The 56,446-nt window shown below is 69.5% G+C and carries 54 protein-coding genes and 1 tRNA gene; 38 read left to right on the top strand and 17 right to left on the bottom strand.

Going from position 1 to position 56,446, the window contains the following annotated elements:
* Window positions 1–62: 62 nt before the first annotated feature.
* Window positions 63–509 (bottom strand): carboxymuconolactone decarboxylase family protein, encoded by a 447-nt coding sequence (locus ACFWN2_RS43115; RefSeq protein ID WP_382436455.1) that lies wholly within the window; start codon window positions 507–509, stop codon window positions 63–65.
* A 50-nt stretch (window positions 510–559) separates the two neighbouring features.
* On the opposite strand from ACFWN2_RS43115, the gene ACFWN2_RS43110 reads away from it, so the two are divergent.
* Window positions 560–1,897 carry a PLP-dependent aminotransferase family protein gene (locus tag ACFWN2_RS43110; protein WP_382436454.1) on the top strand — a complete coding sequence of 446 codons (1,338 nt, stop codon included), beginning with the start codon at window positions 560–562 and terminating at the stop codon, window positions 1,895–1,897.
* Here the strand turns inward: ACFWN2_RS43110 and ACFWN2_RS43105 are convergent.
* The 4 genes from ACFWN2_RS43105 to ACFWN2_RS43090 form a co-directional block, all read right to left on the bottom strand.
* The gene (locus ACFWN2_RS43105; protein ID WP_382436453.1) at window positions 1,880–3,403 is read right to left on the bottom strand and encodes a serine hydrolase domain-containing protein; all 1,524 of its coding nucleotides are present in this window, start codon (window positions 3,401–3,403) and stop codon (window positions 1,880–1,882) included. The genes ACFWN2_RS43110 and ACFWN2_RS43105 overlap by 18 nt on opposite strands.
* Window positions 3,404–3,410: 7 nt before the next feature.
* Complete coding sequence (locus tag ACFWN2_RS43100; RefSeq protein ID WP_382436452.1) at window positions 3,411–4,616, bottom strand: exo-beta-N-acetylmuramidase NamZ domain-containing protein; 1,206 nt, start codon at window positions 4,614–4,616, stop codon at window positions 3,411–3,413.
* Window positions 4,613–6,268: a glycoside hydrolase family 3 N-terminal domain-containing protein gene (locus ACFWN2_RS43095; protein WP_382436469.1), complete on the bottom strand. Its 1,656-nt coding sequence runs from the start codon at window positions 6,266–6,268 to the stop codon at window positions 4,613–4,615. Before ACFWN2_RS43095 ends, ACFWN2_RS43100 begins: the two co-directional genes overlap by 4 nt.
* A 630-nt stretch (window positions 6,269–6,898) precedes the next feature.
* On the bottom strand, window positions 6,899–7,693 hold the full coding sequence (locus ACFWN2_RS43090; RefSeq protein ID WP_382436451.1) for an HAD-IB family hydrolase: 795 nt from the start codon (window positions 7,691–7,693) through the stop codon (window positions 6,899–6,901).
* A 448-nt stretch (window positions 7,694–8,141) separates the two neighbouring features.
* Here ACFWN2_RS43090 and ssd point away from each other — a divergent pair, with 448 nt between their 5' ends.
* The 8 genes from ssd to ACFWN2_RS43050 all read left to right on the top strand — a co-directional run bounded on the left by ssd (window position 8,142) and on the right by ACFWN2_RS43050 (window position 13,804).
* On the top strand, window positions 8,142–9,176 hold the full coding sequence (gene ssd / locus ACFWN2_RS43085; RefSeq protein WP_382436450.1) for a septum site-determining protein Ssd: 1,035 nt from the start codon (window positions 8,142–8,144) through the stop codon (window positions 9,174–9,176).
* A 509-nt stretch (window positions 9,177–9,685) separates the two neighbouring features.
* The gene (locus ACFWN2_RS43080; RefSeq protein ID WP_382436449.1) at window positions 9,686–10,795 is read left to right on the top strand and encodes a TadA family conjugal transfer-associated ATPase; all 1,110 of its coding nucleotides are present in this window, start codon (window positions 9,686–9,688) and stop codon (window positions 10,793–10,795) included.
* The gene (locus ACFWN2_RS43075; RefSeq protein ID WP_382436448.1) at window positions 10,789–11,559 is read left to right on the top strand and encodes a type II secretion system F family protein; all 771 of its coding nucleotides are present in this window, start codon (window positions 10,789–10,791) and stop codon (window positions 11,557–11,559) included. The genes ACFWN2_RS43080 and ACFWN2_RS43075 overlap by 7 nt, the downstream gene beginning before the upstream one ends.
* On the top strand, window positions 11,556–12,083 hold the full coding sequence (locus ACFWN2_RS43070) for a type II secretion system F family protein (RefSeq protein WP_382436446.1): 528 nt from the start codon (window positions 11,556–11,558) through the stop codon (window positions 12,081–12,083). Before ACFWN2_RS43075 ends, ACFWN2_RS43070 begins: the two co-directional genes overlap by 4 nt.
* A gap of 10 nt (window positions 12,084–12,093) precedes the next feature.
* Entirely contained in the window at window positions 12,094–12,255 is a 162-nt protein-coding gene (locus tag ACFWN2_RS43065; protein ID WP_382436445.1) for a DUF4244 domain-containing protein, read from the top strand.
* Window positions 12,256–12,265: 10 nt separating this feature from the next.
* On the top strand, window positions 12,266–12,565 hold the full coding sequence (locus ACFWN2_RS43060) for a TadE family type IV pilus minor pilin (protein WP_382436444.1): 300 nt from the start codon (window positions 12,266–12,268) through the stop codon (window positions 12,563–12,565).
* A complete protein-coding gene (locus tag ACFWN2_RS43055; RefSeq protein ID WP_382436443.1) occupies window positions 12,562–12,987 on the top strand; it encodes an Rv3654c family TadE-like protein in 426 nt (141 codons plus the stop codon). The genes ACFWN2_RS43060 and ACFWN2_RS43055 overlap by 4 nt, the downstream gene beginning before the upstream one ends.
* Window positions 12,988–13,183: 196 nt before the next feature.
* Complete coding sequence (locus ACFWN2_RS43050) at window positions 13,184–13,804, top strand: bifunctional DNA primase/polymerase (protein WP_382436442.1); 621 nt, start codon at window positions 13,184–13,186, stop codon at window positions 13,802–13,804.
* A 490-nt stretch (window positions 13,805–14,294) separates the two neighbouring features.
* On the opposite strand, the gene ACFWN2_RS43045 is transcribed toward ACFWN2_RS43050, so the two are convergent.
* Together ACFWN2_RS43045 and ACFWN2_RS43040 are read right to left on the bottom strand one after the other, a co-directional pair.
* A complete protein-coding gene (locus ACFWN2_RS43045; RefSeq protein ID WP_382436440.1) occupies window positions 14,295–15,062 on the bottom strand; it encodes an aminoglycoside adenylyltransferase domain-containing protein in 768 nt (255 codons plus the stop codon).
* Window positions 15,063–15,428: 366 nt separating this feature from the next.
* On the bottom strand, window positions 15,429–17,726 hold the full coding sequence (locus ACFWN2_RS43040) for a DEAD/DEAH box helicase (RefSeq protein WP_382436439.1): 2,298 nt from the start codon (window positions 17,724–17,726) through the stop codon (window positions 15,429–15,431).
* A gap of 216 nt (window positions 17,727–17,942) precedes the next feature.
* Here ACFWN2_RS43040 and ACFWN2_RS43035 point away from each other — a divergent pair, with 216 nt between their 5' ends.
* The 12 genes from ACFWN2_RS43035 (at window position 17,943) to ACFWN2_RS42980 (ending at window position 30,707) form a co-directional block, all read left to right on the top strand.
* Window positions 17,943–20,252, top strand: a complete 2,310-nt coding sequence (locus tag ACFWN2_RS43035; protein WP_382436438.1) for a sodium-translocating pyrophosphatase — start codon at window positions 17,943–17,945, stop codon at window positions 20,250–20,252.
* A gap of 66 nt (window positions 20,253–20,318) precedes the next feature.
* Complete coding sequence (locus ACFWN2_RS43030) at window positions 20,319–20,891, top strand: hypothetical protein (protein ID WP_382436437.1); 573 nt, start codon at window positions 20,319–20,321, stop codon at window positions 20,889–20,891.
* 29 nt (window positions 20,892–20,920) lie between these two features.
* On the top strand, window positions 20,921–21,478 hold the full coding sequence (locus tag ACFWN2_RS43025) for a hypothetical protein (protein WP_382436436.1): 558 nt from the start codon (window positions 20,921–20,923) through the stop codon (window positions 21,476–21,478).
* 83 nt (window positions 21,479–21,561) lie between these two features.
* Window positions 21,562–22,155 (top strand): hypothetical protein, encoded by a 594-nt coding sequence (locus ACFWN2_RS43020; RefSeq protein ID WP_382436435.1) that lies wholly within the window; start codon window positions 21,562–21,564, stop codon window positions 22,153–22,155.
* Window positions 22,156–22,160: 5 nt separating this feature from the next.
* The gene (locus tag ACFWN2_RS43015; RefSeq protein WP_382436433.1) at window positions 22,161–22,703 is read left to right on the top strand and encodes a hypothetical protein; all 543 of its coding nucleotides are present in this window, start codon (window positions 22,161–22,163) and stop codon (window positions 22,701–22,703) included.
* 48 nt (window positions 22,704–22,751) lie between these two features.
* The gene (locus ACFWN2_RS43010; RefSeq protein ID WP_382436432.1) at window positions 22,752–23,324 is read left to right on the top strand and encodes a hypothetical protein; all 573 of its coding nucleotides are present in this window, start codon (window positions 22,752–22,754) and stop codon (window positions 23,322–23,324) included.
* Window positions 23,325–23,464: 140 nt separating this feature from the next.
* Complete coding sequence (gene topA / locus ACFWN2_RS43005; protein WP_382436430.1) at window positions 23,465–26,233, top strand: type I DNA topoisomerase; 2,769 nt, start codon at window positions 23,465–23,467, stop codon at window positions 26,231–26,233.
* A 184-nt stretch (window positions 26,234–26,417) separates the two neighbouring features.
* Complete coding sequence (locus tag ACFWN2_RS43000; RefSeq protein WP_382436429.1) at window positions 26,418–26,684, top strand: hypothetical protein; 267 nt, start codon at window positions 26,418–26,420, stop codon at window positions 26,682–26,684.
* 81 nt (window positions 26,685–26,765) lie between these two features.
* Complete coding sequence (locus tag ACFWN2_RS42995) at window positions 26,766–28,793, top strand: bifunctional MFS transporter/dTMP kinase (RefSeq protein WP_382436468.1); 2,028 nt, start codon at window positions 26,766–26,768, stop codon at window positions 28,791–28,793.
* 21 nt (window positions 28,794–28,814) lie between these two features.
* Window positions 28,815–30,011, top strand: a complete 1,197-nt coding sequence (locus ACFWN2_RS42990) for a DNA polymerase III subunit delta' (protein ID WP_382436427.1) — start codon at window positions 28,815–28,817, stop codon at window positions 30,009–30,011.
* Entirely contained in the window at window positions 30,004–30,348 is a 345-nt protein-coding gene (locus ACFWN2_RS42985) for a hypothetical protein (protein ID WP_382436426.1), read from the top strand. Before ACFWN2_RS42990 ends, ACFWN2_RS42985 begins: the two co-directional genes overlap by 8 nt.
* A 5-nt stretch (window positions 30,349–30,353) precedes the next feature.
* Window positions 30,354–30,707: a hypothetical protein gene (locus ACFWN2_RS42980; RefSeq protein ID WP_382436425.1), complete on the top strand. Its 354-nt coding sequence runs from the start codon at window positions 30,354–30,356 to the stop codon at window positions 30,705–30,707.
* A gap of 2 nt (window positions 30,708–30,709) precedes the next feature.
* On the opposite strand, the gene ACFWN2_RS42975 is transcribed toward ACFWN2_RS42980, so the two are convergent.
* Entirely contained in the window at window positions 30,710–32,068 is a 1,359-nt protein-coding gene (locus ACFWN2_RS42975) for a hypothetical protein (RefSeq protein WP_382436424.1), read from the bottom strand.
* 109 nt (window positions 32,069–32,177) lie between these two features.
* Between ACFWN2_RS42975 and ACFWN2_RS42970 the strand changes: the two genes are divergently transcribed.
* Together ACFWN2_RS42970 and ACFWN2_RS42965 are read left to right on the top strand one after the other, a co-directional pair.
* Window positions 32,178–32,251: transfer RNA gene (locus ACFWN2_RS42970), tRNA-Thr, on the top strand.
* Between the two features lie 64 nt (window positions 32,252–32,315).
* Complete coding sequence (locus tag ACFWN2_RS42965; RefSeq protein WP_382436423.1) at window positions 32,316–32,660, top strand: hypothetical protein; 345 nt, start codon at window positions 32,316–32,318, stop codon at window positions 32,658–32,660.
* Here the strand turns inward: ACFWN2_RS42965 and ACFWN2_RS42960 are convergent.
* Complete coding sequence (locus ACFWN2_RS42960) at window positions 32,644–33,297, bottom strand: HNH endonuclease family protein (RefSeq protein WP_382436422.1); 654 nt, start codon at window positions 33,295–33,297, stop codon at window positions 32,644–32,646. The genes ACFWN2_RS42965 and ACFWN2_RS42960 overlap by 17 nt on opposite strands.
* A gap of 148 nt (window positions 33,298–33,445) precedes the next feature.
* Between ACFWN2_RS42960 and ACFWN2_RS42955 the strand changes: the two genes are divergently transcribed.
* The gene (locus ACFWN2_RS42955; RefSeq protein WP_382436421.1) at window positions 33,446–34,270 is read left to right on the top strand and encodes an endo alpha-1,4 polygalactosaminidase; all 825 of its coding nucleotides are present in this window, start codon (window positions 33,446–33,448) and stop codon (window positions 34,268–34,270) included.
* Here ACFWN2_RS42955 and ACFWN2_RS42950 read toward each other — a convergent pair.
* Together ACFWN2_RS42950 and ACFWN2_RS42945 are read right to left on the bottom strand one after the other, a co-directional pair.
* Window positions 34,243–34,983: an SRPBCC domain-containing protein gene (locus ACFWN2_RS42950; RefSeq protein WP_382436420.1), complete on the bottom strand. Its 741-nt coding sequence runs from the start codon at window positions 34,981–34,983 to the stop codon at window positions 34,243–34,245. The genes ACFWN2_RS42955 and ACFWN2_RS42950 overlap by 28 nt on opposite strands.
* Window positions 34,980–35,579, bottom strand: a complete 600-nt coding sequence (locus tag ACFWN2_RS42945) for an ArsR/SmtB family transcription factor (RefSeq protein ID WP_382436419.1) — start codon at window positions 35,577–35,579, stop codon at window positions 34,980–34,982. Before ACFWN2_RS42945 ends, ACFWN2_RS42950 begins: the two co-directional genes overlap by 4 nt.
* Window positions 35,580–35,725: 146 nt before the next feature.
* On the opposite strand from ACFWN2_RS42945, the gene ACFWN2_RS42940 reads away from it, so the two are divergent.
* On the top strand, window positions 35,726–35,899 hold the full coding sequence (locus ACFWN2_RS42940; protein WP_382436418.1) for a hypothetical protein: 174 nt from the start codon (window positions 35,726–35,728) through the stop codon (window positions 35,897–35,899).
* On the opposite strand, the gene ACFWN2_RS42935 is transcribed toward ACFWN2_RS42940, so the two are convergent.
* The 3 genes from ACFWN2_RS42935 to ACFWN2_RS42925 form a co-directional block, all read right to left on the bottom strand.
* Window positions 35,881–36,843, bottom strand: coding sequence for a TIGR03617 family F420-dependent LLM class oxidoreductase (locus tag ACFWN2_RS42935; RefSeq protein WP_382436416.1), 963 nt, complete (start codon window positions 36,841–36,843; stop codon window positions 35,881–35,883). The two genes, ACFWN2_RS42940 and ACFWN2_RS42935, sit on opposite strands and share 19 nt — an antisense overlap.
* Window positions 36,844–36,861: 18 nt before the next feature.
* Complete coding sequence (locus tag ACFWN2_RS42930; protein WP_382436415.1) at window positions 36,862–37,551, bottom strand: excalibur calcium-binding domain-containing protein; 690 nt, start codon at window positions 37,549–37,551, stop codon at window positions 36,862–36,864.
* A gap of 118 nt (window positions 37,552–37,669) precedes the next feature.
* Complete coding sequence (locus ACFWN2_RS42925; RefSeq protein ID WP_382436414.1) at window positions 37,670–38,122, bottom strand: DUF4442 domain-containing protein; 453 nt, start codon at window positions 38,120–38,122, stop codon at window positions 37,670–37,672.
* A 175-nt stretch (window positions 38,123–38,297) separates the two neighbouring features.
* Between ACFWN2_RS42925 and ACFWN2_RS42920 the strand changes: the two genes are divergently transcribed.
* Window positions 38,298–38,825, top strand: coding sequence for a MarR family winged helix-turn-helix transcriptional regulator (locus ACFWN2_RS42920; protein ID WP_382436413.1), 528 nt, complete (start codon window positions 38,298–38,300; stop codon window positions 38,823–38,825).
* Between the two features lie 2 nt (window positions 38,826–38,827).
* Window positions 38,828–40,462: an MDR family MFS transporter gene (locus ACFWN2_RS42915; protein ID WP_382436412.1), complete on the top strand. Its 1,635-nt coding sequence runs from the start codon at window positions 38,828–38,830 to the stop codon at window positions 40,460–40,462.
* A 60-nt stretch (window positions 40,463–40,522) separates the two neighbouring features.
* Here the strand turns inward: ACFWN2_RS42915 and ACFWN2_RS42910 are convergent, their stop codons facing one another.
* Entirely contained in the window at window positions 40,523–41,029 is a 507-nt protein-coding gene (locus tag ACFWN2_RS42910) for an inorganic diphosphatase (protein WP_285647754.1), read from the bottom strand.
* Window positions 41,030–41,153: 124 nt separating this feature from the next.
* Here ACFWN2_RS42910 and dacB point away from each other — a divergent pair, with 124 nt between their 5' ends.
* From dacB to hpt, 4 genes are read left to right on the top strand one after another with little or no spacing between them, the layout of a single operon-like run.
* On the top strand, window positions 41,154–43,151 hold the full coding sequence (dacB, locus tag ACFWN2_RS42905) for a D-alanyl-D-alanine carboxypeptidase/D-alanyl-D-alanine-endopeptidase (RefSeq protein ID WP_382436411.1): 1,998 nt from the start codon (window positions 41,154–41,156) through the stop codon (window positions 43,149–43,151).
* A gap of 28 nt (window positions 43,152–43,179) precedes the next feature.
* Complete coding sequence (locus ACFWN2_RS42900) at window positions 43,180–44,223, top strand: zinc-dependent metalloprotease (protein WP_382436410.1); 1,044 nt, start codon at window positions 43,180–43,182, stop codon at window positions 44,221–44,223.
* A complete protein-coding gene (gene tilS, locus ACFWN2_RS42895; RefSeq protein ID WP_382436409.1) occupies window positions 44,220–45,131 on the top strand; it encodes a tRNA lysidine(34) synthetase TilS in 912 nt (303 codons plus the stop codon). The genes ACFWN2_RS42900 and tilS overlap by 4 nt, the downstream gene beginning before the upstream one ends.
* Before the next feature lie 17 nt (window positions 45,132–45,148).
* Window positions 45,149–45,697 carry a hypoxanthine phosphoribosyltransferase gene (hpt, locus tag ACFWN2_RS42890; protein WP_030477529.1) on the top strand — a complete coding sequence of 183 codons (549 nt, stop codon included), beginning with the start codon at window positions 45,149–45,151 and terminating at the stop codon, window positions 45,695–45,697.
* Window positions 45,698–46,216: 519 nt separating this feature from the next.
* Here hpt and ACFWN2_RS42885 read toward each other — a convergent pair.
* Complete coding sequence (locus ACFWN2_RS42885) at window positions 46,217–47,863, bottom strand: substrate-binding domain-containing protein (RefSeq protein WP_382436408.1); 1,647 nt, start codon at window positions 47,861–47,863, stop codon at window positions 46,217–46,219.
* 378 nt (window positions 47,864–48,241) lie between these two features.
* Here ACFWN2_RS42885 and ftsH point away from each other — a divergent pair, with 378 nt between their 5' ends.
* The 7 genes from ftsH to ACFWN2_RS42850 are packed head-to-tail and all read left to right on the top strand — an operon-like array spanning window position 48,242 to window position 54,760.
* A complete protein-coding gene (gene ftsH, locus ACFWN2_RS42880; protein ID WP_382436406.1) occupies window positions 48,242–50,434 on the top strand; it encodes an ATP-dependent zinc metalloprotease FtsH in 2,193 nt (730 codons plus the stop codon).
* Window positions 50,431–51,078 carry a GTP cyclohydrolase I FolE gene (folE, locus tag ACFWN2_RS42875; RefSeq protein ID WP_382436405.1) on the top strand — a complete coding sequence of 216 codons (648 nt, stop codon included), beginning with the start codon at window positions 50,431–50,433 and terminating at the stop codon, window positions 51,076–51,078. Before ftsH ends, folE begins: the two co-directional genes overlap by 4 nt.
* Before the next feature lie 32 nt (window positions 51,079–51,110).
* Window positions 51,111–51,896 (top strand): dihydropteroate synthase, encoded by a 786-nt coding sequence (gene folP, locus ACFWN2_RS42870; RefSeq protein ID WP_382436466.1) that lies wholly within the window; start codon window positions 51,111–51,113, stop codon window positions 51,894–51,896.
* Window positions 51,889–52,281: a dihydroneopterin aldolase gene (gene folB, locus ACFWN2_RS42865; protein WP_382436404.1), complete on the top strand. Its 393-nt coding sequence runs from the start codon at window positions 51,889–51,891 to the stop codon at window positions 52,279–52,281. The genes folP and folB overlap by 8 nt, the downstream gene beginning before the upstream one ends.
* Entirely contained in the window at window positions 52,278–52,772 is a 495-nt protein-coding gene (gene folK, locus ACFWN2_RS42860) for a 2-amino-4-hydroxy-6-hydroxymethyldihydropteridine diphosphokinase (protein ID WP_382436402.1), read from the top strand. The genes folB and folK overlap by 4 nt, the downstream gene beginning before the upstream one ends.
* Complete coding sequence (locus ACFWN2_RS42855) at window positions 52,769–53,236, top strand: DUF3180 domain-containing protein (RefSeq protein WP_382436401.1); 468 nt, start codon at window positions 52,769–52,771, stop codon at window positions 53,234–53,236. Before folK ends, ACFWN2_RS42855 begins: the two co-directional genes overlap by 4 nt.
* 36 nt (window positions 53,237–53,272) lie before the next feature.
* A complete protein-coding gene (locus ACFWN2_RS42850) occupies window positions 53,273–54,760 on the top strand; it encodes a DUF6779 domain-containing protein (RefSeq protein WP_382436400.1) in 1,488 nt (495 codons plus the stop codon).
* Between the two features lie 6 nt (window positions 54,761–54,766).
* Here ACFWN2_RS42850 and ACFWN2_RS42845 read toward each other — a convergent pair whose 3' ends face one another.
* Window positions 54,767–55,852 carry an NADH-quinone oxidoreductase subunit D gene (locus ACFWN2_RS42845; protein WP_382436399.1) on the bottom strand — a complete coding sequence of 362 codons (1,086 nt, stop codon included), beginning with the start codon at window positions 55,850–55,852 and terminating at the stop codon, window positions 54,767–54,769.
* Between the last annotated feature and the right edge of the window lie 594 nt (window positions 55,853–56,446).

Below are 56,446 nucleotides of genomic sequence, written 5' to 3'. Positions count from 1 at the left end.
CTTACTAACCGCCAGTTCAACGGTCAACGGAGTGTGTCCGAAAGTCACTCGGTCGGCAGGAGTCAGCGGACGGCGGGCTTCTTGCGCGTGGAGACCGCGATCCGGTTCCACGAGTTGATGGTGAAGATCAACGCGATGAGCTGCGCGAGCTCGTCCTCGCCGAAGTGCTTCGCGGCCTGCTCGTAGACGTCGTCGTTGACGTACTCGTGGCTGCTCAGGACGGTGATGGCCTCGGTCAGGCGCAGTGCCGCCTGCTCCTTCTCGGTGTAGAGGTCGCCTGCCTCCTCCCACGCGTTGAGCAGGTAGATGCGGGCCTCGGACTCGCCGCCCATCCGCGCGTCGGCCGTGTGCATGTTGAGGCAGTAGGCGCAGTGGTTGAGCTGGGAGGCGCGAATCCGCACGAGTTCGGCGAGCTGCTCGTCGAGACCTTCGCGGGCGGCGGCGTCGAGGGCGATCATGGCGCGGTAGACCTTCGGTGCCCGCTTGGCGAGGTCGATGCGGTTCGTCATGGCTGAAAACCTATGACGCCCATTGGCCCTGGGCATGGTGCAATCTCCACGTGCAATCGTGGGCCAATCTCGACTTCCACCTGGACCTGTCCGGACCGGGTGGCCTGCGGCACCGGCTGACGGCGTCGCTGCGGGAAGCGGTGCGATCGGCGCGGCTGCCTCCCGGCACGAGGCTGCCGGCCTCGCGGTCGCTCGCCCTCGACCTCGGGATCGCGCGCAACACCGTGGCCGAGGCGTACGCGGAGCTCGTCGCGGAAGGGTGGCTGACCGCGCGTCAGGGGTCGGGAACCGTTGTCGCGCAACGAGTCGCGCCGCCCGCGCCGGTGACGCGCCAGGCGCAGGAGCCGGACGTGCGGTTCGACCTGACGGTGTCGACGCCGGACGTCACGGAGTTCCCGCGCGCGGAGTGGATCCGGTCGACGCGGCGGGCGCTGACGGCGGCGCCCTCGGAGGCGTTCGGGCCGGGGGACCCGCAGGGGCGGATCGAGCTGCGGACGGAGCTCGCCGAGTACCTGGCACGGGCACGGGGCGTGCGGGCCGATCCCGAGCGGATCGTGGTGTGCTCGGGGTTCGGCGGCGCCGTGCAGATGTTCGACCGGCTGCTCGCGGCACCGGTCGTCGTCGAGGAGTACGGGCTGAGGTTCCACCGGTCGCTGTGGACGTCGACGGTGCCGTTGGCGGTGGACGACCACGGCGCGAACACCGAGCAGCTGCCTGACGACCGGCGTGCGTGCGTGTTGACGCCCGCGCACCAGTTCCCGTTGGGCGGACCGTTGCACCCACGGCGTCGCGCTGCTGCTGTGGAGTGGGCACGGCGCGTGAACGGCGTTGTGCTGGAAGACGACTACGACGGGGAGTTCCGCTACGACCGGCAACCCGTCGGCGCCGTGCAGGGGCTGGACCCGGAGCACGTCGTCTACCTCGGGACGTCGAGCAAGGCGTTGTCCCCGGCGTTGCGGATCGCGTGGATGGTGCTGCCCGACCGGTACGTGGACCCGATCCTGGCGTTGAAGACCGACCGCGAGCAGCACATCAGCATGCTCGACCAGCTGACGTTGGCCGACTTCCTGGCGTCGGGCGGGTACGACAGCCATGTGCGGCGGATGCGCCTCAAGTACCAAGGGCGCCGTGACCGGCTCGTGGAGGCCGTCTCGCCGTACGTGTCGGTGTCCGGCATCGCGGCCGGGATGCACGCCGTGCTGGAGACACCTCACGAAGAGGAGATCGTGCGAACCGCACGGGAACACGGGATCGAGGTCAGCCCTCTCTCGTGGTTCCGGCACGAGCTGAGCGACGACGACCGGACCGGTGTGGTGGTGAGCTTCGGAGCGCCCGCGTTCCCACGGGCGCTCCACGGCTTCACCGAGGTGCTAGCGCTGTGCTGCTGACCAGCCCTCGGCCGTGACGTCGCCGCGTGCGTGCACGTAGACGCCGCGGCCGTTGTACTGCCCGGCCTTGGTGTAGACGAACCTCGTCTTCACGGATTCCGTTGGCACCCAACGGCGTCCGGTCGTCGTGAGGACGCGGGCGTCCTGCCAGTCCGTGCCGTTCCAGTGCTGGATCGTCAGCTTGTCGCCCTTGTCGACGTCCACGAAGACCTCGACCGGGCGTTCCGCGGTGAGGGTGCCGCCGGAAGTCGTTGCCCGCCACTGCTTTCCGGGTGAGTCGACGGCGAGCGCGTTGGCCAGGCCGTCGGCGACCGCGCGGCGGGCCGGGTTGACGCTGCCCCAGTCACGGCTCGGGTGCACGCGGTTGGTCAGCAGGATCGCGATCGAGCGCGAGGCCTTGTCGATCACGAACGACGTGCCGGTGTACCCCGTGTGACCTGCGGTTCCCGGTCCGCTGAGCGCGCCCATGTACCAGCGCTGGTCGAGCTCGAAGCCGAGGCCGTGGGCGTTGTCGGGGAACTGCTGGTTGAAGTTCGTGAGCATCAGCTCGACGGAGTGCTCGGTGAGGATCCGGCGGCCGTTGTACGTGCCGCCGTTGAGGATCGTCTGGCCGAGGACCGCGAGGTCTTTCGCCGTGCCGAACACACCGGCGTGTCCGGCTACTCCTCCGAGGGACCACGCGTTCTCGTCGTGCACCTCGCCGCGGACGATGCCGCGTGGTGGTGCCGACTGGAACTCCGTGGCGGCCGTGCGGTCCTTGGACTTCGGGTTGTAGCCGGTGTTTTTCATGTTGAGCGGCTTGGTGATGCCGTCCCTGACCGCCTGGTCGAGGCGTTTGCCGCTCACCTTGAGGACCAGCTCGCCGAGCGTGATCAGGTTCAGGTCCGAGTAGACGTACGTGGTGCCGGGCGTCGACTTCGGCGTCACGTCCATCACGGCTTTGATGCGTGACGGGATGTCCGGGTACCGCTGCCACAACGGGATGAACGGTTCGAGGCCGCTCGTGTGTGTGAGGAGCTGCTTGACGGTGATGTTCTCCTTGCCGTTCACGCCGAACTCGGGCAGGTAGGTGGCGACGCGTTCGTCGATGGCGACGCGTCCCTTCTCGACCTGCTGGATCACCGCGATCGACGTGAAGAGCTTGGAGATGGAGGCGAAGTCGAAGATCGTGTCCTTCTGCATCGGGACGCGTTCGGCTTCGGGCAGCTGGGTCTGCTGGTCCTCGTACAGAACCGCGTAGCCCGTGCGGTCGTGCGTGACGATCTTGCCGTTGTGCACGTACATCGTCACGGCGCCGGCGAACAGCGGTTTGCCGTTGGCCTGCGGTTTCTGGAAGTCGCGGAGCTGCCCCAGGGCCGCGTTGATCGGCGCCGGGTCGAGGCCTGCCCACTGCGGTCTCGCCTCGCGCAGGATCGTCCAGCGGTTCGCGAAGCCGTCCTGGGGCTGGTCGAAGTGGCCGGGGACCGCCGTCGTCACGAGTGCGACGGCCAGGGCAGGGATGAGCATGGCGTCCTCACCGGTAGCGCAGGTAGGGCTGGCGGGTGCGGCGGAACTGCTGCAGCTCCTGCTGCCACGCACCGGTGATCTCGTCCAGGGGAGCCTGGGCGTCGATCATCCTGCGCAGCCGGTCGGAGCCGCTGAGCTTGTCGATCCAGTTGTCGGGCCGCCACGCGAAGACGTTCGGGTACAACGACTTCGCGGTGATCAGCATGGCGACGGCGGCCCTGATGGCGTCGAACTCGTGCGGGTCGGTGACGTGCAGGGTGACACCGCCGCAGGTCTTGCCCTGGAACTTGTTGAACGTCGGCGAGAAGTAGGTCTCGCGGAACCGGATCCCCTTGAGGTTCAGGGCGTTCAGCGCCTCGGCCCAGCGCCAGTCGACGTCCGGGGCACCGACCGTCTCGAACGGGCGGGTGGTGCCGCGACCCTCGGACAAAACCGTGCCCTCGAACAGGCACGTGCCGGGGTAGACGAACGCCGTGTCCTGGGTGGGCATGTTCGGGCTCGGCGGGACCCACGGCAGGCCCGTGTCGAGCTGGCTGCGACGCCAGTTCCGGACGTCGACCACCTTGAGGTTGGTCTTGAGGCCGAACTCGCCCTTGAAGAGGCGGGCGAGTTCGCCGACGGTCATGCCGTGTTGCTGCACGATCGGTTTGAGGCCCACGAAGGTGGCGTAGGCGGGGTCGAGCTGCGGGCCGTTCGCCGTGCCGCCGATGGGGTTCGGGCGGTCGAGGACGATGAAGTCGAGGTTCGCGGCGGCTTCCATCGCCTGGTACAGCGACCAGATGTAGGTGTAGAAGCGCGCGCCCACGTCCGCGATGTCGAACACGACCGTGTCGATGCCGGCCTTCGTGAACATCGCCTGGATCTTGGCGGGGGTGGCCTGGTACGTGTCGTACACCGGGATGCCGGTGCGCGGGTCGGCGTAGTCGCCCTCGGAACCCCCGGCCTGCGCCGTGCCGCGGAAGCCGTGTTCAGGGCCGAAGACGGCGGTCGGCTTCGCGCCGTGGGCGACCATCGAGTCGACGACGTGCGTCTGGTCCTTGAGGATGCCCGTCGGGTTCGTGAGCACGCCTACCTTGCGGCCCTTGAGCTTGCGCCAGCCGTCACTCGCGAGCTGTTCGGCGGCGGTGGCGAGCTTCGGGGCCGCGTTCGCGGTGGACGCGCTGACGAGGGGGACGGACAGCGCGCCCGCCGCGAGGAAGCTCCGCCGCCTCACCAGGTCACCCCGTGGCCGAACGGGTAGGGGGTCGGGCCGGGGACGTCGACGGGGAGCTTGCCCTGCGGCTTGGCCTCGCCGAGCAGGATCCTGGCCAGCGCCTCCATCGAGACCGTCGTGGTCGAGTAGGTGGCGAGCCACGTCTTGGCGTTGCTGTGCGCGACGTCGTACGGGTTGCCCGTGGCGGCCGCGATGACGGGCTTGCCGGTGGCGACGAGCTGGTTGATCAGGTCGACCTGGGCGGGCCTGGTGCTCGCGTTGTTGGTCAGCACGACGATCTTGTCCGCGTTCGCCGCCGCGGCCACGGCCTGCTGGATCTGCGCCGGCGTGGGGCTCGTGGCGGTGACGACCTTGGTGCCCTTGAGGCGCGTGGCCAGGGACGCGGTGGGGGCGTCCGCGGTGCCGACGACCAGGGGAGCGGTGGCGTTCAGGGGGATCGCCTGGCCGTCGTTGCGCACGGCCGTGATGGTGCGGTCGGCGATGGCCTGGGCCTTCTCGGTGTTCGAGCCGACGATGCGGTCGACCTGGTTCACGTCGGTCTCGGCGGTGAGCATGACGCCGCGCAGGAGCTTCATCTTGAGGATGCGCAGGACGCTCTCGTCGATGCGCTTCTCGGTGATCTCACCGCTGCGGACGGCCTTGATCACGCTGTCGATGGCCAGACCGAGGTTCGGCGGCATCAGCAGCTGGTCGACGCCCGCCTTGATGGCCAGCACCGGGATCTCGGCGTCGGAGTGCAGCTTGCGGACGCCCGCCATCTCCAGCGAGTCCGTGACCACGACGCCGTCGTACTTCAGCTCGTCGCGCAGCAGGCCGGTGATGATCTTCGGGCTGAGCGTCGCCGGGTTGCCGGACGGGTCGATCTGCGGCACCTGGATGTGCGCGGTCATGATCGAGTCGATCTTCGCGGCGATGGCGGCCTTGAACGGCGGCGCGTCGATCTGGCGCCACTGGTCGAGGCTGCGGTTCGAGACCGGCAGGGCGGTGTGGCTGTCCTCGGACGTGTCGCCGTGGCCGGGGAAGTGCTTGGCGGTCGAGGTCACCGAGGTCATATCGAACCAGCGGCGGCCCTCGTAGCCCTGGACCTGGGCGGCGGTCATGTCGGCGGCGAGCTTCGGGTCGCTGCTGAAGCTGCGCACGCCGATGATCGGGTTCGCCGGGTTGGAGTTGACGTCCGCGTCCGGGGCGAAGTTCTGGTTGATGCCCATCGCCCGGAGCTCCTGGCCGGTGATGCGCGCGGCCTCCTCGGCGTCCTTGACGTTCCTGCCCGCGCCGAGGGCCATGTTGCCCGGCAGCTGCGTGGCCGGCGGGCCGATGCGGGTGACGAGCCCCATCTCCTGGTCCGTCGAGATGAGCAGCGGGATGCGGCTGGCCTTCTGCAGGCCGTTGGAGAGCTCCGCGATCTGCTTCGGGGTGTCGACGTTGTCGCGGCTCGAGTTGTTGAAGTAGATGACGCCGCCGGGCTGGTACTTGCGCACCATGTCCGCGGCCGTCGCCACTCCGAAGTCCGTCTGGTTCTTGGGGTGCGGGACGTCGGCGGCCTGGCCGTTGACGTACGTGACGAAGAGCTGGCCGACCTTCTGTTCCAGCGACATCCCGCGGAGCGTGGTCACGGAGGCGTCCGCTCTCGCCACCGGCGTGAGGGCGACCATGGCAGTGACCAGCGTCAACGCGGCGATTTTCCGCACTTGGAAGAGCCTCCCGGTGATGTTCCCACAGATAACTGGCGCATTTCGCAAGTTACCCACGACAGTGGGGTGGGTCAACGGATGGCCATTGTGCCGTTCGGTGGCAGTTTTTGACGGAACAAGCAGACGGGGCGCCCCCGAGAGGGCGCCCCGTCTTCAGCGCGGGCTTGCGAGTTACCAAGCGTGCAACTCGTGTCGTACAACCCTGGCCTCGGCGTCCGGCGTCCCGGTACGCAGGCCCTAGACGACAAGCCTCCCGCGGCGTGCTGCGCGTGGGTACTCGAAGTCCGCGCACGGAGCTCTGCCGGGGTGGAGTCTGGCTTCTCTTCGCCAGGTCCCTGGCCGACCGGAGGTCCGCACCACCCATTTAAGTGCGTGGGCCCGGTCACAGCAAGGGCTCGGACGGGTGCACCGTTCAAGCCACGTTCAGTAGTGAAAGTACTGGCGTTTCTGGATTTGTGAGCGCGTGTTCGTGTTCGGGTACCGCTGGGCGGGCGGTGACGTGCACTCACGCGGGCACCACGTGCGCGGCGCGTTGCCGCTACTCGCCGGTACCGCTCACTTCCCGGTGCTTGTGGTTGCCAGGGCTTGACTTCAGCCGTTGTTGCGCTTGCGGCGCAGTCCGTACCAGGCAGCGCCGGCCGCCGCGACGGCGCCGAGGCTGATGGCGGTGACCGCCACTGCCTTGCCCGACGGGGTGGGGATGCGGCCGCGCAGGCTCACCGGGTCGACGAACTGCTGCACCGGCCAGTCCTTCTCGGCGGCGATGCGGCGCAGGCCCCTGTCCGGGTTCACGACCGTCGGGTGGCCGACGACCTCCAGCATCGGGAGGTCCGTGACGCTGTCCGAGTAGGCATAGCTCTTCGCGAGGTCGTAGCCGTGCTCGGCGGCGAGCTGCTTGATCATGACGGCCTTGTTGTCGGCGGCGCAGTAGAACTCGACCTCGCCGGTGTAGCGGCCGTCCTGGATCACCATCTTCGTGCCGACGCTGTAGTCCGCCCCGATCATCTGGGCGATGGGGGCGACCAGTTCCGCGCCGGACGCGCTGACGATGACCACGTCGTGGCCCTCCGCCTTGTGGTCGGCGATCAACTGCGTCGCTTCTTTGTAGACGAGCGGATCGACGATGTCGTGCAGCGTCTCGCTCACGATGCTGCGGATCTGCTCGACGTCCCAGCCGGCCGCGAGCGCGGTGATGTGCGCCCGCATCCGGTCCATCTGATCCGCGTCCGCGCCGGCGAGCATGAACACGAACTGCGCATATGCGCTCTTCAGGACCGCGCGGCGGTTGATCAGCCCCTCCTGGAAGAAGGGTCGGCTGAACGCCAGCGTGCTCGACTTCGCGATCACGGTCTTGTCGAGGTCGAAGAAGGCGGCGATCCGGCTCATGTGGCCCAGCTTAGGTGTACTCGCCGGTAGGCCGTTCGGGCGGCATTTCGTTCGTGTACGAATCCGTTGCGCTGCACGGTTACCGAAACTTGGCCCGCGGCTGTTGCGGAAGTTGCGCGCGGCACTGGCGCATGGGGATACAGTAGGAGAGTCCGGTTCGACGGACGGGTTCAGTCCGACCCCCCGGGACTGAACCATTGACGACCCCCGTCCCTCCCCCCTGGCGGGGGTCGTCCCATATCCGGACCCCGTTTCCGCGTGGGTGCGACTGGACCTCTGCGGCCCTTCCGCCGCGTTCCGGTGCCCAACCCTTCAGCGTCGCACACGACACCGACAGTCCTGCCGCGCCAAGGGCTTCAAGATCGCGACCTGTCCACAGCCGCTGACTTGTCCACATCTGGATCAACCCCCGTTGTGTCGTTCATCACGACTGACCACGGTTGATCCCATGACCCACCCCATCGCCCTGCTCACGGACCAGGACCTGCTCGACGAGGTCCTCCGCGTCGCCGCCGCTGCCGACTGCCCGCTCTCCTGCGCCCCGGACGTCACCTCGCTGCGCTCGCAATGGCACTCCGCACCCCTCGTCCTGCTCGACCCGGCCGCGGTCTCCGCCTGCCTCGACGCGGGCTTCCCCCGTCGCACCGGCGTCCTGGTCGTCCACGGAGGCGACCCGCCCTGGGCCCCGGCCGTGGCTCTCGGAGCCGACGGCGTCCTGGAACTCCCGGTGGAGGGCCGCTCCCTGGTGACGGCCCTGACCGACCTGGGCGAGGGCCCACCGTCCGACCGGGGCCGAGTGGTGTCGTTCATCGGCGGCAGGGGAGGAGCAGGCGCCTCGACCCTGGCCGTGGCCTGCGGCCGCGAGGCCGTGGTCGAGGGCGGCGAGGCGATGCTCGTCGACTGCGACCCGCTGGGCGGCGGCATAGACCTGGCCCTCGGCACGGAGTCCGACCAGGGCGCCCGCTGGCCAGGCGTCCACGCCACCGGCGGCAGGGTGCCGATGTCGGCCCTGCGAGCCGCCCTCCCCACCACGGGCAACCTGAGCGTCCTGGCCTGCGACCGATCGGCCCCGGACCCGGAACCGGCCGCCGTGGCAGCAGTCCTGGACACGGGCCGCAGAGCGGGCTGCACGGTCCTCTGCGACCTCCCGCGCTTCCCCACGGCCTCAGCCTCGGCAGCCCTGGACCGCACAGACCTGACGATCCTCGTGGTCCCAGCCGAAGTCCGAGCCACAGCAGCAGCCAGCCGAGTGGCCACCCGCCTCCTGACGAACGGCCGCAACCTCCGCCTGGTGGTCAGAGGCCCGTCCCCTGGCAACCTCCAGCCGTCCGAGATGGCCGAGGTGATCGGCGTCCCCCTCCTCACGTCGATGCGAGCAGAACCGGGCCTGGCCGAGGTGCTGGAACGAGGCCGCTTCCCGCGCAACCCGAAGGGCCCGCTGGCAACAGCGGCCCGCGCGGTCCTGAAGGAGCTCCGCCCGTGACCGGCCGCGAAGCCGAGGAGGCCGAGTGCCTCGCGTCCTACCTGGACGACCCCGAGCCGGCGCCGCCGCCGGGCTCCGCCGGTTGCGGCTGTGTTCCCTTCTTCCCTGCAGCAGAAGGAGATCCGCGCGGAACGGACGTGCCCGCACAACGCTCCGCCGCCCCTTCCGCGGCCTTCGCAGGCACCTGATCCCGCCCGCCTCTCTTCCGCTCTCCCACCTCCCCTTCCCTCCACAAACCCCTCACCCTCCATCCCGGAATCCCTTGCCCAGAAGGAACTCCAGCCGTGACCCGCCTCCGCCTCCTCTGCCGGATCGCGTGCCGCATGGCGCGCAACCTCGCCGTCTACCGCCGCCTCTACCCACCCCGCTTCGTCTTCAAGAAGGAGCCGAAGTGACCTCGAAGGAGCCGAAGTGAACCGCTTCCTCATCTGGTGCCAGGAAACCTGGCTCCGCTTCACCGGCCGCGAGATCACCTACGGCCGCCACGCCCGCCGCCCCGAGGCAGCGACATGACCGCCGCCCTGATCGACCGGGTCCGCCACCGCCTGGCTGGCGCCGACATGGAGATGACCGCGGCCGTGGTGGCCCACGCGGTCCGCACCGAAGCCGGCGGCGTGCTCGCCGACTCGGACGTCCTCGAAGCCCTTCAGGTGCTCCGCCAGGAGTTCAGCGGCACCGGCCCGCTCGACCCGCTCCTGGCCGACCCCGGCACCACCGACGTCCTGGTCACCGCGCCGGACCAGGTCTGGGTCGACGGCACGACAGGCCTGCGCAGAACCGGCATCACCTTCCCCGACGAGGACGCGGTGAGGCGCCTCGCCCAACGGCTGGCCGTGGGAGCGGGCCGGCGGCTCGACGACGCTTCGCCGTGTGTCGACGGGTGGCTGCCGGGCAGCGGAGTCCGGCTGCACGCCGTGCTCCCGCCGATCGCCGACCGCACGTGCCTGTCGCTCCGCATCCTCAGACCGGCCACGCACGACCTGGACGCACTGCAGAACCTCGGCACGTTCGACTCCGAGATCGCGGAAGCCCTGCGCACGATCGTCCGCAGGCGCATGGCGTTCCTCGTGGTCGGAGGCACCGGGTCTGGCAAGACGTCGTTGTTGTCGGCGTTGCTCGGGTGCGTGCCGCAGCACGAACGCATTGTGTGCGTGGAGGACGCGGGCGAGCTGAACCCGGATCACCCGCAGTTCGTGCGGCTCACGGCGCGGCCGGCGAACGTCGAGGGCGCGGGTGAGGTCACCACCAGGCAGTTGGTGCGGGAAGCCCTGCGGATGCGGCCCGATCGCATCGTCGTGGGGGAGGTGCGCGGAGCCGAGGTGCGGGAGTTGCTCACCTCGTTGAACACCGGACACGACGGTGGCGCCGGGACGATGCACGCCAACTCGCCCGCCGAGGTGCCCGCGCGGTTGGAGGCGCTGGGGGCGTTGGGCGGACTGGAGCCGCGGGCGCTGCACAGCCAGGTCGCGGCGGCGGTCCGCGTCGTGCTGCACATGCGGCGGGACCAGAACACCAGGTACCTCAACGAGATCGGTGTGTTCGAGAAGGACGACGGGCTCACCGTCCGTCCGGTCTGGACACGTGAGCGCGGTTGGCACCAAGGGGAGTTGCCATGGTGAGCCTGATCCTGCTGGCAACGGCGCTGCTCGTCTGGCCTCAGCTCAAGGCGGTCAGAAGGCTCAGACCGCTGCACAAAAGGGAAATCGCGGTGCCGCCGTACGTCTGGCTCGCGGCAGCGGCAGTGGTCACCTACCTCGTGGCCGGTGTCGGCGGGCTCGTCGCCGTAGCGGTGCTGACTGCTACGGGAAGACGAATCCTCAAGCAGCACAAGCGGAACAAGGCACTACGCCAGGCGACTGAGGCGTTGAGCAACGGCCTGGGCGGCGTGATCGACGAGCTGCGCGCGGGCGCCCATCCCGCGCAGGCGGCGGAAGGTGCGGCGGAGGACACCCCGGCTCCGGCGAAGGAGGTGCTGAAAGCGGTGGCGGCCACGTCGAGGCTGGGCGGTGACGTCGAACGGACGTTGCGCGAGTTGCGGCAGCCGTTGCTGACCAGGGCGGTGGACCAGCTGGCCAGGGCGTGGCGCGTGTCGGCGAAGCACGGTGTGGCGCTGGCGGACGTCCTGGACGCCACGAGGCGCGACCTCGACCAGAGGGCTGCGTTCGCGCGGCAGGTGCACGCGCGGATGGCTGGGCCGCGAGCCAGCGCGGCCGTGCTGGCCGGCCTGCCACCGGTGGGCGTGCTGCTGGGCGAGTTGAGCGGCGCGCGGCCGCTGCACGTCCTGACGGGCACTCCGGCGGGGCAGTTCCTCCTGGCGCTGGGAGCGACCTTCGCGGCGGCAGGGGTGTGGTGGACGCAGCGGATCACGGAGGTGGAGCCGTGACGTTCCTGCTCCTCGCGCTGGCACTGCTCGTCGCACCGGCGCCACGACGATCGATGGATCGGCTCAGACCCAGCGCGCACGACCCACCGGGCGACGAGGTGAAGCCGGACGGTCCGTTCGAACGGGCGGCGGCCTGGGACCTGCTGGCCGCGTGCCTCAGGGCCGGCCTGCCGGTGCCCACCGCGATCCAGGCGGTCGAGATCAGGGAGCTGGGCCAGGTCGCCGAACTGCTCAGGCTGGGTGCCGACCCGGTCACGGCATGGGCGTCTGCGCTCGACCACCCCGCCACGGCGCTGCTGGCCAGGGCCGCGAGGCGGACCGCGCGGTCAGGGGCCGCGCTCGCCCGGCAGACCGCGGAGCTCGCCGAACGCACGAGGTCCGAGGCGAGCGACGAAGCGGAGGCGAAGGCGCAGAAGGCCGCGGTGGCGGTGGCCGCGCCGCTCGCACTGTGTTTCCTGCCGGCCTTCCTGTGCCTCGGCGTCGCGCCGGTGGTGCTGGGTCTGGCCGGCCAGCTCCTCAACTAGGAGACGTGACATGGAATTGCTCGACGACGACAGCGGTATGAGCACTGTTGAATACGCGATCGGGACGTTGGCCGCGGCCGCGTTCGCCGGACTGCTGTACGTGATTCTCACCAGCGACTTCCTGCAGAACGAGTTGCGGGAGCTGATACAGCGTGCGCTGTCTTCGGTCTGACGACCGGGGCATGGTCACGGTCGAGGCGGCGATCGCGGTCTGCGCGCTGCTCGTGGCCGTGGTGCTGGCGGCGAACGGGCTGACGGCGGTCACCGAGCAGATGCGGTGCGCCGACGCGGCGAGAGAAGCGGCACGGCTTGCGGCGCGCGGTGAACGGCAGCGCGGTGAAGAGGCGGCCGGGCGGATCGTGGGCGGCGCCAACGTTTTGATCAACGAACAAGCCGACGCGATCGAGGTCGTCGTCAGCAAACGAGGGCCGCTGGGCCTACCGCTCAGCGCACGGGCGTTCGCCGTGCCGGAGCCGCGATGAACGGCGAACGGCCCGGTTGCGATCGAGGTTCGGCTGCGGTGAGCGGCGTGGCGGCGATGTTGTTGCTGATCATCGTCGCGGTGGGCGGCGCGCAGATCGGTTCGGCGGTCGTCGCGCGGCATCGGGTGAGCGGTGCCGCCGACTTGGCGGCGCTCGCCGCTGCCGCTCGTCTCACCGAAGGCGCCGAAAGTGCTTGTGAGCAGGCAAAACGCGTGGCGTCGGAGAACCGGGCCGAGCTGACGAGCTGCGCGGTGAACGGATGGGAGGTGGTTGTCGAGGCGTCGGCGATTACGCCGTTCGGCCCGGCGAGCGCACGAGCCAGGGCAGGTCCGGCTGAAGATCGAAGCGTTTGGAGCACGACGAGCGGTCGGCTCACAGCGGTGAGCGGACTCACACCGCCGCCGGGACATGCTGAACGGTGATCGAACCAAACGCCCGGAGTTCAGTTGCCCGTTCTGACAAAGGACGTTCGCCGTCCCGTAGCTACCAGTTGTCGAGCGGGGGTTACGGAGCCCGGTGCCGGTGTCGTTAGTTGTAGTGGCGGCACCGACGCGGTGTCCTACGAACACCGGCACCACGTCGATGTCGAGTCAAAGCCTAGGAAGAAGGCGACGGAAGATGGATTGGTCGGACAGCTGGCGCGGGGCCTTCCGCATCGAACTGCGTGCCGAGGCCATCAGCCTCGCGTTCCGCGGTTGGCCCGTGCTGCCCGGCACCTTTCCGGCCGGTTCTGAGAACGGCGTGACGCAGTGGGCGGGGCGCAGCGGTCTTGAGCTGCACGGCCCGATCCCGGTGCACCGCGACTGGGTGGACCGCATCGGGACCCGTCCCGAGCAGGTCGCCACCTGGTGGACCGGCGCGTCGTACAGCCTTCTCGTCGCCACCGGTCACGTGGTGGACGCGATCGAGGTCGGCACCGACCTCGGTCGCCGCGCGGCCGTCGCACTCCGCTCGATCGGCGTCCCCGTGCCGATCGCCGCGACCCCGTCCGGCCGGTGGATGTTCCTGGTGAAGTCCGGCTCGACCCTCAACACCGAGCTGGCCGGCAACCCGGACGTGCACCTCTACGGCAAGGGGGAGTACATCCCGCTGCCGCCCACCACCATGGCGCACGGTGTCGTGCACTGGCGAGTCAAGCCGCAGGTCTGCGGCTGGAACCTGCCGGACGCGCACGTCGTGCAGGACGCGCTCGTCGAGGCCGTGCACGCCCCGGCGCGCTACCAGCTCGAAACCGTCTGACCCACAACTGAAAACGAAGAAGCCCGGCCGTGTTGGGTGTCGTCGTGGACTCTCCCCGACAACCCCGAAGGCGATGCCCTGCACGGCCGTTCCACCAAGCCCGATCCGATGATCGGCCTCCGCACCCCGCACGTCGGGGGCCAGCAGAGGAACGGGCGAAAAGCCGAACACGCACCCCGAAGGACAGCCTCCCGCAGTAGTGACCGGGCCGAGGAACGTTAGTGGCAGAGCACCAGCTCTGCCGCGGTCGGTGAAGCCGGCTCCTCCCCGGAGTTCGTCAGAAGACAGTGGACACCGAACGCCTCCCGCGTGTCCTGTCGAGACGAACGAACCAGATTCCACCGATGTTCCAAGGGATCCGGTCACGAAGCGGTAGCAGGCGGGAACACGGTGTTCGGCACGTGGAGAGCGCGGCGGGGGTACCCGTGAGCCCCCGCCGCGCCCACGAAACGCCTCGCCGACGCAGTCGGCGAGGCGTCCGCAAGGAGCCCTAGAGGTTTTCCGCGTAAGCGGCGAAGGCCAGGGTCTCCTCCATGGATCCGGGCCGCGGTACCGCATCGGCGTCCCAGCCGAGGTCCCGGTCTTGAAGGACTTGCTCGATCAGCGGGTGCCACCGCTGATCGAGCACATTCAACGCCCACACCAGGGCGCCGCGCTTCGACTCCACCTCTCCGGTGTGGATGGTGTAGAGCGTGCGGCAGTAGGTCGACACGATGTAGCGCTGCGACCACGCGTTGCCCATCGGCGCCCACTCGCGGATGCCTTCGAGCACGTGCGGCAACTCGGCCCGCATCGACGAGCGCAGCACCGAAGCCGGAACCTCGTCGACCAGCGCCGTGATCGGCGGCCCGTCCAGCACGATCCCGTGGTGCCGCAGGATCCACCGGGCGTGCGGACTGTTGCAGTGCGTGTCCCAGACCAGCGTGCGCGTGCCGTGGTCGTTGAACAGCCACGGAACCCCAAGGCCCGCCACCGAACGCAGCGACTCGACGTCGGCGTACGAGCCCTCGATCTCGGTGGACCAGTGGCCGGGCCGCGTGGGGATCTCGTCGTGCAACGCCCGCAACCCGGCCTCGCGGTCGCCGGACGGCAGTTCGGTGCAGGCGACGACGAAGTCGCAGTCGCTGTGGACGTCACCGGCACCCAGGGCGAACGAGCCCTGGACGTACGCGCCGACGTAGGTGGGGCCGAGGATCTCGCGCACGGACGAGACGAGGTCGGCGAGCAGAGCGTTCAGATCGGGAAAAGGCGTGAACAAGGCAACTCCTGAGGAACCCGTGGCCGATGAAGGTGGACGGGCGCGGCGAAGCGTCGACCCTCGCGCGGGGTGACTCAGCTCGTCAGGCTCTGCTGCACGTAGTCGAAAGGAGCCTGTCTCTGCCGCACGTAGGTGAGAGAAGCTTTGGCTTCGCTGCACGTAGGTGCGATGAGCTCTCGCTCCGCCGCGCGATGGCACGACAGGCCTCCGACTCCACCACGCAGAGGCGTAGCGGAGCGTCGGGCTCTCGCCGCGCCTAGAGGCGGCGGGTCCGGGTGGCGGCGTTGCAGCTGCAGGCGTTCACCCCGCCACCGTAACCGGGCGAACCGGCACGGGTCAGGCGATTTTGCCCAGCACCAGCACAGGTCAGGTGATTTTGCCCAGCACCACGTCCAGCACCAGCACGGCACCCGCCTTGTCCAGCGGGTCGTTGCCGTTGCCGCACTTGGGCGACTGCACGCACGACGGGCACCCCATCGGGCACGCGCAGGCGCTGATCGCCGCACGGGTCGCGGAGAGCCAGGCCCGCAGCGCCGAGTGGCCGCGGTCGGCGAAGCCCGCTCCGCCCGGATGACCGTCGTGCACGAACACCGTCGGCACGCCCGTGTCGGGGTGCGCGGCCGTGGAGACGCCGCCGATGTCCCACCTGTCGCACGTCGCGAAGAGCGGTAACAGGCCGATGGCCGCGTGTTCGGCCGCGTGCAGGGCGCCGGGGATCCGCTTGGCCTCCACGCCGGCGTCGAACAGCAGCGACTCGTCGACGGTGTACCAGACGGCTCTGGTGCGCAGCGTCTGTTCGGGGAGGTCCAGCGGGATCTGGTCGAGCACCACGCCGGACGGCAGGCGGCGCAGGTAGCCGACGACCTGCGTCGTCACCTCCACCTCGCCCAACGACACGGTGACGCCGCCGAAGTCGGTGCGTTCGATCTCGTGGACCACGGTGATGTCGACGCAGTCGCGCGGCTGCGTCGTCCACTCCGGGTCTTCGCGGTGGACGAGCGCCAGGCCGCTGTCCAGGTCGAGCTCGTCGACGACGTACGCGCGGCCCTGGTGCAGGTAGACGGCGCCGGGGTGCACCTGCCACGAGGCCGATCCCGGGTCGACCGTGCCGAGCATCCGGCCCGAGTCGGCCTCCACGACAGCCACCTGGTCGCCGCCGGAGCCGCGGATGTCTACGCCGGCGTGCGGCCTGTCGTGCGACGCCCAGTACCAGCCGGCCGGTCTGCGGCGCAGCAGTTTCTCCGCCACCAGTTCGGCCAGCACGGTCTCGGCCAGCGGGCCGCCGAAGTCGGGGAGGCACGCAGGGGTCAGCGGCATCTCCGACGCCGCGCACGCCAGCTGCGGGCCGAGCACGTACGGGTTCAGCGGGTCCAGGACCGTCGCCTCCACCGGCCTGTCCAGCACCGCGGCCGGGTTGTGCACCAGGTACGTGTCCAACGGGTCGTCGCGCGCCACGAACACGACCAACGCGCTGTCCCCCGACCTGCCGGCACGGCCCGCCTGCTGCCAGAACGACGCCAGCGTGCCGGGGAAGCCCGCCACCACCACGGCGTCGAGCCCGGCGATGTCGACGCCGAGCTCCAGCGCGTTCGTGGTCGCCACGCCGAGCAGGTCGCCCGTGGACAGGGCCTTCTCCAGCGCGCGCCGTTCCTCCGGCAGGAACCCGCCCCGGTAGGCGGCCACGCGAGGCGGCAGCTCACTGTCCACTTCGGACAGGATTCGCTGCGTGCCCATCGCCGTGAGCTCGGCGCCGCGGCGTGAGCGCACGAACGCGAGCGACCGTGCGCCCTCGACGACGAGGTCGGCCAGGATCCGCGACGTCTCCGCGCCCGCCGACCGCCGGACGGGCGCGCCGTTCTCACCCTCCAGAGAGGTCAGTGGGGGTTCCCACAACGCGACCGTGCGCGACGCACGCGGCGAGAAGTCGTCCACGACAGCGGAAACGGGGACGCCGAGCAATCGTTCGGCCGATCCAGAAGGATCAGCCACAGTGGCCGATGCCAAAACGAAGATCGGGTCCGCGCCGTATTTCCGCGCGACGCGACGCAGCCTTCGCATCAACAACGCCACGTGCGACCCGAAAACGCCTCGGTAGGAATGGCACTCGTCGATCACCACGTACTTCAGCCTGCGGAAGAACCGCAGCCATTTCGGGTGCTGCGGAAGGATTCCGCGGTGCAGCATGTCCGGGTTGGTGAAGACCCAGTTCGCGTGGGCCTTGACCCAGTCGCGTTCGGCCATCGGGGTGTCGCCGTCGTAGGCCGACGCGCGCACCCCCTTGATCCCCAGCTCCTCGAGCGAACGGAGCTGGTCCGCCCCAAGGGCTTTGGTCGGTGACAGGTACAGCGCGGTGGCCTTCGTGTCCGCCAAAAGAGTGGAAAGCACCGGCAACTGGTAGGCAAGTGACTTGCCCGACGCCGTGCCCGTCGCGAGGACCACGTGCTGCCCGGACCACGCCAGCGACGCCGCCTCGGCCTGGTGCCGCCACGGCTCGCGCACCCCCGTCTCCACGAACGCCTCGACGACCGCCGGCGCCGTCCACGCAGGCCAGTCCACGTGATCTGCCTGCCGCAACGGCAGATCACGCGCGTGCGTGAGGGGTGACTCCCCGGCGGGCACTCCCGCCAGCACGCGGTCCAGCAGCCGGCGTCCCTGATCCACCACGGGATCGAGCTTCGCATACACCACCGACAGTTCCGGCCGGGCCGTGCTCGACTTCCTGCGCAGATAACGGTGTGTGCACGGAACGGGACGTTTCGTTGCCTCCTTGCAACAAGCCCCTAGACTCCCCGCTCATCGCATCCAATGAGGGATGCGTCACGTCGCGCTGGGCGGCTGGACTGCCTTGGCGCTGCACATGGCAACTCACCAGGAGGACGGATGTCCCGGCATTTCCTCGCGGAGGGCCTCGAGCTCTCCGGGGGTGATCGCGGCGTCGTAGCCGTGGTCGCCGTGGTCGCCCTGGCTGCTCTCGCCGTCGGGTACGTGCTGCTCAAGGAGGTTCTGGCCGCGGGCCAGGGCACCCCGAAGATGCAGGACATCGCCAAGGCGGTTCAGGAGGGCGCAGCGGCCTACCTCAACCGGCAGTTCCGCACGCTCGGCATTTTTGTCGTGATCGTGTTCGTACTGCTGTTCGCGCTTCCGGCAGATGATTTGGCCGAGCGAATCGGTCGATCTTTGTTCTTCATCGTCGGTGCCGCGTTCTCGGCGACTATCGGCTACCTGGGCATGTGGTTGTCCACGCGCGCCAACGTGCGTGTCGCCGCCGCCGCGAACGAAGAAGGCGGTCGCGAAAAGGCGACGCGCATCGCGTTCCGCACCGGCGGTGTGGTCGGCATGACCACGGTCGGTCTCGGCCTCTTCGGCGCGGCGCTCGTCGTGCTCGTCTACGCCGGTCAGGCCCCCAAGGTCCTGGAGGGCTTCGGCTTCGGCGCCGCGCTGCTCGCGATGTTCATGCGCGTCGGTGGCGGCATCTTCACCAAGGCCGCCGACGTCGGTGCCGACCTCGTCGGCAAGGTCGAGCAGGGCATCCCCGAGGACGACCCCCGCAACGCCGCCACCATCGCGGACAACGTGGGCGACAACGTCGGTGACTGCGCCGGCATGGCGGCCGACCTCTTCGAGTCCTACGCCGTCACGCTCGTCGCGTCGCTGATCCTCGGCACCGCGGCGTTCGGTGTGCACGGCCTGCTGTTCCCGCTGATCGTTCCGGCGATCGGTGTGCTCACCGCGGTCATCGGCGTCTACACGACGAGGGCGAAGGCGGGGGAGAACGGCCTGTCGGCCATCAACCGCGCCTTCTACATCTCCGCGGTCATCTCCGCGGTGCTGTGCACCATCGCGGCGTTCGTGTACCTGCCGAGCTCCTTCGCGGACCTCAACGGCATCAGCGACCAGATCAAGAACGACTCCGGCAACCCGGCGTTGATCGCCTCCGTCGCGGTCATCATCGGCATCGTGCTGGCCGGCGTCATCCTCTGGCTGACCGGCTACTACACCGGCACCGACCACAAGCCGGTCAAGGAGGTCGGCGAGACCTCGCGGACCGGTGCGGCCACGGTGATCCTCTCGGGCATCTCGGTCGGTTTCGAGTCGGCCGTCTACACCGCGCTCGTCATCGGTGCCGCCGTCTACGGCGCGTTCCTGCTCTCCGGCTCGACCGTGGTCGCGCTGTTCGCGATCGCGCTGGCCGGTTGTGGTCTGCTCACCACCGTCGGTGTCATCGTCGCGATGGACACCTTCGGCCCGGTCTCGGACAACGCGCAGGGCATCGCCGAGATGTCCGGTGACGTGCACGGCGAGGGCGCGCAGATCCTCACCGAGCTCGACGCGGTGGGCAACACCACCAAGGCCATCACCAAGGGCATCGCGATCGCCACGGCGGTGCTCGCCGCCACGGCGCTGTTCGGCTCCTACCAGGACGCGATCACGCAGGCGATCGCCAAGGTCGGCAACATCGGCGGGGAGCTCCCCGCGTCGTTCAGCAACCTGGTGTTCAGCCCGAACGTGCTCGTCGGCGTCGTCATCGGTGCGGCCGTCGTCTTCATGTTCTCGGGCCTGGCCGTCAACGCCGTGACGCGCGCCGCCGGTGCCATCGTGTTCGAGGTGCGCCGCCAGTTCCGCGAGAACCCGGGCATCATGGACTACTCGGTGAAGCCGGAGTACGGCCGCGTCGTCGACATCTGCACCAGGGACTCGCTGCGCGAGCTCGCGACCCCCGGCCTGATGGCCGTGCTCGCCCCTGTCGCAGTCGGCTTCGGTCTCGGCGTCGGCCCGCTCGCGGGCTATCTCGGCGGTGCCATCGCGACCGGCACGCTCATGGCGGTCTTCCTGGCCAACTCCGGTGGTGCCTGGGACAACGCCAAGAAGCTGGTCGAGGACGGCAACCACGGTGGCAAGGGCTCCGACGCCCACGCCGCGACGGTCATCGGCGACACCGTCGGCGACCCGTTCAAGGACACCGCAGGCCCGGCCATCAACCCGCTGATCAAGGTGATGAACCTGGTCTCGGTGCTGATCGCGCCCGCCATCGTCACCTTCTCCATCGGTGACAGCGCGTCCGACCCGATCCGCATCGCGATCGCCGTGGTCGCGGCGCTGATCATCGTTGGTGCGGTCGTCGTGTCGAAGCGCCGTGGCACGTCGATCACCGACACCCCCGCGGAGACCGTGAGCAACGGCGCCGCTTAGTTCCGACGCCTCCGGTCGGGGTACTTTCGGGTATCCCCCGACGTACCCCGACCGAGGAGTTCCGACATGAGGCGCAGCCTCGTCGCCACTGCCGCTGTTGCCGCCCTAGCGCTGGCCGGGTGCACCAACGGCGGCAACTCCGGCACCCCGTCCACGCCCACCAGCGGCGCGGACAACGCAGCAGCCGTCGCCTACATGGACAAGGTGTGCGGCGCTGCCTCCGAGTTCGCCAAGATCGAGAAGACGGCCCCCAAGCTCGACGCGGGCGACTCCGCCAAGCTCAAGGCCGAGATGGCCGCCTACATGGGCCAGCTCGCCGACGCCTTCGGCAAGTCCGCCGAGGGCCTGAAGAACGTCGGCCCGTCGCCCGTGCAGGGCGGTGAGGAGGCCGTCACCAGGATGGCCGAGGCGTTCACCTCGCTCGGCACCGTGTTCGCCGAGGCCAAGACGAAGGTCGAGCAGGCCGACGCCAACAACGCCACCGGAGGCCTCCAGGCCGCGGGTGAGGCCATCGCCAAGCTCTCCGAGCTCGCGGACCCGCTGCGCGACCTCAAGGACGTCCCCGAGCTGCAGAAGGCCACGCAGACGGCGCCGAAGTGCCAGGAGATGCAGCGCCTCAACGTCACGCCGACGAGCTGAGCGAGGCCGTCCGGAGTAACTTCCGCCCCATGCGCCGCACAGTCATCGCAGTTGTGACGAGCTGCCTGCTCGTGGTCTCCGCGTGCAGCAGCGGAGGTTCGTCCTCGACCACGCCCACGGCCAGCGAGGCCGACGTCGTGGCGTGGATGGACAAGGTCTGCGGCGCCGTCGACGGCACCGTGAAGTCGATGTCCGACGAGCCGCCGATCGACATGAACGACCCGTCGACGCTCAAGACCGGCCTGTCGGACTGGCTCGGCACGAAGGTCACCGCGGTCGACAAGTCGATCGCGGACCTCAAGGCGCTCGAGAACGGCCCGCACCCGAGGTCGAAGGAGCTGGTCACGGCCGCTTCCTCCGGCATGGAGCAGATCAAGACCCTGCTCTCGGACACCAAGTCGAAGCTCGACTCGGCGGCCGACGTGAACCAGGTCGTCGCCGCCTTCACCGAGATGGTGGGCAAGGCGGGCGACCTGGAGAAGGCGGGCGCCGACGTGCAGAAGAAGTTCGACGAGACGGGCCTCGCGGGAGCCGCGCAGAAGGCGAACAACTGCAAGGGTCTGCAGACCACTCCTCCCACCACCTGACAGGCGAAAACGGCGTCTGGCCGGATCACTCGAACGTGTACTGTTCGGCGATCCGGTCAGACGGTTTCCTGGGGGAAATCACCGTGAACGCACGTTCGTCGATCGCTGCTGTCTGCGTGGGCCTCGCCCTCGCCGCGTGCAGCACGCCACCACCGCCCGCTCCGGTCCAGCAGGCCGCACCCACGACCACCACTACGGCGGACGTGCCGGGCGCCGACCCGGCGGTGTGGTTCGACGCCTACTGCGGCCCGATGGGCGTCATGCAGGTCGGACGGCTCCAGCTCCAGGGCAAGGGCCGGGAGGGCATGGCCGCGGTCAAGGAGGCCGCGGTCGGCTGGGTGGTGGCAGCGGCGGCGTCAGACCGTGCGGCGGCGGATGGGCTGGAGAAGCTCGGCCCGATGGGCTCTGACGTGCGCAGCCTGCACGAGCGGCTGGTCAAGGAGCTCCGGGCGGAGGCCGTGAGCTTCGACGACAGGTCCGCGCGGCTGCGTGCGCAGGCGGCCGACGACAAGTTTCCCGATCGGTACCAGCAGATCATGTTGGGCTCCGGTGGCAACGAGAGGATCGAGGCGCTCTTCAAACAAACCGTGGAGACCCCGAAGTACACCGAGGCGTTCCGCGCGAACAAGGTCTGCCAGGAGTGGCAGGCGCTGGCGAAACAGGGCGGGGGAAACTAGTCCTCGTGAGGACACGTCTGCTCGCCGCTCTGCTGACCGGTTCCGCTGTGCTGACGGCCTGCGGCTCCGACGCCGACAAGCCGATCACCGACGCGCAGCGGCAGTGGGTGGACGCGGTCTGCGGTGGTGTCGCTCCCGGCGCGAAAGCGGGCGCTGAGCTGCGCAAACAGGATCCGGCGGACCCGGCCGCGGTCAAGTCCGCGTACGTCGGTCTCGTCACGTCCAACGCCACCGCGTTCACGGCCGCGGAGAAGAAGCTGAAGGACCTGGGCGCGCCGGAGGACGACCTCGACGGCGTGCACGAGCGGTTCCTCAAGTTCGCCGGGGAGTCCGCGAAGTCGTACGGGGCCGCGCAGGCTCCCGTGCAGGCGCTCGCACCCGACGCGCAGTTCTGGGACAACGCCGAGAAGGTGCTGGCCGACACCAACGTCGTGACCACACCGGAAGACCTCCGCGCGACCTTCCAGGAGCTGGAGAAACGACCGAAGTACGCCGACGCCCTGGGGAAGTCGCAGACGTGCGACGGGCTCAGGGACACCGGTCTGTAACTGCAGTCCCACTGGTCACAGTCGAACGTCTGTTCTACCCTGTGGGCCGTGGTTGGGCAGCTGTCCTTCTTCTCGGCCGAGGCGCGGAACCCGGCCATGGCGGACCTCGCCGGCTTCCTCTGCGGGCCGGGTCAGGCCGTCAGCTTCGCGCGCGGTACGGCCGCCCGCGTGTACACCGAGCTGCGTGACGACTGGCGGCACCAGCCGCTCAAGCAGGCCTGCACCGAACGCGGCGTGACGACGGAGCTGTGCGTCAACGAGGCCGGCACGCACTTCGTGCGCACGCCGTTCCGCACCGATCTCACCCCTCTGGCCGCCCGCTGGCTGGACGGATCCGTCAAGAAGGTGCCAGCGGACTTCGAGCTGAACGGAGCAGTGCTGCGCGTCTGGGCGCTGGCCGCCGGCAGCTGGATGGAGTCCGCGTACCTGCTCGGTTTGGACCCCAACGCACCGCAGACACACCTGCCGTTGCAAAATGCCCTGCTCGCATCCGGACTTCCGTGCACCCTGGTAGGGGCACCGGCGTTGCGGGTGACCGGCCGGAGACGGCTGGCGCGGCTCGCTGAGCTGGTCGGAAGCCCTCCGCAGGGAGTGGCGATGAGCACCTGGCCGGCGGCCTGAGCGGGCAGTCGGGCATGGTTGTGTCACTCTGTCTCGTCGTACAGGCGTCGCAGACACACGACGGATGGTGTGCTTTTCGGCCGACGCTGGGCAACACTGGCGGGCCTGGGAACCGGGTTTGGAAGAGAGCGGGACGGCGAGTGGCTGGATCGACACGGACGAGAAAGAGCAGCGGAGGCGGGGGCAGCACCCGACGACTGGTGATCGTCGAGTCGCCCACGAAGGCGCGCAAGATCGCCTCGTACCTCGGCAGCAACTTCGTCGTGGAGTCCTCCCGGGGACACATCCGGGACCTGCCGCGCGGTGCCGCCGACGTCCCCGCGAAGTTCAAGGGCCAGGCCTGGGCCAGGCTCGGCGTGGACGTCGACCACGACTTCGAGCCCCTCTACGTGGTCTCCGCCGACAAGAAGTCGCTGGTCACCGAGCTCAAGGAAGCGTTGAAGGACGTCGACGAGCTCTACCTCGCGACAGACGGTGACCGCGAGGGCGAGGCCATCGCGTGGCATCTCCTCGAGACGCTCAAGCCCAAGATCCCGGTCCGCCGGATGGTGTTCCACGAGATCACCGAGTCCGCGATCCAGGCGGCCGCGGCCAACCCCCGTGACCTCGACCAGGACCTGGTCGACGCGCAGGAGACCAGGCGCATCCTCGACCGCCTCTACGGCTACGAGGTCAGCCCGGTCCTGTGGAAGAAGGTCATGCCGAAGCTCTCGGCGGGCCGCGTGCAGTCCGTGGCGACGCGTCTGGTCGTGGAGCGCGAACGCGAGCGGATGAAGTTCGTCTCGGCGAGCTACTGGGACATCTCGGCGCAGATGGACGCCGGCGAGAAGGCCACGCCGCGTCAGTTCGGCGCGCGTCTCGTGGCGGTCGACGGCACACGTCTCGCGACGGGCCGCGACTTCGGCTCGGACGGCAAGCTCACCGGCAAGGCCGACGTGGTCGTGCTCGACGAGGCCCAGGCCCGCGCCATCGCGGCCGGCCTGGAGAACGCGCCGGTCAAGGTCGCCTCCGTCGAGGAGAAGCCGTACTCGCGCAAGCCGTACCCGCCGTTCATGACCTCGACGCTGCAGCAGGAGGCCGGCCGCAAGCTGCGGTTCTCGGCCGACCGCACGATGCGCACGGCGCAGAAGCTGTACGAGAACGGCTACATCACCTACATGCGAACCGACAGCACGACGCTGTCGGAGACGGCGATCAACGCGGCCCGCACGCAGGCCACGGACCTCTACGGCGCCCAGTACGTCGCGGACAAGCCCCGCCAGTACACGCGCAAGGTCAAGAACGCGCAGGAGGCCCACGAGGCGATCAGGCCGGCGGGAGAGGTCTTCCGCACGCCTGGTCAGGTGGCCTCCGAGCTCGACTCGGACGAGTTCAAGCTCTACGAGATGATCTGGCAGCGCACGATCGCGTCCCAGATGGCCGACGCGCGGGGCAACACGACCAGCATCCGCATCCAGGGCCGCGCGGGCACGGGCCAGGACGTCACGTTCGCCGCGTCCGGCCGCACGATCACGTTCGCCGGCTTCCTCAAGGCCTACGTCGAGACCGTCGACGCCGAGGCCGGCGGTGAGTCGGACGACGCGGAGTCGCGCCTCCCGCTGCTGGTCAAGGACCAGGACCTGACGATCGCGGAGCTGTCCGCGGACGGTCACACCACCTCGCCGCCCTCGCGCTACACCGAGCCGTCGCTGATCAAGACGATGGAGGAGCTCGGCATCGGCCGTCCCTCCACCTACTCGTCGATCATCAGCACCATCCAGGACCGCGGCTACGTGTGGAAGAAGGGCGCCGCGCTGGTCCCGTCCTGGGTCGCGTTCGCCGTCGTCGGGCTGCTGGAGCAGCACTTCGGCCGCCTGGTCGACTACGACTTCACCGCGGCGCTGGAAGACGAGCTGGACGGCATCGCCGCAGGTCGGCAGGGCCGCACGAACTGGCTGTCCGGGTTCTACTTCGGCGGCAGCGTCGGTCCCGACGGCTCGATCGGCCGTTCCGGCGGCCTGAAGAAGCTGGTCGGCACGGGTGTCGAGGACATCGACCCGCGCGCGGTCAACTCGATCCCGCTGTTCAGCGACGACGAGGGCCGCACGGTCGTCGTGCGCGTCGGCCGCTTCGGGCCGTACCTGGAGCGCGAGGTCGACGAGGCCGCGCAGCGCGCGAACCTGCCCGACGACCTGGCGCCCGACGAGCTGACCAACGAGATCGCCGAGAAGCTGTTCTCGACGCCGCAGGAGGGCCGTTCCCTCGGCACCGACCCGGTCTCGGGCAACGAGATCGTGGCCAAGGAGGGCCGCTTCGGCCCGTACGTGACCGAGGTGCTGCCCGAACCGGCCGAGAACGGCACGGCGAAGTCCAAGGCCAAGGCGCCGAAGCCGCGCACCGGCTCGCTGTTCAAGTCGATGGACCTGGGCTCGGTCACGCTGGACGACGCGCTGAAGCTGCTCTCGCTGCCGCGCGTGGTCGGCAAGGACCCGGAGACGGGCGCCGAGATCACCTCGCAGAACGGCCGCTACGGCCCGTACCTGAAGAAGGGCACGGACTCGCGGTCGCTGACCGACGAGTCGCAGATCTTCACGGTCACGCTCGAAGAGGCGCTGAAGATCTACTCCGAGCCGAAGAAGCGCGGTCGCGCGGCCGCCGCACCGCCGTTGCGCGAGATGGGCAACGACCCGGTGTCCGGCAAGCCGATGGTGATCAAGGAAGGCCGCTTCGGCCCGTACGTCACCGACGGTGAGGCGAACGCGTCGCTGCGCAAGACGGACAGCGTCGAGTCGATCACCGACGAGCGGGCGGCCGAGCTGCTGGCCGAGAAGCGCGCCAAGGGCCCGGTCAAGAAGAAGGCTCCTGCCAAGAAGCCGGCGGCGGCGAAGAAGCCCGCGGCCAAGAAGGCTCCTGCCAAGTCCAAGAGCTGACGTCGAGGGGGTGGCGGTGCCGATCAACGAGTTCGGACCCGACGGGACTCAGGCCCCGCCGCCTCCCCGGCTGTACCCCGACCCCCTCGCGGGGCTGGTGACGGCTGACAGCTTCGTCTCTCCTCAATGGACCACTCTCAGCTCCCGTGTGTCCGTGCCTACACCTCCGGTGCCCACGGAGGAGATGCGTCAGGCGATCTACACGCAGATGCAGCGGGAACAGCGCCGGCGACCGCGTCCGCAGGCGCAGCGGGCTCCCCACCAGTACGCTCCGCAGCAGTTCGCTCCCGCCTACCAGGCGTTCGCTCAAATGCCTGCGCCGCAACAACAACAGCAACAGCAGCAACCCGCCCAGCAGACGAGTGGCGTGGCCGCGTTCATCGGCTGCCTGGTCGTCATCGCGTTCTTCGTGCTGGTACTGGTCGGTGTTCTCGGGGCGATCTTCAGCTAGCCGTGTTGTGAGTCCCGCTTCCCGGGTCACCACATCCGGTTACGCTGACCGCACGGGAGTGGCGACTTAGGGGTGACGGAAATTCAGGACGCGGACACACCGGCGACCGAGGCAGGCCAGGCAGGGCAGGCCCAGTCCAGCGTGTCCACGGTTCACCGGCTTCGATCGGTACTCGCCATCCGGCCGTTCCGGCGGCTCTGGCTCGTCACCTACCTGTGCAGCGTTGGTGACTGGCTGTCACTGCTCGCGTTGACCGGTCTGGTCTCCACGATGATGAAGAGCTACGAGTGGCAGTCGTTCGCGCTGCCGCTCGTCGTTCTCACGCAGTTGCTGCCGGGCATCCTCTTCGCGCCCATCGGCGGCGTGCTCGCGGACAAGTTCGACCGCCGCAAGGTCATGGTGATCTGCGACGTCCTGCGCGGCTCGTTGTTCGTCTCGATCGCGCTGGTCGGCTCCCCGATCTGGCTCTTCGTCGCGAACTTCCTGGTCGGCTGCTGCGCGATGCTGTGGATCCCGGCCAAGGAGTCGGCGGTCCCGAACCTGCTGCGCCGCCCCGACCAGGTGGAGTCGGCGAACCAGCTCGGCCTGGTGATGACCTACGGCATCTCCACGATCAGCGGCTTCGGCCTGTACTCGCTGATCTCGGGCATCCCCGGCTATCTGAACCTGCAGGGCGGGAACCTGGAGTTCAGCGTCGCGACGATCGCGGTGATGATCAACGGCCTGCTGTACTTCAGCTCGGCGATCCTGGTCGCGACCCGCCTGCCGGAGCTCTCCGGCCGTGTCTCGTCGACCCGCAAGAAGGACGACGAGGGCAGGCCAGGCTTCGTCGCGATGTTCCGCGACGGCCTGAAGTTCGCCGGCAAGACGCCGCTGGTCCGCGGCCTGCTCATCGGCATGATCGGCGCGTTCGCCGCGGCCGGTGTCGTGATCGGGACGGCCAAGCTCTACGCGTTGTCGCTGCTGGGCGGCGCCTCGACGTTCGGCCTGCTGTTCGTGGCCGTGTTCCTCGGGCTCGCGGTCGGCATGGCGACGGCGCCGCGGCTGGCCCAGCGCCTCGCCTACAACCGCCTGTTCGGCGTCACGATCGTGCTCGCCGGCATCTCGCTCGCGCTGGTCGCGTTCGCTCCGCACCTGTGGATCGCGCTGCTGACGGTGGCGCTGGTCGGTGCGTGCGCGGGGGTGGCGTTCCTGACGGGCCTCACGATCGTGGGCTCGCAGGTCGAGGACGACATGCGCGGCCGCACGGTCGCGCTGATCCAGACGTTGCTGAAGGTCGTGCTGTTCGGTGCCTCGGCCGGCGCGCCGCTGCTGCTCACGTTGCTGCAGAAGCGGCAGGTCAGCGTGTTCGGCCACCCGATGGAGGTCGACGCGAGCCGTCCGGTGATGCTCGGCGGTGCCGTGATCGCGATCGTGCTGGGCCTCGTCGCGTACCGTCAGATGGACGACCGCCGCGAGGAGCCGGTGCTGTCGTCGCTGTTCGCGGCGATCCGCGGCCGCCGGCACACCAAGGGCATGCTGATCGCCGTCGAGGGCGACACCCGCGAGGACACGTCGGTGCAGGCCAGGCGCCTGGCGGCCGTGTTGCGCGCCGAGGGCCTGGACGTGCTGCTGGCCGCCGACCCCGAACACGACGAACGCCGCCTGCGCACCATGCTGTCGTCCGCCGAACTGGCAGGCGTGCGCGCCCAGGCCCTCGTGGCCGCCGCCGTGCGCGCCGATGTCGTCGAACGGCAGGTGCGCCCCGCACTGGACGGAGGCTCCATCGTCGTGATGGAGCGCTACGTCGACTCACCGCTCGCGCACTTCACCGCCACGAGCTCGCTGGAGCACCAGGAGCTCGAAGGCCTGGTCGACTGGGCCACCGGCCGCCTGCGCCCGGACCTCACGATCCTGCTCGACCGGCCAGGGGTCGACGGCAAGCGCATCGGCCCTGAACACCACTGGCGCGTCCAGCGGTTGCTGAGCGAGATGGCCGCCGCCGACCCGGACCGCTACCTGGTCGTCGAGGCCGAGGGCGACGCCGACGAGGTGGCCGAACGGGTCCGCGCCGCCGTCGTCCCGCTGCTGGCGGCCCGCAAGCGCCCGGTCCCCGAAGCCGCTGTCTGACCCCGCTGGAAGACTGAACCCATGAGCGTGTGGGACGAGGTTGTCGGCCAGCCCGACGCGGTGGCGACCCTGTCGGCGTCCGCGGAGGCGGCGGCCGTGATCGTCGCGGGCGGCACCCCCGCCCCCGGCGTCATGACCCACGCCTGGCTCTTCACCGGCCCGCCCGGCTCAGGCCGTTCGTCGACCGCCCGCGCGTTCGCCGGCGCGCTGCAGTGCGTCGTGACGGACGACCGCCCGGGCTGCGGCGAGTGCACCGGCTGCCGCACCACGCTGCACGGCACCCACGCCGACGTGCGCGTTGTCGCACCCGAGGGCCTGTCGATCTCCGTCGCCGAGATGCGGGCGCTGGTCCAGATCTCCGCCCGCCGCCCCACCTCCGGCCGGTGGCAGGTCGTGATCATCGAGAACGCGGACCGCCTGACCGAGGGCGCGGCCAACGCGTTGCTGAAGGCCGTCGAGGAACCGCCGGAGCGGACGGTCTTCCTGCTCTGCGCGCCCTCCGACCACCCTGACGACGTGTCGGTGACCATCCGGTCGCGCTGCCGCCTGGTGTCGCTGGGCTCACCCCGTCCCGCAGCCATCGCCTCGGCGCTGGAGGACGTGGACGGCATCTCGCCGGAGATGGCCCAGTGGGCGGCCTCGGTGTGCGGCGGCCACGTAGGCCGCGCACGGCGGCTGGCCGCCGACGGTGAGTCCCGCTCCCGGCGCGAGGCCGTGCTGCGGATCCCGTTGGCGCTGCGCAAGCCCGCCGACGTGTTCACCTGCGCGGACGAGCTGATCAAGGCCGCCGAGGAGGACGCGTCCACCGCCAACGAGGCCCGCAACGAGGCCGAGCGCGAGGCGTTGGAGACCGCCATGGGCGCCGGCGGCACCGGCAAGGGCACCGCCGCCGCCACCCGCGGCGCCAAGGGCGCGTTGAAGGACCTGGAGAAGCGCCAGAAGTCGCGCGCCACGCGAACCCAGCGCGACTCGCTGGACATGGCGCTGGTCGACCTGGCCGGCTTCTACCGCGACGCGCTGGTCGTGAGGACCGGCTCCGAGGCCGCGCTGATGCACCCGGACCGGGCCAGCGACTCCAGGACGGCCGCGGCGCAGTGGTCGGCCGAGTCGATCCTGCGGCGGCTGGAGGCCGTGCTGGCCTGCAGGGAGGCCATCGAGGTCAACGTGAAGCCGCGCATCGCCGTCGAGGCGATGGTGACGACCCTGCACCGTGGCTGATCAGCTCCGGCCGGAGCTGGAGCGGCTGATCGCCGAGTTCCGGGCTGTCGCCCGTTCGCTGGTCGCCGCGCTGCCGAACCCCGACGAGGACGACGACATCCCCGACGAGGTGGAGGTCGGCGGCCGCACGTGGTGGGTCCACTGGCACGACCCGCACTTCTGCTGCGAGGACGAGGCGGGCGTGGTCGTGGAGGCGCACATCTACGACCCGGACCTGATCGACCCGTACTTCCTGCTGCAGTACGCCAGGACGGCCAGCGGCCACGAGGCCGTCGTGTCGGCGTGCCCTGCGGGGTTCCACGACATCGCCCGCCTGCTCGACCTGCACGGGAGTTGATCTCGTTGGCGAGACGCGCTGCCAGATCACTGCTGATCGGCGCGGACCGGTTCGTCTGGTCGGTCCGCCACTCCTGCGAGGACGGCTGCCGCGAGGTGGTGCGGCTGCGTCGCGACGGCGCGCCGGGGCAACTCGTCGTCGTGTTCCAGGCCGGCGGCGGGCACCTCGTCGCGGACGGGTTCATGCACGCGGGTCAGGTGCGGCACAGCGACGGGCGCAGCCTGAACCTCAACCGGCCCGGCGTGATCCGCGCACTGCTCGACGAAGCCTCCGCCCGAGGGTGGCAGGCCGAGGCCCGGCAACTCGACGGCTGGGAGCTGTTCGACGCGGTCGAGTCGCAGCAGAACCGGCGCGGCTGAGCTCAGCGCTTGCCCGCCGCCGTCCTTCCCCTGGCCGGCAGCGCCGCGAAGACCACGACACCCGCGAGCAGCAACGCCGTGCCGGTCCAGAACAGCGGGATCGAGTTGTAGGCGGCGTTGGTGTAGGCCAGCGGCGGCGCACCCTTGGGCGGCGCGGCCGGTGCGCCGGGCTGCTGCGGCACGTTCGTCTGCGGCGGCTGCGAGGTCCCGCAGATCACGCCACCCTGCGGCGCGGCGGCGCGCACGATCTGCTCGCCCAGCGAGATCTGCGCGAGCGCCGTGGGCAGGTTCGGCAGCTTGAGCTTGTCCGTGGGCAGCACCTGCACGTCGAGCATCCGAGCCGTGGCCCCGAGCTGGAACCCGCTGAACCCGTTGCCGGAGAAGCTCGCCTTCTTCTCGTTGAGCCCGGCGATCTGCAGCTTGACCACGACCAGGTCCAGCAGCAGCGGGATGTCGAGCGTCGGGTGGGCGGCGTCCAGCGTGCCGAGGTCCTTGCCGTTCTGGCTGACCTTCAGCACGGGCGCGGTGTACGCGATCTTCGACGTGGCCTCGTCCCCGGTCGCCGTGACCGTGAGCGTGGGCGGGCTGGCCACGTCGATCCGGATGCCACCGGCCAGCTCGACGCTGACGGCGCGCATCGTCGACGTCGACTCGACCGCCTTGTTCTTGCTGCCGGGCAGGTCGACGAGCTTGACGACGGAACTCGCTTCGAACGTGTCGGGGATGCTGATCAGACTCGTCTTCACCGGCAACGGCACCTCGGCCGGCAACGCGCTCAGCACCTCCAGGCCCGCGAGTGAAGTGCGAGACGTGGCCAGCGGACTGACGCACGGCCCGACCTTCTCGTCCCACCGCGCGTGCACGCTGCCGTTGAGCACCTTGAGCTTCGCGAGCGGCGTCTCCGGAATCGGCAACCCACCGTTCGTCGGCTGAGGGTTGTCCGGAATCGCCGTCTGCACCAACGTGCCGGGCGACTGCGGCGACCGCCCCGCCACCGCGAACCCGAACGGATTCGCCTGCGTCACCACCCGCTCCGTGGCGAGGAACGCCTCGGTGTTGACCTGCGCACTCGCCAGCCCGAGCCCGAACTCGGTCACCGACTGCTTCGGCAACTGCTCACCGAACCCGGGCAGGATCGTGCTCGTCGGCACCCCCTGCGGCCCCAGCCGGATGACGCTCAACCCGGTCCCGGCATCCCCGACGGCATGCGCGAGCGGCTGCGGCCCGTTCGGCGACGAGGCCGGCGGCTGGTTCGGATCACGTGGACCGGGCACCGGCGTGGTCGGAGGCTGGGCGAGGGCAGGCGCCGCGACGAGCGCGAGCAGCATCCCGGCCAGCGGCACGGACAACGATCGGCGCATGAACCGTCTCCTCGGCGGTGGGGAGGTGGTGACGTCAGTCACGGTCCGTACAACGAACCTGACCCCCGTGAGTAACGCGCTTGCGGGTCGGTTATAGTTATCGCGTCTCGCCGCCTTAGCTCAGTCGGCCAGAGCGGCTCACTCGTAATGAGCAGGTCATCGGTTCGATTCCGATAGGCGGCTCGGTGAGGCGGAAGGGCCAGGTCATTCGCTGACCTGGCCCTTCTGCTTTGTCTAGGCTGCTCTCATGGCTGTGATGCACGTGAGGAACGGCTCGTCGAGGTGGCTCGTCGTCTGGCTCGAACCGCAGGGCGAGGACCGCTGGCTCGAACGCGGCGAGAAGTTGTGCATCCGCACGGACAACACGGGTGATGAACTCGCTTTCGACGTCGAGTACCACGCGAACGACGAAGAGCGCGCCGACGGGATCGAGAACATGACGATCTACGTCGAGAACTGTTCGTACGACATCGACGTCACCGACGAAGAAGGCAACTTCGTCCAGTCCGGACACAAGCGTCCTGACGAGATCAACCGCAAGTGGGCCGCACGGCGGGCCGCGGCGGAGGAAGAGCTCAACCGCACGTCGTGAGTGCCTGCTCCAGTGCCGACCGTTCCGCCGGAGCGACCGACAGCTTGTAAGCCGCCTTCACCGTCACGTAGATCCGCCCGTAAGAACACGCGTACCCGTCATTGGGCGGCATCCACTCATCAGGCGTCTTGTCGCTCTTCGACTGGTTGACCTTCCCGGACACGGCGACGAGGTTGCGCAGGTCGTTCGCCGCGGCCAGACGCTGCTCGGGCGCCCACCCCGCCGCACCGCTGCGCCACATCTCCGCCAGCGGCACCACGTGGTCGATCTGGATCTTCGACACGCTGGTCACCTGCGTTGCGGTGTAGGGGTCGTCCAACGTGCCGGCCTGGACGCCGCAGCGGCCCGGTTTGCGTTCCACGCCGGTCAGGTCTCGCGCCAGGACCTGGCTGCGCTGGTCGCAGCCGTCGCCGTCGGTGTCGAACCACGGCTGGCCGAACACGCAGGCCTTGCCGTCGTCGCAGTCGCGGACGTAGCCGTCCAGACGGCCTGGTGCGGCCAGGGGGAGTGCCGCGAGAGAGGTGCGCGCGGCAACGGCGTCCAGGGTGCCCTCGGGTACCCGGTCCACCTGGGGGGCGGAGGACAGGGGTATCGCGGAACAGCCGGTCAGCAGGATGATCAGCAGCAACCACCGCATGGCGTTGGAATACCCGCCCCGAGACTCGCCATGGCCGCCCAACGGCCTAACTCCGGCGTCCCGGCGCCGCCACGAACGGCCTCACGCCGGTGCAACACTTGGTGGAGCAGGCTGTCCGCTCGCCCGACTCGAAGAGGTCGTCGAACACGTGGATCTCCGCACCCTGATGAAGCCCGTTGTCGCCGTGCTGCTCGTCGCGGCGTGTTCGGGCGGGCCGGAGCTGCCGCCGCGGGAGAAGCCGCCTGCCGGCGGGCAGCTCGACTACCAGCTGGGCGGCACCTACCAGCCCGACGTGCCCGTCAAGATCGTGGTGCGGGACCGGAGCAAGATCGTGGACGGCCGGCGCTACAACATCTGCTACCTCAACGCCCTGCAGACGCAGCCGAACGGCGCGAACGGCGGGCTCGACTGGTGGCGCGCGAACCACGACGACCTGCTGGTGAAGAAGAAGGACGGGCAGATCGCGATCGACCCGGAGTGGCAGGAGGGCATCCTCGACATCTCCACCGGCGAGAAGCGGAACCGGATTCTCGAGATCCAGAAGAAGTGGATCAAGGACTGCAAGACGTCGTTCTTCAAGGGGGTCGAGCCGGACAACCTCGACTCCTACACGCGGGCCGAAGGGGCGTTCGACCTCAACGCCACCAAGGAGTTCATGAAGGCGTTCGTCCGGTACGCGCACGAGCAGGGGCTCGCCGTCGCGCAGAAGAACGCGGCCGAACTCGGGACGGCGGGCAAGAAGGAGATCGGCTTCGACTTCGCCATCACCGAGGACTGCGAGGCGCAGGACCAGTGCGGTTCCTACGCCGAGGCGTTCGGCGACGACTTCTTCCAGATCGAGTACACCGACGAGGGGTTCCGGAAGTCCTGCGCCGACCGCGGCGGACGGGTGTCGGTCATCCGCCGCGACCGGAACATCGTGCCGTACGGGCACGAGGACTACGTCTACGAGGTCTGCCCGCCCAACGTCTGAGTCAGGAACGCCTGCCACTTCTCCGCCTGGCCGGTCGCGTCTCCGAAGAGGTGGTGGCCGACGGCGTTGGTGCCGTGGAACCGGTAGATGCCCTCCGGACCGCGCACGCCGAGGAAGTTGTGCAGGTCGTGGAGCACGACGTAGTCGACGACGCCGTTGATGCCGAACGGTTCGAGGGTGACCTCGTCGCCGACCCGCGCGTCCTGCGGGATGCCGAGCGCCCCGAGCAGCACCGGCCAGTTGTCGGCGCCCTCCGGCTGCTCCGGCCACTGGGCGAACACGTACGTGCCTGGCCTGCCCGCGAAGTGCTCGACGTACGTCGCCATCGTGAACAGGTACATGTCCCAGCCCTTCGACTGCTGGTCGACGAACTCGTCGCCCCAGCCGTCGGCGAGGATGCCGGTGTGCACGAACCGCAGGACCGTCGTGCCCTGGTCGCGGCCCTCGATCAGGTACTCCATGGCGTGGAACGTGCCGTCCTCGCCCTTGTCGCTCTGGTACGCGAGGTGCTTGCCGGGCTCCCAGGCGGTGATCGTCGAGGCCTCCTGGAAGAAGCCCAGGTCGAGCGTCATGCGGCCGCCGACGCGTCCGTCCACGGTGTGCGGGCCCATGAACCACGAGTCGATGCCCGGTCCCGTGGCGATGGCGTCCCAGACCTGTTCCGGGGTGCCGTCGACGAGAACTTCCTTGCTGATCTCGAACTCGTGGGTCACGACTCCTCCTCCTTGGCGGCGTTCACGCTCGGGTGCAGGGCGACGACGACTCGGTGCGGACGCCCTCCTTCTGCCTGCTCGTCGTGGTACTTGGCGACCAGCTGCGTCATGAAGCCGGCCAGCTCCTCGGCGAACGCCGCGCGGTCGGCCGCCGTGGCGAACCGCACCTCGCCGTCGAGCGCGAAGGTCGCGAGCCGCTTCTTCGCCCTGGTCGCGCCCGTGATCAACGTGCCGACGTCGCGCACCAGCCTGGCCGAGACCGCCAGCAACCACCGGGCGGACAACCGGTCGGGCGACCGCGCAGGGTCTGGCTGCACGGCCGCGAGCGCCGTCGGGGAGATGACGTAGGACGCGGCGGTCGCCTGCAGCAGGCGCTCGTTCACGTTGCCCTTGCGCCGTTCCTCGACGAGCTCCACCAGGCCGTGCTGCTCCAGCGTGCGCAGGTGGTAGTTCACCTTCTGCCGCGGCAGCCCGACCTTCGCGGCGAGCATCGTCGCCGATCCGGGCTCCACCAGCTCCGCGAGCAGCCGCGCCCGCACCGGGTCCAGCGACACCTCGGCCGCGGAAGGGTCCTCGATCACCGCCACTTCGAACATGGCGCAAGCGTCACACCGAAAACAAAATTAGTCAAGAACTGAGTTGCTGTCGGTGACTTTGCTCCACCTGGGTGGCGTTGGAGCCGGTACCGTAAGCGATGTCTCGATTGGTCGTTGCACGTTCGCAACCCTTGAGGAGACAACACATGATCATGATGCTCGTGCTCACACTGCTGGCCATGCCGTTCGCCCTGATAGCGGCGAACGTCGGCAGACGCCGGTGGATCCGCAAGCGGGGTGTCGCCAGGGTGCGCGCCGAGCTCGACGCGTTCCACGCCGAGCTCGCACGGGCGGGGCTCAGTCACTTCTCCGGGAGCTGAAGCACCTGTCCTGACGGAGAAATCCTGGTGACGACGTCGCCGTAGCGGTCCAGCAGCGCGGCCGTGACGGTCTCCGGGGAGCCGAGGACGCAGAACTCGGCGAGCACCTCGTCCGTGATCAGTTCGCTCATCTCAGCCCATTGCTGCCGCCTCGACATGCGGTGCAGCTCCTCGTGCAGCGCGCCCCAGCCGTGCAGGTCCAGCACCGGCTTGTACGCGGGCGTCGACCCGTAGAACGCGATCTGCCGCTTCACGTCGGCGATCTCCGCTTCGTTCGTCGCGGCGAACACGGGCCCGCTGATCTCGAAGCCCTCCAACGACCTGCCCACCTTCGCCCGGCCGCGTTCCAGCGCCGGCAGCGTCACCTCGCGCAGGTACCTCTCGGTCGTGAAGTTGTGGCACAGGAAGCCGTCCGCGACCTCGCCCGCCACCTCGGTCATCCGCTCGCCGACGCCCGCGAGGTAGATCGGCGCGGTGCCGTGCGGGTTCGGGCCGGGGTCGAAGAACGGCGTCATCAGCGTGTGCCTGTAGAACTCGCCGCGGAACGCCAGCCGCTCGCCGGTCTCCCACGCGTGCCAGATCGCCCGGATCGCCAGCACGAACTCGCGCATGCGCGCCGCCGGTTTGCTCCACGGCATCGAGAAGCGCTTGGTGATGTGGGCCTCGACCTGGGAGCCCAGTCCGAGGTTGAAGCGGCCCTCCGACAGCAGCCGCAGGTCGTTCGCCGTGGTCGCGACGGTCATCGGGTTGCGCGCGAACGCCACCGCGATCGCCGTGCCGAGCTCGATCCGGTCGGTCGCCGCGGCGGCACCGGCCAGCGCGAGGAACGGGTCGTGCTTGGTCTCGGCGAGCCAGAACCCGTCGTAGCCCCGGTCCTCCGCCCGCTTCGCGATGGCCCCGGCCTCACCGGGCGTGTAGTCGACGGCCGCGTTGTCCAGCTTCATGCCGCTGAGGCTATTGGTTCACCGGAACCCGTACCGGGGGTCGCACGCGATGCCGTCGCGGTTCGCGTCGAGCTCGACGCGATAGCCCGGCTGGCCCCAGAAGAGCGGCGCCTTGCCCGCACGGCGCACGTCGTCGCAGGTCGCGTAGAAGACGGGCTTCGGCGTGGTGGGCGTCGTCTTGGGCTTGGTGGTGGTCGTCGTGGGCGGTGGCGGCGGGGGAGGAGGCGTCGACGTCTCCAGGGTCTCCTTGCCGACGCACGGCGCGCCCCACAGGCCCATCGGAACGCGCTGCGCGGCGCCTTCCGCCTCCTTCTGCGCGGGCGTCGGGGTGCCCGCGGTGCGGCCGGCGCCGTTGCCCAGCGCGAGCAACGCGTAGTCCGTGCCGTCGGCGAGGCTGAGCGCGCCGGTGGTCCTGTCGTAGCGGACCTGCTGGTTCAGCAGCATGGCCTTGGCGAAGCTGCCCGCGGCCTCCGCCCAGCACGGTCCCGGCTGGGCGAGGCCGCTGACCTCGGCCTTCGAGCCGTCGGAGAGCATCACGGCGCGGCCGTCGACGATCGACGTCACCTTGATGTCCAGCTGGGCGGGCGGAACCGTCGCCGACGAGGCGACCGGCGTGTCCTCGGCCGGCTTCTCGACGGCGACCGGCCTCGACTGCTGCACCTGCGTCGCGCATCCCGCGGTGAGCAGGACCAGCACGACTCCGCCCACAGTTCTCCACCCCGACATGGCTCCGCATACTGCCCTCGGAACGGGGTGTGGCCAAGGTTACGTATTTGGATCGGATCGGTTCACCGGGATTCCGAACCGAAATACGGAGATGCCCAGTTCAGCGTGCGGGCTTCAGCGTCCAGACGACGACCATCTCGCCGGTCGTCACGCCCTCGGCGTTGGTGATCGTGATGGTGACGGGGAACTCGGGCCGCGTGCCGGACTCCAGCTCGGCCAGGACCTCGTCCGCGGACCGTCCCAGCACGGCCTCCGCGCGGATCACGCCCATCGCGATCTTCTTGTAGGAGATGTCCGCGCGGACGGCGAGCGGCGTGGCCTTGCCGAGGTGGGCGGCGAACGCGGCCATCACGACGGCGCCGGACGTGGACTCGCCGAGGCCGAACATCATCGCGGCGTGCGGCCCGCCGATGTGGTTGTGCAGAGTCGGCTCGTCCGGCAGTGACGCGACGACGCGACCTGCGGTGACCTCCTCGAACTCGATGCCGGTGGTCTTCACGTACGGCACCGCCTGCTTCATGGCGTCGGCGACGAACGACACGTCTTGGCTCATGGGAACGGATGCTACCGGCGAGTAACCCGACCGGCTACCCATCAGTAACAACTACTCGCCGCGCCCATAGCACTCCACAGTGGAGTGAGACCTGAAACTCACTTGCAATCCGGTGGACCGAGATGGATGCTTGTACCGAGCAACTAGTTGGGTGATACAAGCAACGAGGTGTCAGATGGTGGATCCGGGCAGGTGCACAGGCTTTGCCACCGGCATCGATCCGGAGCACGAGCTCGCGGACCGGGTCGGCATGGCGATGGTCCGGCTGAACAAGATGCACGCCCAGATGAGCCACCAGATGGCCAAGCAGGGCATGGACAAGTCCGCCTTCGTACTTCTCGCGACGCTCTCCGGTCTCGGTGAATGCCGCTCCAGTGCGCTAGCGGAGGCGGTGCTCTCCGACCCGTCCACGGTCAGCCGGCAGGTGGCCGCGCTGGTCAAGGACGGGCTCGTGGAGAGGCACGCTGACCCGGCAGACGGTCGAGCCAGCGTTCTCGCGGTGACAGAGGCGGGACGCACGCTCATCAAGAACCGGCGCCGGCAGCGCAACGAGGCCATCGAGCGGATGTTCGCCGACTGGCCGGAAGAGGACTTCAAGATTTTCGCGGAGCTGTTCGAGCGCTTCGTGCAGGACTACGAGCGCACGGTTCCGTCGTTCATGACCGACCGCGGGATGGGGACCCGCGCAGGAGGGGAAGACTAGAAATGTCATCAACAACCGATGCGACACCCACGCCAGGGGTTTCCCTGACGCATCGCCAGATCATGACGGTGCTGTCGGGCCTGCTGCTGGGCATGTTCCTCGCGGCGCTGGACCAGATGATCGTCGCCAGCGCCATGAAGACCATCGCGGACCAGCTGCACGGCCAGACGCTGCAGGCGTGGGCGACGACCGCCTACCTGATCACCGCGACCATCACGACCCCGTTGTACGGCAAGCTGTCGGACATCTACGGGCGCAAGCCGATGTACCTCGCGGCGATCACGCTGTTCCTGGCCGGTTCGCTGCTCTCGGGCATCGCGACGTCGATGTACGAGCTCGCCGCGTTCCGCGCGGTGCAGGGCCTGGGCGCCGGCGGTCTGATGTCGCTCGCGTTCGCGATCATGGCGGACATCATCTCGCCGCGTGAGCGCAGCAAGTACTCCGCGTACTTCATGGCCGTCTTCGGCTCGGCCAGCGTGCTCGGCCCGGTCATCGGCGGTGTGTTCGCCGGTCTCGACTCGTTCCTCGGCGTCACCGGCTGGCGCTGGGTGTTCCTCGTGAACGTCCCGATCGCGCTGCTCGCGCTGTTCGTCGTGGCCCGCGTGCTGAACATCCCGCACCAGCGGGTGAACCACCGCATCGACTTCGGCGGCGCCATCGCGCTGACCGTCGGCCTGGTGCCGCTGCTGATCGTGGCCGAACAGGGCCGCGAGTGGGGCTGGGCGTCGGGCCTGTCGATCGCCATGTACGTGATCGGTGTGCTGGGCCTGGTGGCGTTCGTGTGGGTCGAGAACCGCATGGGCGACGAGGCGCTGCTGCCGATGCGGATGTTCCGCAACCACACGTTCGCGCTCGGCAACACGATCAACTTCGTGCTCGGCATCGGCATGTTCGGCGGCATGGTCTCCATCCCGCTGTACCTGCAGATCGTCAAGGGCGTCACGCCGACCGTCGCGGGTCTGCTGCTCCTGCCGATGACGTTCGGCATCATGTCGGCCACCGCGATCGCCGGCAAGGTCACGTCGACGACCGGGCGCTACAAGGTGTTCCCGATCATCGGCGCCGGACTGATGGCGATCGCGCTGTTCCTGCTCAGCACCATCGGCACGGACACGCCGACCTGGCAGGTCATGATCTACATGTTCCTGATGGGCGCGGGCCTCGGCCAGTGCATGCAGACGCTGCTCCTGGCGATCCAGAACGACGCCGAGCCGCGTGACATGGGCGTGGCGACCGCTTCGGCGACGTTCTTCCGCCAGATCGGTGGCACCGTCGGCACCGCGGTGTTCCTGTCGATCCTGTTCAGCACGGTCGGCGGCAAGATCGCCGACGGCCTGCGGGCCGCCGCGCAGACCGACGCGTTCAGGGCGGCACTGGGCCAGAACCCGGAGTTCGCGAAGATGCTGCAGGGCGGGGGCGGTGTGGACATCAACAACACCGAGTTCCTCAACGGCCTCGACCCGGTGCTGGCGAAGCCGTTCCTCGACGGGTTCTCCAGCGCGATCGACACGGTCTTCCTGACCGGCGGCATCGTGATGATCGCGGCGTTCGTCCTCGTGTGGTTCCTGCGCGAGAAGCCGCTCTCGACCAAGTCGGGTCTGGAGCGCGTGGCGGACGCGGAGACCCTCGCGGTCTGACGCTCGCAACGACGAAAAAGAGGGGGCCGCTCCGAGCGGCCCCCTCTTTCGCGTGCGTGCCTAGTGGAAAGACTCGCCCCGTGCCTCGGCGTCCTTCAGGCGCTGGTAGGAGCGCTTGATCTCGGCCTCGGCCTCGGTGCGGCCCACCCAGGACGCGCCCTCGACGCTCTTGCCCGGCTCCAGGTCCTTGTAGACCTCGAAGAAGTGCTGGATCTCCAGGCGGTCGAACTCCGCCAGGTGGTGGATGTCGCGCAGGTGCTCGTGGCGCGGGTCGTTGGCCGGGACGCACAGAACCTTGTCGTCGCCGCCCTTCTCGTCCGTCATGCGGAACATGCCGATCGCACGAGCGGCGATCAGGCAGCCCGGGAACGTCGGTTCCTGGACGAGGACGAGGGCGTCCAGGGGGTCGCCGTCCTCACCCAGGGTGTTCTCGATGAACCCGTAGTCGGCCGGGTACTGCGTCGACGTGAACAACGTGCGGTCGAGGCGGATGCGGCCACTCTTGTGGTCCACCTCGTACTTGTTGCGCACGCCCTTGGGGATCTCGATCAGGACGTCGAATTCCACTGGTCCTCGCTCATGTAGCCCATTCGTGATGCCCACTAGTGTGGACCACAACGCCTTGTCAACCCTCACCGGAGCGGTGGTTGGTGGGTGTGAGATTGCCCGTACCGAACTGACGGAGGCCGCTGTGCCGGACGACCCCCAGTGGCCGACCGAGGACGACGACATCGATTCAGATGCCGCGCCCTCCGAGCCGACTGTGCAGGTCAGCCGCCCGTCCGTGGATCAGCCGACGATGCGGTTCCCGCTCGCCTCCGTCCTCGCCGCACCGTCCACTCCGGAGCCCCTGCGTTCGTCGCCCGTCCGTTCCGCTCCGAACGTTCCGAACGGCTCCGCGCCCGCCCCCGGCGCTCCCGGTGGACCTAAGCCCGTCTCGGGTGGGCCCTCCGGCGGGAACCCCGGTGGGAAGTCTCACGGCCCGATTGCTCCGGAAGTCGGCCAACCTCGGGCCGTTCCGGTGCGCATCGAGCCGAAGGCCGAGCAGCGGACGACGGAGCTCTCGGTCCCGCCCGCCAAGACGGCGCGGGTCGACCAACTGCCCGACGGCGACCAGTCGTGGTTCGACCAGGCGGTCAGACCCGAACAGCAGGCCGGCCGCCAGCAGCGGCCAGAGCAGACCAGGCGGGTCGACCAGCTCCTGGCCCCGCCGCCACCGTTGCGTCAGGAACCGCCGCGCGCCGAGCCGCCGCGTCAGGAGCCCCGCGACCTCCCCGTCACGGGCTACGACGAGGAACCGGAGGACCGCCTCACCGCCGACGAGCCCTCGAAGAGCCGCAAGCCGCTCTTCGTGGTCCTGAGCCTGCTGGTCGTCGCGGCCCTCGCCGGTGCCACCGTCTACGCGGTCAACGAGTTCGGCGGCACGAAGGCGATCGAGACCAGGCCCCCTGCCGCACCGGCGGTCGTCCAGCCGCTGGTGAAGGCCGCGAACGCGGGTGGTCCGGCGCCGACCGCCGCCGGCGTGCAGCAGGCGCTCGCCGGACCGGCGGGCAACGGCGCGCTGGGCACGCTCACCGGCAGCGTCATCGACCCGGCCAGCGGTGCCGCGCTGTGGCAGCGGGGCGACACCACGCCCGCGACCCCCGCGTCGAGCCTCAAGATCCTCACGGCCGCCGCGGCCCTGCTGAGCCTGGAGAAGACCGACCAGCTGAGCACCAAGGTCGTCCAGGGCGCGGAGCCCGGCACCGTGGTGATCGTCGGCGGTGGCGACCCGACGATCTCCGGCGCGCCCGGCAAGTCGGTCTACCCCGGCGCCGCGACGCTCGACGACCTCGTCAACCAGGTCAAGGCGAAGGGACCGGTCAGCAAGGTCCAGTTCGACCTGAGCCGGTACGTCGGCGAGCCGCTCGGCCCGCAGTGGGAGACGGCCGACATCGCGGGCGGTTCCGTCGCGCCGATCGTGCCGTTCATGCTCGACGGCGGCAGGGTCGACCAGTCCAACGTCAACGGCGTGCGCACCGGCAGCCCCGCCCAGGCGGCGGCGGACGCGTTCGCGCAGCGCATCGGGGCCCCCGGAGCCACGGCGGTCGCGGCTCCGCAGGGCGCGCCGGTGCTCGGCGAGATCAAGTCGGCGCCGGTCGAGCAGCTCGTCGACAACATGATGCAGATCTCGGACAACGTCCTCACCGAGGCGATCGCGCGCGAGATCGCGATCAAGACGGGCAACGAGCCGTCGTTCGCGGGCGGCGTGAAGGCCGTGCGGGACGTGCTGACCAAGAACGGGTTCGACCTCACCGGGGCGACCTTCGTGGACGGCAGCGGGTTGTCCGCCACGAACAAGATCCCCGCCAAGCTGCTCACCGACGTGCTCACCGCGGCGGCCAAGCCCACGCTGGACGACCCGCGCACCGCGAAGCTGCGGCCGTTGCTGACGGCCCTGCCGGTCGCGGGCGGCAGCGGCACCCTGGCCGGTCGCTACGGCGGCGCGGCGGCGGACGGCAAGGGCTGGGTGCGGGCCAAGACCGGCACGCTCACCGGCGTCAACGCGCTCGCCGGGATGGTCGTCGACGTGGACGGACGGGTGCTCGTGTTCTCGTTCATGTCCGCGAGCGACCGCAACCCGGAGACCGAGGTGCGGCCGGCGCTGGACGTGATGGCCGCTGCGTTGCGGGGTTGTGGCTGTTCGTAGCGGGCCGTGCGCAGGTAGCGTCGGAAGCGTGAACGGCGCGACGGAGGCAGAGCTCGGCCCGGTGGACTGGGAGCTGGCGGTTTCGACCGCCACGCGGCTCGTCCGGCCCGGCCCCGTGATCGGCAAGGACGAGGCTGACCACGTCGTCGGCAGACTTCGCGAGCTGGCGCCGCAGGCGGAGGTGCACGTCCGCGAGCTCACAGGGCTCGGTCCGGGACTGCCGCTGCTGCCAGGTGAGGTCGTGGACCGCCCGGCGTGGGTCGCGGCCGCCGCGCAGGGGCTCGCCGCGCTGACAGGGCCCGCGATGCCGCGCCAGACAGGGCCGATGGCGGGTCTCCTGGCGGGCACGGCCGGTGTGCAGGCCGGTGTCGTGATGGCGTTCCTGTCGTCGCGGGTGCTCGGCCAGTACGACCCGTTCAGCCCGAACGACCAGCTCGCCGGGCGGTTGCTGCTGGTCGCGCCGAACATCGTTGGCGCACAACAGGCCCTGGACGTGCCGGACGACGACTTCCGCATGTGGGTCTGCCTGCACGAGTGCACGCACCGCCTGCAGTTCACCGGCGTCCCGTGGCTGCGCAGGTACTTCTCCGACCAGGTCACCGCGCTGCTGTCCTCAATGGACGAAGAGCGAGCGCCGCTGACCGACCTGATCCGCGACTTCCGGCAGAAGCTGCGCGAGGGCGACGGGCCGATGAGCCTGATCGACCTCATCCAGTCGCCGCAGCAGAAGGCAGTGCTGGACCGGCTGATCGCACTGTCCACTTTGCTCGAAGGCCACGCCGACCACGTGATGGACGCCGTCGGCCCGTCGGTCGTGCCGTCCGTGTCGACGATCCGCACCCGCTTCAGCGCACGGCGCAAGGGCGGCGGCCTGCTCGACCGGATCCTGCGCACGGTGCTCGGCGTGGAGGCGAAGGTGCGCCAGTACGAGGAGGGCGCCGAGTTCACCTCGTACGTCGTGGAACGCGTGGGGATGGACGGCTTCAACGCGATCTGGACGTCCGCGGACACGCTGCCGACCCGTGCCGAGATCGCCGAGCCGATGAGCTGGCTGCGCCGCGTGTCGCCGTGAACGGACCGGTGGCCGAGATCCGGACGGCGGTCCGCCGGTTCTTGAAGGTCGTCCAGCCGGAGGCGGTGACCGTCGCGGTCTCCGGCGGCGCCGACTCGCTGGCCCTCGCGGCCTGCGTCGGTGGGTTGCTGCCCGGCGCGTCCGCGGTCGTCGTCGACCACCAGCTGCAGCCGGGGTCGGCCGACGTGGCGCTGCGGGCGGCCGGGCAGTGCTCGTCGTTCGGTCTCGTGGCACGCGTGGAGCCCGTGGTGGTCACGGGTCCCGGCGGCCCCGAGGCCGCAGCGCGCTACGCCCGCTACGAGGCGTTGAGGCCCGCGTCGGGCGTCGTCCTGCTCGGCCACACGCTGGACGACCAGGCCGAGACCGTGCTGCTGGGACTGGGCCGCGGGTCCGGGCCTCGTTCGATCGCCGGGATGCGCTCGTACGACGCGCCGTGGGGACGGCCGCTGCTGGGCGTGTCCCGGGCCGTGACGCGTGCCGCGTGTGTGGAGCAGGGCATCGAGCCGTGGGAGGACCCGCACAACCTCGACCCGTCGTTCACGCGCGTGCGGTTGCGCGGCGAAGTCCTGCCGTTGCTCGAATCCGTGCTGCAGGGCGGCGTCGCGTCGTCGTTGGCACGCACGGCAGCACAGCTGCGGGAGGACTGTGACGCACTCGACTCTCTCGCGGAAGCCTTCGCCGGCGACTGCTGTGCCGTTGACGACATAGCCGAGTTGCCGGTCGCACTTCGGCGCAGAGTGGTCAGAACGTGGCTCATCGACGAGGGCGTGCCTGAACTGTCCGATTCGCACCTGCGACGTGTTGACGCACTGGTGAGTGAATGGCGCGGTCAGGGCGGTGTCTGGCTACCTGGCGGCTTTGTCGTGCGGCGCGCGCATGGCAGGCTCGTTGTGGAAGCACAGTCTTAAGCAGAGGGGACCTGTCCGTGTACGACGGCGACATCGCATCCGTGCTCATCACAGAGCAGGAGATCAGCGACAAGGTCACCGAACTCGCCAAGCAGGTCGCGGCTGATCACCCAGAAGGTGACTCCGACCTCGTGCTGATCACTGTGCTCAAGGGCGCTGTGATGTTCATGGCCGACCTTGCCCGTGCTTTGCCAGTTCCGGTGCAGTTGGAGTTCATGGCCGTGTCGTCCTACGGGTCCTCGACCTCGTCCTCGGGCGTGGTGCGGATCCTGAAGGACCTGGACCGCGACATCGCCGACCGCAACGTGGTGATCGTCGAGGACATCATCGACTCCGGGTTGACGTTGTCCTGGTTGTTGAAGAACCTGCAGTCCCGCAAGCCGCGGTCGCTGCAGGTGTGCACGTTGCTGCGCAAGCCCGACGCGGTGAAGGTCGAGGTGCCGGTCAAGTACGTCGGGTTCGACATCCCCAACGAGTTCGTCGTGGGGTACGGGCTGGACTACGCGGAGCGGTACCGGGATCTGCCGTACATCGGCACGTTGGACCCGAAGGTCTATTCGAGCTGAGCTTCGAACGTGGAGACGGGGGCGCTGGTGCGCCCCCGTTTTTGCTGTTCGCGGGTCGGGAATGCGGGCCGGTGGCGGTTCCAGCGGGGTTGGTCGCGTTCCTGGGTCGGGTCGCCTTGCGAGGGTGGTCCATCAGGCCTTGACGATTTTGTGTGTGCGATTGGGGCTTGACCTTGAGCCTCTGGCGGGGTGCTGGGACGGCCGGAAAAGGCCGGGCTGAAAAGCGCCCGGCCGTGCCCGAAGGGGTAGCACCCGGCCCCTCAAGGTCAAGCCCCAATCGCCCTGGTTGGTGTGCACCGCTACCCATCGCCTCATAGTTCAGACGGCTCGCTTCGCATCGCCACGCCAGGCTGCATGCGTGGTCGGCCTTGTGCTGGTGGGCGCCGGTGGGCACCACGCGCCGGGCTTGCGTGCGTGGTTGTGTTGGGTGGCGAGTGCGGTTGGCGTGCTGTTCCCCGAACGACGAACGCCGGGCCTTCCCTGGGGAAGCCCGGCGTCCGGGGTCCTGCGCCACCCGCGTCAGCAGTTCGGGCGGCACCTCCGCTGCGACACCGCGTCCAGCAGCACGCCGCGGATGTCCTCGGGGTTCTTCGCCTGGTACGCCTTGCCACCGGTCGCGGCGGAGATCGAGCGAAGAGCGTCCATGTCCACCTCGTCACCGAGGCCGACCATGATGATCGGCACGGGCTTGGCCGGGTCGGTCTCGCGCTTCAGGGTCTCGATCAGGGCGCCGGTGTCGATCGACGAGATGTCGTCGTTGCGGCCGTCCGTCATGAGGACGACGGAGTTCACCTTGGCCGCGTCGTAGCCCTGCAGGACGTGGCGGAACGCCGCCAGGGTGGTGTCGTTCAGGGCCGTGCCGCCGCCGACCAGGCCGGGGAGCTGTGAGGCGCCCGCCTCCAGGCGCTTGCGGCGGGTGACGCCTGCCAGGGGTTCGCCCAGCGGGCCGATCGGGACCAGTTCGATCCAGTCGTTCGGCGGCTTCTTGTCGGTCGAGAACGCCCAGAGGCCGATGGCCGTGGTGTCCGGGAGCATCGAGAGGGCGGTCATCGAGGCCTCGGTGGCCGACTCGACGCGGGTCTTGCCGTTGCCGCTCTTCTCGATCATCGAGCCGGAGACGTCGATGACGGTCAGCATGCGCATGTCGAGGCTGATGGCGCCCCAGGTGCGCAGGAGTTCGGAGACCTGGTCGGCGTTCGGGGTCTCGATCAGCTTGACGTCGCCCGCCTGGACGCCTTCGACGTCGGTCGACCACTTCGCGGGGGCGGCGCCGTTCACCGTGCGGAAGCCGGCCTCGCCGAAGCGCTTCGAGGTGTCGGCGGAGCGGAGGACCTTCTCGAACTCCGCCGCCGCCTCGCCGATGCCGTCGGGTTCGTTGGCGCGGGAGACGCGGACGAGCGGGTAGTCGAAGGAGAGCGTGCCCTCCTTCGGCGGGGCGCCCACGACGGCGTTGTCCTTGACCGTGCGGTTGTTCGACACGATCGACTGCTCGGTCGCGGCGAACAGCGGTGCCTTGTCGGCGTCCGTGGTGACCTTGCCGAACGAGTCGCGGACGGACGGGACCGCGCTGCGGCCCACGCGGAGCAGGGTGCCGACGAGCTCCGGCTTGGGCGTGCCGTCCGCGTTGCCGAGCAGGGTGCGGATCACGAACAGCGAGGCGAGTCCCTCGGACGTCATCGTCGGGTCGCTCATCGAGATCTGGACCTTCGGGTCCACCACCTTCGCCCACGAGACGGGCGTGACCGGGAAGCCGATCTTCGACATCGCCTGCTGCGAACCGGCCATCACCAGCGGGCTGGACGCCAGCGAGGGCTTGATGTCCAGCTTCGGGGCCTCGGGGCCGGTCTCCGCCGCCTGGCGCTGCGCCTCTGCGGCCCACATCGACGAGTCGGGGATCCACAGCGAGTGGGGGTTGATCTGCGCGGTGGGGAGTTCGTTCGCCACGTCGGCCGCGTTGCGCGACTCGACCGTGACCTGCACGCACCGGCCGCGGACGACCGGTTGTGACCGCTGGTACTCCTGAGCAGCCGAGTTCACCACGTCGAGCGCGGCAGGGGTGACGGCGACCTTCAACGGCAGTGCGCCTGAGCAGTCGGCGCCGCTGGTGACGCGCAGGGCCACGACCGTGACGCCCGCCGCCGCGACCACTCCCAACAGGGCGCCCACGGGGAGGGCGACCCGCCGGAACAATCCGGGAGACGTATGACGTGCTGACATACAGTTACTTACCTTCGGTCACGTGTTCACTCTTTCGAGTGGCGGGGGAACACTCGGGGGATGAATGAGGATGACATGTGACCGCCAAACGTACTGAGACGGCGTGACCTGCGTCACTCGACTGGCTGGCGGTATTTGTTCCGGATGAACCAAAGTGCGTGAACATGCGTGGTGGGGGTCACCAGTGGGAACCACAGGTGGGCCCCGCCCGTTGGTTGCTCAGTACCCGGCCAGCGAGCGGTAGGCTGGTCGGACGCGGTATGTGGGTCTTCCACTGCCCGACGCGCAAGTCAGGGAGGGTCGAGGCCGCCCGCCGGCCGTAAGTGCATGGACCGCAAGCGCCTGCTTCGCAACCCGCTGCTGTGGATCGCTGCGGTGTTGCTGCTCTACTTCGTCTTCACCGTGCTCTTCGACGACTCACGGGGTTACCACCAGGTCAAGACGTCTCAGGCACTCCAACAGGTGCGTGAGGGCAACGTCAAGGAAGCCACGATCGAGGACAAGGAGCAGCGTCTCCGGCTCACCCTCAGGGACGGGCAGACCTTCGAGGGCAGCAACCGCCTGATCACGCAGTTCCCGGCCAGCTCGACCGACGAGATCTTCAACGTCCTCGACCAGGCCAGCAACAAGCCGACCCTTGAGACCAAGGTCAGCCAGGAGTCCATCCTGATGCAGATCTTGATCTACCTGGTGCCGCTCGGCCTGCTGTTGCTGCTGCTGATGTGGATGATGAACAACGCCCAGGGCGGCGGCAACCGCGTTCTGAACTTCGGCAAGTCCAAGGCCAAGCAGTTGTCCAAGGACATGCCCAAGACGACGTTCGCCGACGTCGCCGGTGCCGAGGAGGCCGTCGAGGAGCTCGAGGAGATCAAGGACTTCCTCCAGAACCCCGGCCGCTACCAGGCGCTCGGCGCGAAGATCCCCAAGGGCGTGCTGCTCTACGGCCCGCCGGGAACCGGCAAGACGCTGCTCGCCAGGGCCGTCGCCGGTGAGGCCGGTGTGCCGTTCTACTCGATCTCCGGCTCGGACTTCGTCGAGATGTTCGTCGGTGTCGGTGCCTCGCGTGTGCGCGACCTGTTCGAGCAGGCCAAGCAGAACGCGCCGTGCATCATCTTCGTCGACGAGATCGACGCGGTGGGCCGCCACCGCGGTGCCGGTCTCGGCGGCGGTCACGACGAGCGCGAGCAGACGCTGAACCAGCTGCTCGTCGAGATGGACGGCTTCGACTCGCGTGGCGGGATCATCCTGATCGCGGCGACGAACCGTCCCGACATCCTCGACCCGGCCCTGCTGCGCCCCGGCCGCTTCGACCGCCAGATCCCGGTGTCCGCACCGGACCTGAAGGGCCGCAAGCAGATCCTCCGGGTGCACTCGAAGGGCAAGCCACTGGCCGCGGACGCCGAGCTCGACGGCCTCGCGAAGCGCACCGTCGGGTTCTCCGGCGCCGACCTCGCGAACGTCATCAACGAGGCCGCGCTGCTCACCGCTCGCCAGAACGGCACCGTCATCACGGGTTCCGCTCTGGAGGAGGCGGTGGACCGCGTGATCGGCGGTCCGGCCCGCAAGAGCCGGATCATCTCCGAGAAGGAGAAGAAGATCACCGCGTACCACGAGGCCGGGCACGCCCTGGCCGCGTGGGCCATGCCGGACATCGACCCGGTCTACAAGGTCACGATCCTCGCCCGCGGCCGCACGGGTGGTCACACCCTCTCGGTGCCGGAAGAGGACAAGGACCTGATGACCAGGTCCGAGATGATCGCGCGACTGGTGTTCGCACTGGGTGGCCGTTCCGCCGAGGAGCTCGTCTTCCACGAGCCCACGACGGGTGCGTCCAACGACATCGAGCAGGCGACGAAGATCGCCCGCGCGATGGTCACCGAGTACGGCATGAGCGCGAAGCTCGGCGCCGTGAAGTACGGGCAGGAGCAGGGCGAACCGTTCCTCGGTCGCTCGGCCGGTCGCCAGGCGGACTACTCGCTGGAGGTCGCGCACGAGATCGACGAGGAGGTGCGCAAGCTCATCGAGGCCGCGCACACCGAGGCGTACGAGGTGCTCAACACCTACCGCGACGTCCTCGACGACCTCACGCTCGAACTGATCGACAAGGAGACCCTGCACCAGAAGGACCTGGAGCGGATCTTCGCCCGCGTCGAGAAGCGGCCGCGCATCACCCAGTTCAACGACTTCGGTGACCGCACGCCGTCCGACATCCCGCCGGTCAAGACCCCCGGCGAGCTCGCCAAGGAACGCGGCGAGCCGTGGCCGCCGGTCGTGGAGGACGCGATCGAGGCCGAGCTGCAGAAGGACGACGAGGCCGCCGCGGCGGAACCGGTCACCGAGCAGCTGCCCGCGACGAACGGCTCGAACGGTGCCCACCAGCCCGGTCAGCCCGCCAACCAGTCGGGTCCGCCGAACTACGGCGCCCCGCCCGGATGGACCCCGGCGACCGTGCCCGGCGGCAAGCCGCACAACGTCTGGGAGCCGAAGAAGGCACAGCCGGACCAGGACGAGCGGCAGTGACCGAGCAACATCAGCTCGACGGAGACGCCGGCCTCACCCACAACGGGGAGGCCGGCGTCTCCGCGCGGCGGGTTTTCGACCAGCCCCGCGCGGAGGCCGCGGTGCGCGAGCTCTTGATCGCGTGCGGTGAGGATCCCGACCGGGAGGGTCTGCGCGAGACACCCGCACGGGTGGCGCGTGCTTACCGGGAGTTGTTCGCCGGTCTCTACACCGACGCGGACAGCGTGCTGGCGAAGACGTTCGACGAGAGCCACGAGGAGCTCGTCCTCGTCACCGACATCCCGATGTTCAGCTTCTGCGAGCACCACCTGCTGCCGTTCCACGGCGTGGCGCACGTCGGGTACATCCCGAACGAGCAGGGCCGCGTGACGGGGTTGTCGAAGCTCGCGAGGCTCGTCGACCTCTACTCGAAGCGGCCGCAGGTGCAGGAGCGGCTCACGTCGCAGGTCGCGGACGCGTTGGTGCGCAAGCTCGAACCGCGCGGCGTGATCGTGGTGATGGAGGCCGAGCACCTGTGCATGGGCATGCGCGGTGTGCGCAAGCCCGGTTCGCGCACGACGACGTCGGCGGTGCGGGGGTTGTTGCGCACGTCCGCGTCCTCGCGGGCGGAAGCGATCGAACTGATCAGGGGCCGGACGCGGTGAGTGGTCTGCCTCGTCCCGGCCGCTGTGTCGTGATGGGCGTGCTGAACGTGACGCCTGACTCGTTCTCCGACGGCGGCCGCTACATCGACCGGCGGGACGCGGTGGCGCACGGCGTCGAGATGGTCGAGCGCGGCGCCGACGTGATCGACGTCGGCGGTGAGTCGACCAGGCCCGGCGCCGCGCGCGTCGACCCGGCCGAGGAGATCGCCCGCATCACGCCGGTGATCAAGGCGCTGGCCGGCGAGGGCGTGCCGGTCAGCGTGGACACCATGCGCGCTTCCGTTGCGGCAGCGGCGTTGGACGCGGGCGCGTCGATCGTCAACGACGTGTCCGGTGGTCTCGCCGATCCCGAGATGGCCTCGGTCGTCGCCGCCGCGGGTGTTCCGTACGTGCTGATGCACTGGCGTGGGCACAGCACGGAGATGGACGCGTTGGCGACGTACGACGACGTGGTGACGGACGTGCGCAGCGAGTTGCTGGAGCGCGTCGAGGCGGCGCTGGCCGCCGGTGTCGCCGAGTCGTCGATCGTGCTCGACCCCGGACTGGGGTTCGCGAAGCTCGGCGACCACAACTGGGAGCTGTTGCAGCGCCTGGACGAACTGGTCGAGCTCGGGTTCCCGGTGCTGGTGGGGGCGTCGCGCAAGCGCTTCCTCGGCACGTTGCTCGGCAACCGTCCACCGGACGGCAGGGAGGACGCGACCGCGGCGGTGTCCGCTTTGGCGGCGTTCAACGGAGCGTGGGGTGTGCGGGTGCACGACGTCGACCGGACGCTGGACGCGGTCGCCGTCGCCGGTGCTTGGAGGCGGGGACATGGCTGACCGGATCGCGTTGACGGGCCTGCGGGTGCGCGGCCACCACGGGGTGTTCGAGCACGAGAAGCGCGACGGCCAGGAGTTCGTCGTCGACATCACGCTGTGGCTGGACCTCTCGACGGCGTCGCGCACGGACGACCTCCGCGAGACGTACCACTACGGCGAGCTCGCCGAGATGGCCGCGGCGATCATCGGTGGCGAGCCGTACGACCTCATCGAGACCGTGGCGGGCAAGATCGCCGACGCCGCGATGTCGGACTCACGGCTGCATGCGGTCGAGGTGACGCTGCACAAGCCGTCCGCGCCGATCCCGCTGACGTTCGACGACGTGTCGGTGACGATCCGCCGTTCGCGCCGCCTCGCCGCGCCGCTGCCCAAGGAAAAGCCTTGAGCCGCGCGGTTCTCTCGATCGGCTCGAACCTCGGCGACCGGTTCGCCTTCCTGCAGTCGGTGGTGGACGGGTTGCGCCCCTTCGTGATCGGCGTTTCGCCGGTGTACGAGACGGCGGCGTGGGGCGTCGAGGACCAGCCGGACTTCCTGAACGCCATCGTGATCGTCTCCGCGGACGACGTGGACGAGTGGGGCTGGCTGCGCCGCGGTCAGGCGCTGGAGAACGCCGCCGGACGCGTGCGGGAGAAGCGCTGGGGACCGCGCACGTTGGACGTGGACGTGGTTTCGGTGGACGGGGTGACCTCGGACCACCCCGAGCTGCTTCTGCCGCATCCTGGGGCGTTTGAGCGTGCAACAGTCCTGATCCCGTGGCTCGACGTGGAGCCGGACGCGGTGCTGCCGGGCCGCGGACCCGTTGCGGGCCTGGAGTTCTCGGCCGAGGGCGTGCGCCGGCGTGACGATCTCGTGCTTTCGGGTTGGATGGACGCGTGAGGTTCACCCGTCCCCGCGACCTGGCGGCCGTCGCGATCATCGCCGCGTTGCTGGCCCATCTGCTGCTGCGGCTCGCGTACGACACGTTGCCGCCACTGCCCGTGCTGGCCGGGTCGACGCTGGTCGTCATCGCGGTCGTGGAGGTCGTGCTCGCCTTCTCGTTGCGGGCCAGGATCCAGCGCCGTGCCGGAGCCCGTCCGGTGCAGCCGCTGACGGCCGCCCGAGCGGTCGCGCTGGCGAAGGCTTCGTCGGTTTTGGGCGCTTTGATGTTCGGTGTCTGGACCGGTGTGTTGATCTTCGTGATCCCTGTCAGGGACTCGTTCCCCGCGGCCTCGAACGACCTGGTGGCAGCGGTCGTCGGCATGGTCTCGGCGGTGGCGCTGACGGCGGCCGCGCTGTGGCTCGAGCACTGCTGCAAAACGCCTAACGAGCGTTCCGGAAACGAGATAGATACCCGGCCGTAGGTCTCAGTCCCATAACTACGCGGTACCGTAGTGCCCATGACCGGGCGTGGCGCGTCGACCGACGGCGAGCAGGAAGATCACGGTCGTGGCTCCGGGCGATTGCTGTTAGTAGCGGCATTGGCGCTCGCCCTCGTGGCCGCGGCGGTGCTCGTGCTGAGCGACAGTGCCCGCATGCTGCGTCTTGCCGTGGTGGCCGCTTTGTGGGCGGCTCTGGTGGGTGCTTTCCTCGCCGCCAAATACCGCAAACAGGTCACGGAGCGCGACGACGAGGTGGCCGACCTCCAGTCCGTCTACGAACTGGAACTCGAGCGCGAGGTGGCCGCGCGCCGCGAGTACGAGCTCGAGATCGAGTCGGAGACCCGCAAGCGGATCGAGGAGGAGTCGCGCGCGGACATAGAGGCCCTGCGCGCCGACCTCCACGCGTTGCGCGACAACCTCCAGGCGTTGCTGGGCGGTGACGTCCTCGTCGAACGCGTGGCCCTGCGCGCCGAGTCGACCCGCCTGCGGTCGCTGTCCTCGGAGGCGGCCAGGCTGACCGCCGGCGCCGACAAGCGCATCATCAACGCCACCCCCGCGATCACCGCGTCCGTGTCGGCGGAGAAGCCGTCCGAGCGCACCGAACTGATCGAGCGCGTCGCCCACGACGCCAAGGTGCAGCCCCCGCGCCGCGAGCAGGCGCGCCCCGAGCCCGTCCGCCCGGAGCCGGGAAGGACCTCGCCGCGCCCGCAGCCGGCCGTGGTCCGCCGCGAGCCCGTGAAGGCACAGAAGCAGGAGCCGGTCCGCCCGCAGCCCCGTCCCGGTGCCGCCGCGGCGTCCGTGTCGGCCAGGCTCGGCAACGCGGCCGCACCGCAGGTGCCGCAGAAGGCGCAGCCGCCCAAGGTGGCGCCGCCGACCGTGAAGGCGTCGCCCGTCCAGGCCCAGGTCCACCGGACCGAGCGCGTGCAGCGTCCGCCGCAGCCGCCGTCGCGCACGGAGGTCCCGTCGCGTCCGGAACAGCCCGTCGCGAAGGCCGTGGAGCCCCGCAAGCCCGAGGCGCGGTCCCGCGTGGCCGAGCGCACCGAGATGATCGACCCGAAGTCGTTGCAGGCAGGCCGCCGCCGCGCCGACGACCGCCCGGCCCCCGTCCAGGACAGCGGCTCGTGGGAGACCCTGAAGCCGGACAGCCCCGGCTCCGCCTCGTCGAGCGGCCGCCGCCGTGCCGACGACGCCCCTGCCCGCCGCACCGCCTCCGAGGACTCGCTGGTGTCGCTGCCCCCGGTGGGTCGCCGTTCCGCGTCCGAGCAGTCGTCCACGAGGCTCCCGGCCGTCACGCCCAGCCGTCGTTCCACGCAGGAGGAGGCCCCGGTCTCGGGCCGCCGCGTCGCCGAGGACTCGTCCACGCGCCTGCCGGCCGTCTCGACCGGCCGCCGAGCAGCCCCGGAAGACCCTTCCGGCGCACACGCGGACGGCAAGTCGGTCAGCGAACTGCTGGCCTCACTGGGCGGAGGCGACGCCCCGCGCCGCCGTCGCCGCCGCGACGACTAGCTCGCGCTACTTGTCGATGTCGCCGACGATGACGGCGAACGAGCTCAGCACGGCCGGCAGGTCGTCGACCTTCGTGCCGGGCAGAAGTGCCGACAGCGCCTGAACGTTGTTGAACGACGGCGTGCGCAACTTGAGCCGCCACGGCGTCTTCTCACCCCGCGACGACAGGTGCACGCCCGAGGTGCCGAGCGGCGCCTCGACCCGCGTGTAGACGGACCCCTCCGGAGCCTTGATGGCCTTGGGCAGCCGCAGGTTCACCGGCCCTTGTGGCAGTTTTTCAAGGCAGGTTTCGGCCAGCTCGACCGACTTCGTGACTTCGTCGAGCAGACACCGCACGCGCGCCGCCGCGTCACCTTCCGTGCGAGTGACAGGCGTGAAACCCAACGCCTTGTAGGCCGGCAACGGGTCGTCACGCCGCAGGTCGAAGTCCACACCGCTGGCCCGGCCGATCGGTCCCGTGACCCCGTACGCCAGCGCGTCCTCTTGGGTGAGCACGCCAAGCCCTTGCAGCTTCCCGAAGTCGACGGAAAGCGTGGTTACGTCCACAGTGGACAGGAACTCCGCCACCCTGCCGGTCCACCCCGCGGGCACGTCCTCGCGCAGCCCGCCGATCCGGTTGAACATGAAGTGGATGCGCCCGCCCGACGCCTCCTCCATGAGCGCCTGCACACCCTCTCGGTACATGGCAGCGTTGGGAGACAACGGAGTCAGGAACACCATGTGCGCCATCAACCGATTGAGCTCGCACAACAACGCACGCAACCACTGCGCGCGCGCCGGCACGTCCATGCCCGTCATGCGCTCCACGGCCAGGGCCACGGCAAGCTCGTTGCAGAACGCCGACAGCCAGTCGTGCCGGTTGGCGAGCGTCAGCACCTGTCGGTAGTCCCGCACCTCGAACAACTTCTCGGCGCCCCGGTGCAGGTGCCCGACGAGGGGCTCGGCGGCGGTGATCACCAGTTCCGGCGTGACGGTCAGGCGCAGGCGGTAGGCGCCGTGGGCCGACGGGTGCAGGGGGCCGAGGTCGATCACGCGGTCGACGCCCAGGTACTGGGCGCCCGCGCCGACGCCGACGGTGATCTGCTCGCTCACCTGGGCATGGTTTCACGGGGGCGGGGAGGTGCCGGGACGCGGCTCGGGGCGAGGTGGGTGGCGTGGCAGGTCAGGCGGCGGGAGTCGGGGCGCATGTCCAACGGTTCGGGGAAAGGTGGCGCTGTGGGGAGGCGGTGCGGGCTGGACGAGACCGCTGGGCTGTCGGCGGGTTGGGGTGCGGGCTGTCGGGGACGGGTGGGCGAGACCGCTGGGGCGTTCGTGGAGTGAGGTGCGGGCTGTTGGGGTGGCGGGAATGAAGTTGCCGAGCTGTCGGTGGGGTGGGTGTGGGCAGTCGGGGGAGGACTAAGGCGGGACCGCTCAAGTGCCGCGCCTGCCCTGCCGCGCCTTGCCCCGGCCCTGCCTCGCCTACCCCGTCTGCCAAGCCTCGCCCGCCCTGCCCTGCCCTGCCCGCCCTGCCTGCCGCGCCTGCTCTGCCTCGCCTTGCCCCGGCTCTGCCTTGCCTCGCCTACCGTCTGCCAAGCCTCGCCCGCCCTGCTCTGCCCGCCCTGCTCTGCCCGCCCTGCTCTGCCCGCCCTGCTCTGCCCGCCCTGCTCTGCCCGCCCTGCTCTGCCCGCCCTGCTCTGCCCGCCCTGC

The organism is Lentzea sp. NPDC058436 (assembly GCF_042721515.1).
Taxonomy (GTDB): domain Bacteria; phylum Actinomycetota; class Actinomycetes; order Mycobacteriales; family Pseudonocardiaceae; genus Lentzea.
The sequence above is the reverse complement of the archived record's forward strand: the minus strand, read 5'-3'. Positions and strand labels throughout refer to the sequence as shown.

Coding starts and splice junctions, on each gene's coding strand:
- ACFWN2_RS43115 (WP_382436455.1), bottom strand. CDS start 509: ATGACGAACCGCATCGACCTCGCCAAGCGGGCACCGAAGGTCTACCGC.
- ACFWN2_RS43105 (WP_382436453.1), bottom strand. CDS start 3,403: ATGCTCATCCCTGCCCTGGCCGTCGCACTCGTGACGACGGCGGTCCCC.
- ACFWN2_RS43095 (WP_382436469.1), bottom strand. CDS start 6,268: ATGGTCGCCCTCACGCCGGTGGCGAGAGCGGACGCCTCCGTGACCACG.
- ACFWN2_RS43090 (WP_382436451.1), bottom strand. CDS start 7,693: ATGAGCCGGATCGCCGCCTTCTTCGACCTCGACAAGACCGTGATCGCG.
- ssd (WP_382436450.1), top strand. CDS start 8,142: ATGACCCACCCCATCGCCCTGCTCACGGACCAGGACCTGCTCGACGAG.
- ACFWN2_RS43080 (WP_382436449.1), top strand. CDS start 9,686: ATGACCGCCGCCCTGATCGACCGGGTCCGCCACCGCCTGGCTGGCGCC.
- ACFWN2_RS43075 (WP_382436448.1), top strand. CDS start 10,789: ATGGTGAGCCTGATCCTGCTGGCAACGGCGCTGCTCGTCTGGCCTCAG.
- ACFWN2_RS43065 (WP_382436445.1), top strand. CDS start 12,094: ATGGAATTGCTCGACGACGACAGCGGTATGAGCACTGTTGAATACGCG.
- ACFWN2_RS43060 (WP_382436444.1), top strand. CDS start 12,266: ATGGTCACGGTCGAGGCGGCGATCGCGGTCTGCGCGCTGCTCGTGGCC.
- ACFWN2_RS43055 (WP_382436443.1), top strand. CDS start 12,562: ATGAACGGCGAACGGCCCGGTTGCGATCGAGGTTCGGCTGCGGTGAGC.
- ACFWN2_RS43050 (WP_382436442.1), top strand. CDS start 13,184: ATGGATTGGTCGGACAGCTGGCGCGGGGCCTTCCGCATCGAACTGCGT.
- ACFWN2_RS43035 (WP_382436438.1), top strand. CDS start 17,943: ATGTCCCGGCATTTCCTCGCGGAGGGCCTCGAGCTCTCCGGGGGTGAT.
- ACFWN2_RS43030 (WP_382436437.1), top strand. CDS start 20,319: ATGAGGCGCAGCCTCGTCGCCACTGCCGCTGTTGCCGCCCTAGCGCTG.
- ACFWN2_RS43025 (WP_382436436.1), top strand. CDS start 20,921: ATGCGCCGCACAGTCATCGCAGTTGTGACGAGCTGCCTGCTCGTGGTC.
- ACFWN2_RS43000 (WP_382436429.1), top strand. CDS start 26,418: ATGCGTCAGGCGATCTACACGCAGATGCAGCGGGAACAGCGCCGGCGA.
- ACFWN2_RS42990 (WP_382436427.1), top strand. CDS start 28,815: ATGAGCGTGTGGGACGAGGTTGTCGGCCAGCCCGACGCGGTGGCGACC.
- ACFWN2_RS42975 (WP_382436424.1), bottom strand. CDS start 32,068: ATGCGCCGATCGTTGTCCGTGCCGCTGGCCGGGATGCTGCTCGCGCTC.
- ACFWN2_RS42965 (WP_382436423.1), top strand. CDS start 32,316: ATGGCTGTGATGCACGTGAGGAACGGCTCGTCGAGGTGGCTCGTCGTC.
- ACFWN2_RS42960 (WP_382436422.1), bottom strand. CDS start 33,297: ATGCGGTGGTTGCTGCTGATCATCCTGCTGACCGGCTGTTCCGCGATA.
- ACFWN2_RS42945 (WP_382436419.1), bottom strand. CDS start 35,579: ATGTTCGAAGTGGCGGTGATCGAGGACCCTTCCGCGGCCGAGGTGTCG.
- ACFWN2_RS42940 (WP_382436418.1), top strand. CDS start 35,726: ATGATCATGATGCTCGTGCTCACACTGCTGGCCATGCCGTTCGCCCTG.
- ACFWN2_RS42935 (WP_382436416.1), bottom strand. CDS start 36,843: ATGAAGCTGGACAACGCGGCCGTCGACTACACGCCCGGTGAGGCCGGG.
- ACFWN2_RS42925 (WP_382436414.1), bottom strand. CDS start 38,122: ATGAGCCAAGACGTGTCGTTCGTCGCCGACGCCATGAAGCAGGCGGTG.
- ACFWN2_RS42920 (WP_382436413.1), top strand. CDS start 38,298: ATGGTGGATCCGGGCAGGTGCACAGGCTTTGCCACCGGCATCGATCCG.
- ACFWN2_RS42915 (WP_382436412.1), top strand. CDS start 38,828: ATGTCATCAACAACCGATGCGACACCCACGCCAGGGGTTTCCCTGACG.
- ftsH (WP_382436406.1), top strand. CDS start 48,242: ATGGACCGCAAGCGCCTGCTTCGCAACCCGCTGCTGTGGATCGCTGCG.
- folP (WP_382436466.1), top strand. CDS start 51,111: ATGGGCGTGCTGAACGTGACGCCTGACTCGTTCTCCGACGGCGGCCGC.
- folB (WP_382436404.1), top strand. CDS start 51,889: ATGGCTGACCGGATCGCGTTGACGGGCCTGCGGGTGCGCGGCCACCAC.
- ACFWN2_RS42850 (WP_382436400.1), top strand. CDS start 53,273: ATGACCGGGCGTGGCGCGTCGACCGACGGCGAGCAGGAAGATCACGGT.